This window comes from Thalassotalea ponticola (assembly GCF_041379045.1).
GTDB classification, from domain to species: domain Bacteria; phylum Pseudomonadota; class Gammaproteobacteria; order Enterobacterales; family Alteromonadaceae; genus Thalassotalea_A; species Thalassotalea_A ponticola.
Map to the genome: position 1 here is coordinate 576,715 of NZ_CP166871.1, position 57,671 is coordinate 634,385.

Below are 57,671 nucleotides of genomic sequence, written 5' to 3' on the forward strand. Positions count from 1 at the left end.
AAGTGGCTCAACAGTTGGGCCAAGACTACGGTGAACAGGTGTCCGTCGATTTGGCGATGCGCTATGGAGAGCCCGCCATTGATCAAGCATTAAAACGCTTTCAAGCCCAAGGGATTGGCAAAATTGTCGTGATGCCCTTATACCCTCAATACGCAGGCCCAACGACTGGTTCAGTGTTCGACGCTGTTGTTGATGAAGTAAAGCGTTGGCGCTGGATCCCAAGCTTGCACTTTATTGGGAGCTATCACGACGATAGTGGCTACATTGATGCCTTGGCCGCGTCAATTAACGAGCACATTACTGCTCATGGCAAGCCGGATAAGCTGTTACTGTCGTATCACGGTATGCCTAAGTTGTTCCATACTAACGGCGATCCTTATTATTGTTTTTGTCACAAAACCACGCGTTTGTTAGCGCAAAAGTTAGGATTGAGCAAAGACGATTTTGTGATGACCTTTCAATCGCGTTTTGGTAAAGCAGAGTGGTTAAAGCCCTACACTGATGATGTGATTGAACAGCTTGCAGCGCAAGGCAATAAACACATTGCCGTGATAAGTCCCGCATTTAGTGCCGACTGTTTAGAAACTCTAGAAGAGCTTGATGTTGAAAGTCGAAAAGTATTTATCGATGCTGGTGGTGAGACATTCCATTACATAAAAGCGCTAAATGATCGCGACGATCACATCAGTGCGATTGTTGATTTAATCAAGCCGCATTTATAACCCTTTCATCGCAGTTGCGCTTGGCTGTAAATGCTTACCTGAGCGTTTACAGCCAAGCGCAACACAACCTATCTAGAGTAACACTTGTAACGTCTACCATTGAGCAGAGTGCGGTCTGCGTGGCAGTTGTTGTAAATACACAATCGATTTTACCCTCCGCTAGCACGCCAACTAACCATCGTTTTGCGTTGACAGAGTAAGTTTGTTGTGTACAAAAAAACACCAATAAAACGGCGGCTATCATTGACAATTTTAGCAAAAATCTTTAACATCCCGCGCTTGTTTTTTGTCTGTTAAGTGACTGGTTTGACTTAACAACGCAGTATTAAGTTAAGCGCCGATGTGCGATTAACTCCTTTTCCTCAATTGTGAGTAGTTCATGTTTAAACTTCATGCGAGTAAAGTCGCAAGCTTAAAAAATGACGTGTTATCAGGTCTTACCGTTGCTTTAGCTTTGGTACCTGAAGCCGTCGCATTTGCTTTTGTCGCAGGTGTTGACCCGCTAATCGGTCTATATGCCGCCTTTATGGTTGGCTTGATCACCTCGGCATTTGGTGGTCGCCCGGGTATGATTTCCGGTGCAACTGGTGCTATGGCGGTTGTTATGGTGTCGTTGGTGGCGCTGCATGGTGTGCAATATTTATTTGCCGCCGTACTGTTAACCGGTGTGATACAAATATTGGCCGGTATATTTAAACTCGGTAAGTTTATTCGCCTAGTTCCACACCCTGTTATGTTGGGTTTTGTCAATGGTTTGGCTATCGTTATTTTCTTAGCTCAACTCGGTCAGTTCAAAGTGTTTAATGATGCTGGTGAGCTGGAGTGGATGAGCGGTAATGCGTTATATACAATGCTCTGTTTAGTTGCTTTAACCATGGCAATTATTCACTTTTTACCTAAGTTAACCAAAGCTGTACCATCGTCATTAGTGGCGATTATTGTCGTGACTTTGATCGCGGTATACACCGATATCGACGCGCGCACGGTAATTGATTACGTTCGCGATATGACCGGCGATCCAACACGTACCTTAGAAGGTGGCTTACCAACATTTAATATCCCAGATGTTCCGTGGAATATCGATACCTTACTGATCATCTTACCGTTCTCATTGGTACTTGCTGCAATCGGTCTAATTGAGTCGTTGTTAACGTTAAGCTTAATTGACGAGCTTACTGAGACCCATGGACAAGCTAATCGCGAATGTGTTGCCCAAGGCGCAGCGAATACCGTTAATGGTTTCTTCGGTGGTATGGGTGGCTGTGCGATGATTGGTCAATCTATGATTAACGTAAACTCTGGTGGACGTGGCAGAACATCAGGTATCGTTGCAGCGTTAGGTTTGTTATTTTTTATCGTGTTTGCATCGGGCTTAATTGAGATGATCCCACTGGCCGCACTGGTTGGTGTTATGTTTATCGTGGTGATAGGTACCTTTGAGTGGTCATCATTGCGCATTATGCGCAAGATCCCCAAAGCCGATGCTTTTGTCATCGTGTTAGTCTCAGGGGTGACGGTTATTAGTGATCTTGCGGTAGCGGTTATCGTTGGTGTGATTGTTTCTGCATTAGTGTTTGCATGGCAACATGCTAAGCACGTAGAAGTTAAGCGTTCAGAGTGCTCGCAAACAGGTTGGACATTATACGAAGTGAACGGACCGCTATTCTTTGGTGCTGTGACCAGCTTTTTAGAGCAATTCGATCCGCAAAGTGATAGCGACGATGTCATTGTTGAATTTAAAAATTCACGGGTGGCGGATCACTCGGGTATTGAAGCCATCGATACCTTAGCTGAACGCTACAAAAAACGAGGTAAAAAGCTGCACCTACGTCATCTGAGCGCGGAGTGTAAAACTCTGTTAACCAAGGCCGGTGATTTAGTCGAAGCTAACTTTTTTGAAGATCCCAAGTATCATGTGGCATCAGATAAACTTGATTAATGTAAATTAATGACTTGTTTAAGCCGGTATTAAGTGACAACTTAATATCGGCTTTTTTATAGCTGAATCTTATCGATAGTTGCCTTAGCCGTTGTTTATCAGTACATTTAATACTGATGATTAAATAACCGTTTGGCCTATGAAAGATTTGCAGTTAGACTTTTTCGACGTGCCCAGTCCTTGTATTGGTGTGTGCAAGGTGGATGCGCGTGGGTATTGTCAGGGCTGTTATCGAACGCGACAGGAGCGATTTGGCTGGCTTGAATTTAGCAATAATGAAAAGCAGCGAATTATTAAATTGTGCAAGCAACGGGAAAAGCGTCGCAACGCCCCTCCTAAGGAAAAAAGCTCACAAATAAACGATCAAGAGGTTGCTGCAAAACAACCATCATTGTTAGACATAAAGCCGGAACAATTGATTTGTACCTCGGTAGATGATGATGATTTTACTGATTTTGAACTTTAAATAAGCGCTTTGTTCACTTATTGGGCGGTTAAACGTTTTTTTCAAAAAAGGGGTTGCTATCGAATTCGATGCGCTATATTATACGCGCACTTCAAGGGAATGCCTTGATGCCCAGATAGCTCAGTCGGTAGAGCAGGGGATTGAAAATCCCCGTGTCGGTGGTTCGATTCCGCCTCTGGGCACCATAATTTAGAAAAACCAGCCTAACGGCTGGTTTTTTGCTTTCTAGCCTTTAACAATGCATGAAGCTTTGCTTTTTTAGTTTAGCGATAGCCACTTTACTTATAATTATTACCGTAAAATAACCTATATAAATATATAGAGTTAACCCGATCTATCTCTTAATTATCATTAAGTTATCTACTTTATGACGATTGTTGATGTGGCTGTTAACTAGTAAAAATAGGGCTTTGAGAGAAGATACCCTTGTTTTTCTGTTTTCTGTTTATTTTTTAGTTGTCATTTATTAACCAATTTGATAATTTAGCGCCAAAAGATTTGTAGCAATTTGTACGGTCAAATTCGCAAATGTGACAACGCAGTTCCACAGGGAAGTGATAATAAAATGAACGTGACTTTTTATCGTCAACTAGTGTCGAAGCTAGTTCTTAGTGTGTTATTAATATTTACCGTCTGCGCTCAAGCAAATGCGGTTAACGTGTCGGTTAGTTTTGATCGAGGTGTTATCGGTGAATACAGTAATAACGCTCACGCGCCAATCAATATCCTAACCTTTGATACCGTAGGTATAGAAGAAGCTATTCTCTCTCAAGAAACGGCAACGGGACAGTTCGGCGGTACTCAGGGTAATGATGTTGCAATGCAAATTACCTTTAAATATACCGATGGGCGCGTCGTCACCTTTGATACGGCTCTTAACTGGCGTAATGCGGCTGGTAGTGTTTTGCATGGTTTTGGTTTTATTGTCGATGTACCAAAAGAGGACGGTTCTGGTTATAGCGTAACGCCAGGTAGTTCTAATCAAATTACTTACATGCTGCAACCGAATTACAGTACGCAAAACTTTGTTGATCAAGCGGCAAAATTACAAGGTGGTAATGCGGCGAATTCACAGACGTTTGATGCATTAAATGACTACCTCAATAGCCAGCTCACTGCTAATACGACAATTTCAGCTAACCCTTCAAGTATTGTAGCCGATGGGCTTTCAACCTCAGACATCACCGTTCAATTATATGATATTAGTGGCAACGCAGTTGCTATTAGTGGACAACTGGTTGAACTAAGTACCGACAAAGGCACGCTAAGTACAATCACTGACAATGGCAATGGCTCATACAGTGCGGTGTTAACGTCGTCGCAAACACCTGATGTAGCAACGATCAGCGGTTTAGTAAATTCTAATGCCATCAAGCAAAATGCCTTTGTTTCTTTTTATAACGATACAGCGAGTAACCTTGCACCTCAAGCATCGGTTGTAGAGCTTGATGGCCAAGAAGATATTGCACTTAGCGGTAGTTTAACGGGTTATGTAAGTGATGCAGATGCTGATACGATAACGTATTATTTAGTTGATAGCAGTGGCGCTAAGGTTGATCGTTTAAATCAAACTGGTGGCTTGATTTCACTAAACTCAACGACAGGTGAATTCACCTTCACTCCTGCGCCCAACTTTAATGGCACAATATCATTTCCCTATATCGCGAACGATGGTCTGATAGACTCAAATGAGTCAAAAATTAATATTCAAGTTATAGCTGTTAATGACGCCCCGGTTGCAAAAGGTCAGTCGATAACGACAGCAAAAGATACCGCCGTTGTGATTGACTTGGTCGCTTATGACAACGACTTAGGCGATCTATTGGTGTATAGCATCGTAAACGAGCCAGATCCGGCAAAAGGTTCTGTTGTGTTAAGTGACGGTGTTGTTACTTATACGCCGATGAATGGTTTTACTGGACAAGATAACTTCACTTTCAAAGTAAACGACGGCAATGATGACTCAAATGTCGCTAGTGTTTCTATCGTTGTTGGTAGTGTTCCTGTAGCCCAATATCAGACAGTTGTTACTCAAGTTAATACGGATATCGATTTCACGCTGAACGCAACCGATGCGGATGGTAGCCAGTTAACATACGAAATAGTATCGCAGCCTGCTAACGGCAATGTAACACTTGCAGATTCGACACTTGCCAATGTGACGTACAGCCCTAAACAAAATGATACTGGCAACTATAGTTTTGTTTATAGAGTATATAAAAACGTTTCCAATAACGAAGTACTTTATTCAAATGAAGCAGTGGTGACGCTCCTTGTTGTCGAAGAAGTTTCTGCATTGAACTCGTCGGTTACCGCATTGCCCAAAACTGTCACCGCAGATGGTACAACAACTTCAACCATTACTGTTTCTTTAAGAAATTCAAACAATCAAAAAGTTAGCAATCAAGCGGTTACCTTAACAACTAACTTGGGCTCGCTAGCTGACGAAACAATCATTACCAATAGCCAAGGTGAAGCATCGACAACAATTACGTCGTCGTTTATCGGGACCGCTACTGTTAACGCTGTTGTTGGTGTGACAAATATTGGTAGTGATACGGTTAATTTTACCGCCGGCGCTGTCGACGAATTAAAGTCATCGGTTACAGCAGCACCGTCTCAAATTAAAGCAGATGGCACATCTACATCGACGGTAACCATCGCGGTTAAAGATGCTAATAACAATGTTATTGCCGACAAAAGTGTTAGTTTATCGACCGACTTGGGTACACTAGCTAATACCACGGTTATCACTGATGCCAATGGTGTGGCGACAACAACGATTACTTCAACGGTCGTTGGTACGGCGACTATTTCTGCAATAGCAGATTCAATCAATATCGGTAGTGATACGGTTGAGTTTATTGCTAATGATGTTACCCCGTCGAATAACGCGCCAGTTGCATCAGCGGCAAGCTTCGCTACTAACGAAGACGAGGCTCTAGTAGTTATTGCTCTCGACGGCCTTGAGAATTTTGTTACGGATGAGGATGCTAATGAAGTACTAACTTACCACTTATTGGATAATTTAGGTGACAAGGTTGCAACACTAACCGATGGCGATGGTAACACCATTACTTTAACAGCAGTGACGGGTGCCATTAATTTTACACCTAAAGCCGACTTTTATGGTGAGGTGACGTTCCCTTATATTGCTAATGATGGTGAAACGGATTCGAATCAATCGACTATCAAAATTACAGTCAATTCTGTGAATGATGTGCCGAGCATTACAAATGCAATGGGTTCGGTTAACGAAGATGATGCGGATATCTTGACCGATACGGGTACGATTGTGATAACTGGTGGAGACGCCGGTGAAGCACAATTCCAAGCTGAAACAATTTCTGGCACATACGGCTCGCTTAGCATAAACGCTGATGGTTCATGGTCGTATTCAGCGGACAACGCACAAGATGCAATTCAAGCGCTGACATCAGGTCAAAGCTTAACGGATGTGTTCACGGTGACGTCTGCCGATGGCGTGACCACAGGCACTGTGACGATCACGATTAACGGTGCAGATGATGCGCCGAGCATCACCAATGCAACGGGCTCGGTAACTGAAGATGCAGCGCCTACCTTAACCACATCTGGTAGCATCGCGATCTCTGGTGGTGATGATGGTGAAGCACAATTTAAAGCTGAAACAATTGCTGGCACATACGGTTCGCTTAGCATAAACGCTGATGGTTCATGGTCGTATTCAGCGGACAACGCACAAGATGCAATTCAAGCGCTGACATCAGGTCAAAGCTTAACGGATGCGTTCGAAGTAACGTCTGCCGATGGTGTGACCGCAGGTACTGTCACGATCACGATTAACGGTGCAGATGATGCACCGAGCATCACCAATGCAACGGGCTCTGTAACCGAAGATGCAGCGCCTACCTTAACCACATCGGGTAGCATCGCGATCTCTGGTGGTGATGAAGGTGAAGCACAATTCAACGCTGAAACAATTGCTGGCACATACGGCTCACTTAGCATAAGTGCTGATGGCTCATGGTCGTATTCAGCGGACAACGCACAAGATGCAATCCAAGCGCTGACATCAGGTCAAAGCTTAACGGATGTGTTCACAGTGACGTCTGCCGATGGTGTGACTAAAGGCACTGTGACGATCACGATTAACGGTGCAGATGATGCGCCGAGCATCACCAATGCAACGGGCTCGGTAACTGAAGATGCAGCGCCTACCTTAACCACATCGGGTAGCATCGCGATCTCTGGTGGTGATGAAGGTGAAGCACAATTTAAAGCTGAAACAATTGCTGGCACATACGGCTCGCTTAGTATAAACGCTGATGGCTCATGGTCGTATTCAGCGGACAACGCACAAGATGCAATTCAAGCGCTGACATCAGGTCAAAGCTTAACGGATGTGTTCACGGTGATGTCTACCGATGGCGTGACCACAGGCACTGTGACGATCACGATTAACGGTGCAGATGATGCGCCGAGCATCACCAATGCAACGGGCTCGGTAACTGAAGATGCAGCGCCTACTTTAACCACATCGGGTAGCATCGCGATCTCTGGTGGTGATGAAGGTGAAGCACAATTTAAAGCTGAAACAATTGCTGGCACATACGGCTCACTTAGCATAAACGCTGATGGTTCATGGTCGTATTCAGCGGACAACGCACAAGATGCAATCCAAGCACTGACATCAGGTCAAAGCTTAACGGATGTGTTCACGGTGACGTCTGCCGATGGCGTGACCACAGGCACTGTGACGATCACGATTAACGGTGCAGATGATGCGCCGAGCATCACCAATGCAACGGGCTCGGTAACTGAAGATGCAGCGCCTACCTTAACCACATCGGGTAGCATCGCGATCTCTGGTGGTGATGAAGGTGAAGCACAATTTAAAGCTGAAACAATTTCTGGCACATACGGCTCACTTAGAATTAACACAGATGGTTCATGGTCGTATTCAGCGGACAACGCACAAGATGCAATCCAAGCGCTGACATCAGGTCAAAGCTTAACGGATGTGTTCACGGTGACGTCTGCCGATGGGGTGACCACAGGTACTGTCACGATCACGATTAACGGTGCAGACGATGCGCCGAGCATCACCAATGCAACGGGCTCGGTAACTGAAGATGCAGCGCCTACTTTAACCACATCGGGTAGTATCGCGATCTCTGGTGGTGATGATGGTGAAGCACAATTTAAAGCTGAAACAATTTCTGGCACATACGGCTCACTTAGAATTAACACAGATGGTTCATGGTCGTATTCAGCGGACAACGCACAAGATGCAATCCAAGCGCTGACATCAGGTCAAAGCTTAACGGATGTGTTCGAAGTAACTTCTGCTGATGGCGTGACTACAGGTACTGTGACGATCACGATTAACGGTGCAGATGATGCGCCGAGCATCACCAATGCAACTGGGTCGGTAACTGAAGATGCAGCGCCTACCTTAACCACATCGGGTAGCATCGCGATCTCTGGTGGTGATGAAGGTGAAGCACAATTTAAAGCTGAAACAATTGCTGGCACATACGGCTCACTTAGCATAAGCGCTGATGGTTCATGGTCGTATTCAGCGGACAACGCACAAGATGCAATCCAAGCACTGACATCAGGTCAAAGCTTAACGGATGTGTTCACGGTGACGTCTGCCGATGGCGTGACCACAGGCACTGTGACGATCACGATTAACGGTGCAGATGATGCGCCGAGCATCACCAATGCAACGGGCTCGGTAACTGAAGATGCAGCGCCTACTTTAACCACATCGGGTAGTATCGCGATCTCTGGTGGTGATGATGGTGAAGCACAATTTAAAGCTGAAACAATTTCTGGCACATACGGCTCACTTAGAATTAACACAGATGGTTCATGGTCGTATTCAGCGGACAACGCACAAGATGCAATCCAAGCGCTGACATCAGGTCAAAGCTTAACGGATGTGTTCACGGTGACGTCTGCCGATGGTGTGACTACAGGTACTGTGACGATCACGATTAACGGTGCAGATGATGCGCCGAGCATCACCAATGCAACTGGGTCGGTAACTGAAGATGCAGCGCCTACCTTAACCACATCGGGTAGCATCGCGATCTCTGGTGGTGATGAAGGTGAAGCACAATTTAAAGCTGAAACAATTGCTGGCACATACGGCTCGCTTAGCATAAACGCTGATGGCTCATGGTCGTATTCAGCGGACAACGCACAAGATGCAATCCAAGCGCTGACATCAGGTCAAAGCTTAACGGATGTGTTCACAGTGACGTCTGCCGATGGTGTGACCACAGGCACTGTGACGATCACGATTAACGGTGCAGATGATGCGCCGAGCATCACCAATGCAACGGGCTCGGTAACTGAAGATGCAGCGCCAACTTTAACCACATCGGGTAGCATCGCGATCTCTGGTGGTGATGAAGGTGAAGCACAATTTAAAGCTGAAACATTAACTGGCTCGTACGGTTCGCTTAGCATAAACGCTGATGGTTCATGGTCGTATTCAGCGGACAACGCACAAGATGCAATTCAAGCGCTGACATCAGGTCAAAGCTTAACGGATGTGTTCACGGTGACGTCTGCCGATGGCGTGACCACAGGCACTGTGACGATCACGATTAACGGTGCAGATGATGCGCCGAGCATCACCAATGCAACGGGGTCAGTTACTGAAGATGCAGCGCCTACCTTAACCACATCGGGTAGTATTGCGATCTCTGGTGGTGATGATGGTGAAGCACAATTTAAAGCTGAAACAATTGCTGGCTCGTACGGTTCGCTTAGCATAAACGCTGATGGCTCATGGTCGTATTCAGCGGACAACGCACAAGATGCAATCCAAGCGCTGACATCAGGTCAAAGCTTAACGGATGTGTTCACGGTGACGTCTACCGATGGCGTGACCACAGGCACTGTGACGATCACGATTAACGGTGTGAATGATGCACCTATTGCGGATGACAAACCGAATATCACCGTTCAAGAAAATACGACATCTGACATCACGCTAAGCGGCTTTGATACCGAAGACGGTGCGGACGTGACGTTTGAAATCGTGAGTCAGCCAGTTAATGGTTCGGTAGTGTTAGACGGTTCTGTAGCCACGTATACACCGAACAAAGGCCACACGGGGGCAGACAGCTTTACGTATAAGGCGAAAGATAGCCAAGGTCTGTTATCTGACCAGGTAGCCACTGTATCGATCAATGTGAATGACATTGTTCCTTCAGCGGATAAATCAACCATCGTCGTATCCAAAGAGTCGATCACAGCCGATGGTAAATCAACGTCGACAGTGACCGTGCAGCTAGTTGATGCCAATGGCAATAAACTAACGACCGGTGGCGATAAGGTTACTCTAGTGACGGACAACGGAACCTTGAGTAACGTTATTGACAATGGCGATGGCACGTATACGGCAACGTTAACGTCATCAACTGAGGTAGGCACAGCAACGATTACTGCGACCATCAACGGTGCAGCGATGACAACCAAACCAGAAGTGGCATTTGTTATCGGCGCAGCATCGGCGGATAAATCAACCATCGTCGTATCCAAAGAGTCGATCACAGCCGATGGTAAATCAACGTCGACAGTTACTGTTCAACTAGTTGATGCCAATGGCAATAAACTAACGACCGGCGGCGATAAGGTAATCCTAACTACAGACAAGGGCACCTTGAGTAATGTTATCGACAATGGCGATGGCACGTATACGGCAACGTTAACCTCATCAACTGAGGTAGGCACCGCAACGATTACTGCGACCATCAACGGTGCAGCGATGACAACCAAACCAGAAGTGGCATTTGTTATCGGCGCAGCATCGGCGGATAAATCAACCATCGTCGTATCCAAAGAGTCGATCACAGCCGATGGTAAATCAACGTCGACAGTGACCGTGCAGCTAGTTGATGCTAATGGCAATAAACTAACGACCGGCGGCGATAAGGTAATCCTAACTACCGACAAGGGCGCCTTGAGTAACGTTATCGACAATGGTGATGGCACGTATACCGCAACGTTAACCTCATCAACTGAGGTAGGCACAGCAACGATTACTGCGACCATCAACGGTGCAGCGATGACAACCAAACCAGAAGTGGCATTTGTTGTCGGCTCGGCATCGGCGGATAAATCAACCATTGCTGTATCCAAAGAGTCGATCACAGCCGATGGTAAATCAACGTCGACAGTTACTGTGCAGCTAGTTGATGCCAATGGCAATAAACTAACGACCGGCGGCGATAAGGTAATCCTAACTACCGACAATGGCACCTTGAGTAATGTTATCGACAATGGCGATGGCACGTATACCGCAACGTTAACGTCATCAACTGAAGTGGGTACAGCAACGATTACTGCGACCATCAACGGTGCAGCGATGACAACCAAGCCAGAAGTGGCGTTTGTTGTCGGCGCAGCATCGGCGGATAAATCAACCATCGTCGTATCCAAAGAGTCGATCACTGCCGATGGTAAATCAACGTCGACAGTGACCGTGCAGCTAGTTGATGCCAATGGAAATAAACTAACGACCGGCGGCGATAAGGTAATCCTAACTACCGACAAGGGCGCCTTGAGTAACGTTATCGACAATGGCGATGGCACGTATACCGCAACGTTAACGTCATCAACTGAGGTAGGCACCGCAACGATTACTGCGACCATCAACGGTGCAGCGATGACAACCAAACCAGAAGTGGCATTTGTTATCGGCGCAGCATCGGCGGATAAATCAACCATCGTCGTATCCAAAGAGTCGATCACAGCCGATGGTAAATCAACGTCGACAGTGACCGTGCAGCTAGTTGATGCTAATGGCAATAAACTGACTGGCGGTGGCGATAAGGTTACTCTGGTGACTGACAATGGCACATTGAGTAACGTTATCGACAATGGCGATGGCACGTATACGGCAACGTTAACCTCATCAACTGAGGTAGGCACAGCAACGATTACTGCGACCATCAACGGTGCAGCGATGACAACCAAACCAGAAGTGGCATTTGTTGTCGGCGCAGCATCGGCGGATAAATCAACCATCGTCGTATCCAAAGAGTCGATCACAGCCGATGGTAAATCAACGTCGACAGTGACCGTGCAGCTAGTTGATGCCAATGGCAATAAACTGATTGGCGGTGGCGATAAGGTTACTCTAGTGACTGACAATGGCACATTGAGTAACGTTATCGACAATGGCGATGGCACGTATACGGCAACGTTAACGTCATCAACTGAGGTAGGCACCGCAACGATTACTGCGACCATCAACGGTGCAGCGATGACAACCAAGCCAGAAGTGGCGTTTGTTGTCGGCTCGGCATCGGCTGAGAAATCAACCATTGCGGTATCGGTAGCTGAAATCGATGCCGATGGGACATCAACATCTATCATTACTGTTCAACTAGTTGATGCCAATGGCAACAAACTAACGACCGGTGGCGATAAGGTAACTTTAGTAACAGACAACGGAACCTTGAGTAACGTTATCGACAATGGCGACGGTACCTATACCGCAACATTGACTTCGAGTACCGATGCCGGCACGGCAAATATTAGCGGTACAGTTAATTCGAATGCTATTGCTAACAAAGCGATTGTCGAGTTTATTGCTCTGCCAAATAATGCGCCAGAAGCAAATAGCCAACGTGTTGAAACACTTGAAGATGAAGCCGTTGAAATCACATTAACCGCATCAGATTTAGACGATGCTGATACCTTAACCTACAGCGTTGTTGCACAACCGCAAAATGGTACGTTAACAGGCTCAGCAGAATTGCTAACGTATACGCCTGACGCTGATTTTAATGGTAGCGATTCTTTTACCTTTAAAGCGAATGATGGTGAAGACGACTCAAATATCGCAACCGTTACCATAGACATTACACCGGTCAATGACGCGCCGGTAGCAATGGATGACTATATCGAGGTATTACAACGCAGTAGTGAGAATGTGATTGATGTTCTAGGTAATGATAGCGATGCCGATGGAGATACTTTGTCTGTCTTAACCGCTAAAACCGACAACGGCACGGTGACGGTGCTTAGCGATGGCACCTTGAGTTACACTCCTAATGCATCGTTCTATGGTGAAGATATCATTACCTACGAAATCTCAGATGGCCAAGAAGATGGCACTGATATGGGGTTTGTTTATGTTAGTGTGATTGAAGTTGAAAATCTTCCACCAGTCGCTGTCGATGATGAATTCACTCTTACGTCAAGCGAGTCTATTGCCTTAGACGTGTTAGCAAACGATTCAGATCCTGAAAACGATCAATTGGAATTGGTTGCCGCATCAACGGCTAATGGGCAAGTAGAAATATTAGACGGTGAGCTTTGGTTTACTCCGAGCGAAGAACACGCGGGTGTTTACTTTCTTGAGTACAGCATCAAAGATAGCGAAAACAATACCGCAAAAGCGCAAGTGGAGGTTTATCTAGAGAGCAGTGACGGCCCGTTTATAACCACACCAGATGACTTGTGTGGCGCTAACATGGTGTACAGTGATGCACTGTATACACGCGTTGATCTCGGTATTGCAACGGCTGTTGACCGCTTTGGCAACGAATTACCCGTATCGTTGATTGACGGTACCGCCTTGTATCCAGCGGGTGTCAATAAAGCCTACTGGCAAGCAACAGATGCTGACGGTAATACGAGTACTGAAGTACAACGTGTTTGCGTTATGCCACTTGTTTCGATTCAAAAAGATCAAACCGTGCTAGAGGGCGAATCAGCGACAGTAAGTGTTCACTTAAATGGTCCTTCACCGGAATATCCATTGGTGATCGATTACACCGTTAGCGGTGAAGCAACAGCAGATGATCACAACTTAGTTAGCGGGCAAGTGGTGTTTGAGCAAGGAACCACGGCTCACATACCTGTAGACACGTTTGTCAATGACGCGGTAAATGACAACCGAGATGTAATTATCACCTTGGCTGGCGAAGCGAATTTGGGAGCGAAATACGTCCACACGTTAACTCTGACTGATGGTAATATCGCACCAGAAATTCGTATCAGTGTTGAGCAACAAGGAGACAAACGCCTAACCGTTGCGCAATCAGGTGGGGTAGTAACATTGCGCAGCGAACTACACGATCCAAATGTACTTGATATCCATCAGTATACTTGGACGGCGCAAAGTGAGCTGTTGAACAACTTGTCTACTGACGATACTCAATACCAGTTCGATGCGGCTGATTTACCTGTGGGTGTTTATGAAATCGCACTTGAGGTTATCGACAATGGTTTACCTAACTTAGCCGATATAGAGACTGTATACATTGAAGTCGTTACCTCACTTGAATCATTTGATGATTTAAACAAAGACAGCGATGGCGATTTGATCCCAGACTATCTCGAAGGCTATAAAGACTCCGACGGTGATGGTACGCCAGATTACTTAGATCGCATTGCCGAATGTAACGTGTTGCAAGAAGAGGCCGAGGTGCACAATGCGTATCTAATTGAAGGCCAGCCAGGTGTGTGTTTGCGCAAAGGTAAGTATACCTTTGGTGGCGAAGCTGGTGGCGCGATGATTACCGATAATGACTTTGTTGCCAATCAATATGTCAAGCTAGAGGAAGATAGCGAAGCGATTAATATTGGCGGTATCTTTGATTACATAGCCTACGGCCTGCCTGAGCAAGGTATGCAGTTTGCCATTGCGATTCCACAGCGTAAGCCGGTACCGAAAGATGCCGTATACCGCAAGTATCGCGAAGATACAGGCTGGGGCTTCTTTATCGAAGACAGTCGCAACAGCTTATGGTCAGCTCAAGGCGAACCTGGTTATTGTCCTCCGCCGAATGCGGCGCCAGATTCAACTGTCTGGACTCCAGGTCTGACAGAAGGCCACTGGTGTGTTCAACAAATTATCGAAGATGGCGGTGTAAATGATGATGATGATATAAGCAATGGCATTATTGTCGACCCAGGCGGGGTAAGTATTATGATCAACAATAATACCCTACCAGTGGCCAATGATGATCAACTGACCATGAGTATCAATACGCAAGCGACCATTGATGCGGTTGCCAATGACAGTGATGCTGATGGGGATCTACTGTATATCACGACCATTGACGCAAGCATTGGCGAGGTGATGTTGGTTGATAATCAGATTATTTATACGCCACCGCAAAACTTGGTTGGTAATGTGACCATTCATTACGGTATTAGCGATGATAATGGTGGTACAGACCTAGCGGTTGTTGAGATCGAAATTATTGATAATCAGGCACCTAAGGTCATTGCAGAGAAATCAAGTGACGTTGAACAAAGCGGTACAATTGAAGAAAACTTACTGGACGGTGTGGTCGATCCTGACGGTGATGAGCTGCGCTTAATCGACGTTGATCACCCAGACGTCACATTTAGTGAAGATGGCACGGTTATCTTTACTCCAGAAGAAGGCTTCTCCGGTCAGGTTGTTATCAATTATGTTATTGTTGACGAATACGGCAACCGCACCGAAGGTCAGTGGACGGTCAATGTGATTGCAGTTAGTAAAGTAGAGTCGGTAACGACGGGAGGCGGTAGCTTATTCTGGTTACTGTTACTCAATATCGTTGCCTTGTCATCTCGGTTTACTGTGCAATTGAAGCGCAAAGGATAAGTCATGCTTTTCAACTCTAAAAATAAAATCATGGCAGCAACACTAATGTGTGTTGCTGCTACAGGGGCAGCTACTGCACAGACGTTTCATTGCAGTGATGCTGACAATACAAAGCAGTGCGAAAGGCCAATTGGTTGGTATGTTGGCGCTGAGTTTAACTACAATCACACAGACCTGAGCTCGTCAGATGTCGAACGATACTATGATGTTAACGGTATTACCGCAGACGCGCTCAGCTTTGATAAATCTGATTTTGGCTATAAAGCCTTTGCTGGTTATAAGTTTGACTCCTTGTGGTCGCTAGAAGGCGGTTATCTTGATTTAGGTGATCGTCAATTGCGGTTTAAAGGTGAGTACACTGATCAACAGGTATTTTATGATACCGCAGAAGATATCTATCCTGAATCGGGCAAAGGTTTGTTTGCCGCTTTAATGGCTTCCTATTCGTTGACCGAAAATATTGACGTCGCAGCAAAGCTGGGAATTTTTGATTGGCAAGGAAAGTTCTCGACCTCTGAATTTAGCACTCAGGTTGGTAGCAGTGAGATATCTGGTACGGATATTTTTTACGGTGCTGAAGTCAATTATCAGCTGGACCAAGAGTGGCAGTTATATGTGGCTGTCAGTAATTTCCACTTAAATCGCGATACCAATCAGCAACTGGCTGTGGGGGTTCGCTATTTCTTCGGTGTTGACGATGAGGCGCCTGTGCTGACACCACCGCCTGTTATCGAACCAATTAAAGATAGCGATCAAGACGGTGTCTTTGATCCCGACGATCAATGCCCTGGCAGCGATATTCGCTATGTGGTTGACAGTGTGGGTTGTACTGTAATGGAAGAGCGAAGAGAACAGTTTAAACTGGTGATTCTCTATGCCAATGACAGTGCGTTGATCGATCAGTCATATCACCCACGCATTAAAGCATTAGCCGAATTTATCGAAACTTATAACGTACAAAAACTAGCGGTTTATGGTCATACATCTGAACCTGGTAGTCGCTCATATAACCAAGCCTTGTCAGAACGTCGAGCTCAGTCAGTCGCCGAAGCCTTGCATCAACAGTTTGGCATTGATAAGAGCGTTATAAAGCCAATCGGCCTAGGTGAAGACGATCTCGTTGACCTTGGTGATACTGAAGAGTCGCATGCGCGAAATAGACGTATAGAGTTAACAATAAATGAAATGCTGGTGCTGCCAGTAGAAAAGTAACAATTAGCATATCGTCAGCATAGACTAGTCGATAGTGATAATTGAACACAGAAGAGCTATTTGAGTATCAAGTAGCTCTTTTGTTTTATGTTGCTCATGGTTATCTTAGCGCGGTGTTTTGTAGATGCTAAGGGATAACTAGTCGTCATGGTGACGTACAATAAAGTGAGTTGTAGTCAGCCTTTGTGGTGTTTGAGTGGCGTTTCAAATATTCTTTATTAGCATTGTAAAAACGCTTTTCCTGACAAATATTCGATGCTAAACTGAGCTTCTTCAGTTGAATTTGAATGCGATTTCAAATCACAGATAGATAACGCGGTATCGCAAGCGTAACTCGTTTTCAAACCTCAACGGCGAGTTATTTAATGTTCAAATATAAATAGTAACAGGACTTTTCACATGGCCAGTCGTGGTGTAAATAAAGTAATAATTGTTGGTAACTTAGGACAGGATCCTGAGGTGCGTTTTTTCCCAAATGGTGGCGCTGTTTGTAATGCAACAGTTGCGACATCAGAAAGCTGGAAAGATAAGCAAACAGGTGAGCAAAAAGAGCTTACTGAATGGCACCGTATTGTGTTTAATGGTCGCCTAGCAGAAATTGCAGGTGAGTACTTGAAAAAAGGCTCAAAAGTTTATATTGAAGGCAGCTTACGCACTCGTAAATGGCAGAACCAACAAGGTCAGGATCAATACACTACTGAAATTCGTGCTAACGAGATGCAAATGCTCGATTCGCGTAATGCCGCAGGTGCTGGTGCAGGTTTTGCACCACAGCAATCTCAAGGTGGCTTTAATCAGCAGCAAGGTGGCTTCAATCAGCAGTCAGCCAGCAAGCCAGCGATGCAACAAGGTGGTTATCAACAAGGTGGTCAGTCGAATCAAGGCAACTTTGGCGGCGGCGGATACCAACAGGGTGGTCAAGCTAACCAAGGCGGTTTTGGTGGACAACAGCAAAACAGTCAACAAAATCAGCAAGCAAAAGTGAATCCACAAGAACCATCAATGGATTTTGATGACGATATCCCATTTTAAAATATAACAAATTTAGATTTTGTTGATTTTTATATTAAAGACCTGTTTTAACAGGTCTTTTTTTATATTTGTCGAAAAAAATTGTCAGTTTTAAATGTGAATGATTTACGTAATTAATAACCCCATAAACCGTCGATGATTGCGGTGGTGAACAAAGATAAAACACAAAAATAAATTATTTTCTTTTTTATTAATAGGTTATTGGCTTTTTTGGCTTGGAAAGTATAACTGCATTGGTTAAAGTGTGTACAGGTGTGTTAGATACCTAAACTCAAATATTGCGCCATTAACTTGAAAGCTTCAATGAAGGTTAATGGCATCAGCGCGTACTTAAGGACACATTATGGATATCGAACAGAATAACACGGAAAACCTTGAGCCAACCTTTACCAAATCAAATTTTAGCTTTCACGGCAACGCCGTCGAGTTTTTTGGTATTTGGATAGTCAATGTTTTACTAACCATTGTCACTCTAGGCATTTATTCAGCTTGGGCTAAAGTCAGAACCAATCGCTATATTCATGGCAACACCGAAGTCGATGGCCATCGCTTTGATTATTTGGCAACACCTTGGCAAATTTTAAAAGGTCGTTTGATTGCCGTTGCTATTTTTGCTTTATATTGGATTGTTTCAACAGTGTCGCCCGTTGGCGGCGTGCTTCTAGGTTTAGGTTTTTTATTTCTTACGCCATTTTTGATTTGCTCGAGTATGCGCTTTAAGATGCGTATGAGCAGTTATCGAAATGTGCGCTTTGACTTTACTGGCCGTTATGGACAAGCGGCAATTAACTTTATCCTGCTGCCAGTGCTATCGGTATTTACCTTGTATTTGTTATTGCCTTGGGCGTTTAAGCGGATTGACCAATTTATTGTGAGTAATACTAAGTACGGTAACAAGCAATTTGATACTAACTTATCTACCGGCACTTATTATGAAGCATCATTACTTACCCTGTTTATCGCTTTAGGTGTAGGTATTGTTTTCTTTGTTGCATTAGCTATGTTCGGACTTAATCCAGAGATGATGGCAGACCAAGCCGCTCTATCTGGTGTTATGACTTTTGTTATTTTTGCCGTTTACATTATTTTCTTTACCTTTATTCAGGCTTTTTATAAAGCAATGATTCGCAACCATATCTTTGCATCGAGCAAAATTGACGGGGTAGCTAAATTTGATTCGCACTTTACTTTCTCAAGTTTAGCGTTTCTTCAACTAACCAACTTGTTAGCATTAATCTTTACTTTTGGCTTGGCTTATCCTTGGACACGGATTCGCAGTATACGATACAACGTAAATCGCACAGATATTTATCTCGATAAGCGTCGTCAACTGGTATTCGATGATCTTGAACAAAGTCCGTCGGCAACCACAGATGAAATAGCGAATGTCTTTGATGTAGATGTAGCCTTAACGTAAGTCATAATATGCAAATATTTGCTAACTTTTACCAAGCTGGCAGTGATAGCTGCCAGTTGGTCACTTTGTACCTTCAACCTCAGGGTATTGTCATTCATAGCCCTGCATTCGATGGAGCACGGTTATACACTTATGCTGAGTTCAATCTATCAGCAAAATTGGCTAACTTGCCTACTCAGATCGTCATTCCTGACCTCGGCACCATTGAATTTCGAAATGAAGCTGAATTTGAACAACGCCTTCGCTCCTATCACCATCCTAATAAGCCTTGGCTACATTGGTTTGAACGCTCACCTAGTTTTTGGTTGGTCTGTGTGTTGATGGTGCCGTTATTATTTTACGCTTATGTAGAACACCTAGTACCAGCAGTGGCTAAATCACTAGTGTCGGTACTACCTTATTCCGTATCGCAACATGTGGAAGATCAGACCTTGCAAATCATGCAAGAACATTTTGTTACTGACTCCAATTTAACCACAGAGCAGAAAACGCAATTGTTGCATCAGTTCGAGCAGTTACTTGCAAAGTTACAGCTGTCACACGACAAGTATCGTCTGTTATTTAACAAATCAGACTTATATGGTGCTAACGCTTTCGCTTTACCAGGAGGTGCCGTAGTAATTACCGATGATCTTTATCAAATGTTTGTCGACAATCCTGAAGTAATAAATGCGATTTTTTTACATGAAATTGCTCATGTGGAATATCAACATGGCCTGCAAGGCATAGCCGAAACAATAACTACCAGCTTAATGCTTAATTATTTTTTGGGTGATTTACAGGGCATGGCAGAGCTTTTATCTGCAAGCTCGATAACCTTATTACAAAATAATTTTTCTCGAACGCTAGAAAGTGAAGCCGATGACTATGCGTTAGCTAAAATGGCGGAGTTAGGTTTATCGGTAGAAGACTTTATTGTGGTCATGACTGAACTCGAGCAAGCAGCAGGGGCAGAGCCTGACATGCTGAAATATTTTAGTACCCATCCGCATTTTAAAGAGCGGATTGAAAAAGCTAAAAAAGCGATTGATCGTCAATAATAACAGCGCATGTTAACAAAGGGAGCTCTAGCTCGTAGTTTGTCGTCGTTCGAGTATACGACACGTCGATTGAGTAGCACATCACTCCATAATAGGCTGAGTGATGTGCTACTCAACTGTATCGTTTAACAGGCACTAAAACCTATACCCAAAGCTAATCCCCACCACTGGCACGCCACCAATGTCATAGTTAAGTTGATTTTTATCGAGATCCGGAATGTGTTGATACCTTAACTCTGCTGATAGATAAGCATTCGCACTAAAATCATAATCTAGGCCAACACGAGCAAACCCAATCGTTACATTTTGTTCAACCGTGTTTTCAGAATCAATAAAATATTCAGCTTGGCTATAACCCACTCCAAAACCCGCAAAGTATGTTAACTTACCATCACTTTTGAAATTATATCGATATCCCAATAGATACGTGATCAAATCAGCGTCAGCTTCAAACCCGTACTTTTGTGAGTCTAAGCCATTAACTTGAAGCTCAGCTTCTAACGAGTGGCGTTCTGACAAAGAATAGCCAAGCGTTAATCCCATTGTTTGCTCACCATCAAAGTCGCCTGGAGAAGAGAAATATAGTGCATCAAGTTCGGCATACACCTTACCAGTGTTCGACACTTCGGCCATGGCTTGTGAGGTAGAGAGAGTGAGAGCTAAAATTGCATATTTATACATAAGTTAAACCTTAATTTTATGGTTAGAGTAATAGATAAAGTAAACTTGCTTTATCGGTTTTAATAAGGTTTACGTTGTTACTGACTCGATTGATTGTTCAAAATTGGTTTAATGTACCAGCGGGACTCGTATTGAACCAACGGGACAGGTCTTTAAATTAAAGGGCTACAGATAAATGAATGAGCGGGACTATTTAATTGAATTTTTCGTTTTCGTTAACTGATATTCGAACAAGAAACTACTTTCTTATAGCGTCTTCTTGCCTAGGATTTGTTATTGCTTGGCTGTTGAGAGACAACTATCAACAACCATTTTTGTTGACAGTTCTAATATGGCAATTGCAAACAGTCGGGGTGATATTTACCGTGCTTATCGTCCATGTTTTATTGCAAGCTCGTCTGTTAGACCAATTCAGAAATAGTTGGGTTAAGCTGCTTATATCTGCTTTAATTGGCAGTGCAGTCTACTCTCCTGTGGGGCTAGCCATCGATATATACCTTGCGGGTGAAACCATACCTAAGGACGTTACCACTGAATTATTTGATGAATTCATGGGCTACGCACCGCCCACAGCTTTAATTTGGATGGCTTTGAATACACCGTGGTTATTAGGCTATAAACTTTACAAGTCAACTGACGCGGTTACTGATGTAGGCGAAAGTAGACGGGAAAAACAAAAACCAAGCATTGAGCCTGTTACTGTTCGTACCGAGCCTAAAGCAAACGCTCTTTTTGAACTTATGCCGGCCAGTATTGGCAACGACATTATATATATTGAAGCAGAGCTCCATTATTTAAAAGTCGTTACCGTACTCGGTGAGTGCATGGTGTTGTTTAGCCTACGAGAAGCAAGTACCTTGTTACCGAGTGATACAGGGTTCATGTGTCACCGTTCGTACTGGGTCAGTAAAGCCCACATCAGAAAATTTCGGCAAATGGGGCGATTAGGCAAAGTCACCATGTCAAATGATACAGAAGTACCAGTAAGCAAAAGGAAGTTAAGTGACTTTAAGAGCTGGGCAAAAGGAGAATACTGGCTGTCTTAGTTGTAAAACCAGGTCGCAACCGACGAATTGACGTCGACTTGAACAAGCGGATGCGCTTAAGAACAGCATGCTGGTTACCTTAATAAGTAACATTAGCGTAGAGCACTCCTAGAGCCAGTCATCGACAACCACAACAAGCCTCAGTTGAAATCCAACCGGGGGCGTTATGCACTATATAATGGTGATCACCGAATCTATGTCTAAACGCGATTTAGGAAGCGTGGCATTATAATCTTCGGTTGGGTGGTGATAACCGATTGCCAACGCCACGTTGCAAACATAACCGTCGAGTTCGTCAGCAAACACTTCACCAATTAACGCGCTGTCGATGCCTTCCATCGTCGTTGAATCAATCTTTAATCTAGCCAAGGTGTGTAAGCAATTCCCCAGTGCAATGTAGGTTTGTGCTTTGGTCCACTCAGAGTTAAAACCGTGGCTGTCGGTGTTTAGTTCTACAAATGCAAAGGCTGCAAATGCTGCGTCGCGGTCAGTTTTTGCGGTGCGACCATCAGCAATACCTTTGTCGATAACTTTGGCAAAGTCATCGCGACTGTATTTGGGATTGTGTGCAAATAAAATGATATGTGAGGCTGCCATGATATGAGGTTGGTTGAACTGAAACATATTGGCAAACGTTGAGTCCATGCGTTGTTTCGCAGCATCACTTTCAATCACAATAAACTTCCAAGGCTGGGAGTTTATCGATGATGCGGATAAACGCAAGGCTTCGTATATGATGTCGAGTTTATCGTGACTTATGCGTTTACTGCTATCGTAACGCTTTGCTGTATAGCGCTGTTGAAGGTCGGTAATAATAGGGTGATTCATATGCCTTTAACCTCGAATAATAAGTCGTAACTCTCGGTTAACTATAGCCTCAGTTTGTCAAACAAGAAGGCTTTATCACAATGAATTAGCAAAAGGATAGCTTTAAATTGGGCTAAGAGTGCTTTGATACGCGCAAGATTATTACAGATTTATACCTTAGTAGGCAAAGCCGCGTGTGCATTGCGGACATGAGGTTTAATACTTGTTATTTAACAAACGCCGTGACATCGAATGGATTGGCTAATCGTCTTGCGCACGGCACCATCATACAAACAGTATCAATACAACGTTATAGTCGTGTTCTTAATTCTAATAGCTCAGGAAAGAAACTGATATCGAGTGCTTTTTTCAAGAATCCGACACCTGAGGAACCACCGGTTCCTTGTTTATTGCCAATGATGCGTTGAACCGTATACATGTGTTTGAATCGCCAGTTTTGAAAGGCATCTTCAATATCCATTAGCTTTTCCGCCAGTTCGTATAGCTCAAAGTATTCTTCACTGTGATGATAGACACCTAGCCACGCCTCCAACACGGATTCATTGGCTTTATAGGGTTGGTTAAAGTCGCGCTCTAAGCATTGTTGGTCAATATTGAAACCCGCAGTAGCTAAAGCTTTAATGGCGTGGTCGTATAAACTTGGCTCTGCACATATCTGGCTGAGCTCTTGATAAGCTTGCTCGTTACTTTTATGGACTTTAAGCATATCGATATTCTTATTGCCCAGTAAAAACTCAAGCTTGCGATAACCGTATGATTGGAACCCCGATGAGCGACCAAGCGCATCGCGAAACTTTAAGTAATCGACCGGTGTTAGTGTGGATAGCACGCCCCATGATTGGGTTAACTGAACAAAGATTTGTTTTACCCGGGCGATTACTTTAAACGCTTGGCCAAAATCTCCATTATTCAAACTGTTTATCGCGCTTGATATTTCATAACCAGCGAGCTTTATCCATAATTCGCTGGCCTGATGAATGGTAATAAATAGCATTTCATCATGTTCATTGGTTAACGGCTTTTGCGCATTGAGAACCTGCTCTAAACACAAGTAGTCCGCATAAGACATATCAGTGCTAAAGTCGCTATGAATACCCTCTTCGAGATCGCGTTTATTGTTATTATGGTAAGGGCAAGGCATTATTCTATCTCCAGTTTTGCCACTGCTAATTGATGTAGTTTTTCATAAACATGAGGTTCTTGCCAGCATTGTTCGATATTCTCGATTTGCATGATCTGATCCATGATTTGCTGTTGTATGTCACCAACTCGCAAGGCCTCACTGTACGGTATGTGTGGCGAGAAGGTGACCATAGAGTACAAGGGGGTCCAAAGTTCAGGATGGCGTTGGTTAAAGGCCGCTTCAATTTTTTTACGCAGTAAAAATGTGGCATCAGCTGATAACTCACTCATTTCGTAAAAATTTCTTTTGGCAAGCTCAATGATGGCATCACCATTGGCTTTACGGGCGTGTTGGTAAGCGGGCAAAATTTGTTGCCAATCTCCGTTGTATTGATGTTCTAACTGATTGAGTATGCGACAATCTTCGAATCCGCAGTTCATGCCTTGTCCATAAAACGGAACCATGGCATGGGCGGCATCACCAATTAATGCCACGGTATTATTAAACACCCAAGGGAAAATGTGTACCAGACACAAACTAGACGGGCGTTTGGCTAAAAATTGCTGAACCGGATCTTCGAGTAAATCCATCGCATCGGCAAAGTTCTCGTTAAAAAATGCGCTGACTTTTTCTTCGTTATCGAGCGATTCAAAACTCAATTCACCTTGATGGTCAAGGAACAACGTACAAGTAAAAGAACCATCTGGATTGGGTAGGGCGATCAGCATAAACTTGCCGCGAGGCCAGATGTGCAGGGCGTGTTTTTCCATTCTATGACGCCCGTCTTCACTGGCGTTAATGGTAAACTCCATATAGCTGGTTGGCATATATTCGAGTGAATAGCTAATCCGTTTACCGGGTAACTCTTGCGCTAAACGACGAACTTTAGAAAATGCGCCGTCAGCACCAAACAGCAATTCACTTTGATAGTGTTTTGGCTGCTGTTGATGGCGATACGTACTGTGCATTGTATCAAAATCAACGTCGCTCAGGTGGTGTTCAAAGTGTATTGACACATTGTCTTGTTGCTCGGCAATATCGAGTAATTGTTGGTTGATACCGGCACGGGAGACAGACCAAATCGCTTGATTTTCTTTACCGTAAGGAAACTCGGTTAAGTTGCCCTGCTTGTCGTGCATAATGCGACAATACATGGCGATAGCTTGCTCGCGCACCTGTTCGTCTATACCTACCGATTGCAGCGCCAGCCAACCTCGATCGGACAAGGCTAGGTTAATCGACTTGCCTTGATAAATATTGGTTTGTCGCGAGTCGGGGCGTGACTCAAATAGATCAATTGGGTAACCTTTTCGCGCCAACATCACGGCTAATAAACTACCGACAGGGCCGGCGCCGGCTATCGCAATCCGAGGTTTATCCATTTTAGCCATGATAGTTACCCTCGTTCTCTTGCCACGACAGTAAAAGCTCTTTAAGTACTTGACCAAATTGGTAAATATCAGAAAAGCTATTGTAAAGTGGCGTTGGTGATAAACGAATCACATCGGGCTCGCGAAAATCACAAATAACGCCTTGGTTGGTTAACGCATCAAAAAAGGTCTTATCGGTCCCCACTAATTTTACCGACAGCTGACAACCTCGCTTATTAATATCCGTCGGTGTGATGATTTCAAGCGCCACAGTGTCAAATTGGCTAACGATATCGTTAAAAACAAATTCTAAGTAACTGGTGAGTTTTAAACTCTTATTGCGCAGCGCCGGCATACCGACTTGGTCAAACATATCTAAGGAAGCTTTTAGTATTGCCATACCCATAACTGGCGCGTTGCTCAATTGCCAGCCTTCGGCTCCTTGCATCGGTTGAAAGCTTGGCTCCATCAAAAAGCGTCGTTGTTTGTCGTGTCCCCACCAACCGCCAAACCGATTTATCGAAGTGTTGTTGCCGTGTCTTTCATGCACAAACAACGCAGCGGTATTACCAGGGCTGGCATTTAAATATTTATAGGTGCACCAGGCGGCGAAGTCGACTTGCCAGTCGTGTAAGTGCAACTCAATATTGCCAGCAGCGTGTGCTAAATCGAAACCGGCATAGGCTCCCACTTGATGTGCAGCATGAGTAATTTTCTGCATATCAAAGACTTGCCCAGTAAAGTAGTTCACCCCACCAAAAAAGACCAACGCGACTTCGTCACCGTGTTGTTTTATGGTGTCAATAATGTCTTGCTCTTCGATCAAATGCTTACCTTTGCGTGGCGCCACTTCAATGATGGCCGTATCGGGATCAAAGCCGTGATGGCGTACCTGTGTTTCTAATAGATACCGATCGGAGGGAAACATTTTCGCTTCAGCGATTATTTTAAAACGCTGTGCAGTCGGTTGATAGAACGACACAAAGAGCAGGTGGAGGTTATTGGTTAACGAGCCCATGCATACAACTTCAGACTCGTTTGCGCCGACGATATGTGCCGATTGCGGTGTTAGTAGTTCATGGTAACTAACCCATGGATTTTTTGCGTGAAAGTGACCTTCAACACCCCATTTAGCCCATTGGTCAAGCTCTTCGTTGACATACTCTTTCGCCGCCTTTGGCGCTAGGCCGAGGGAGTTTCCGGTAAAATACAGAACCGGTTTGTCATTAATTTGAGGCTGGTGAAATTGATCCCGATAACTGGCTAAGGGGTCGTTAGCATCCATGTTTTGCGCGTATTGTGCGCTGTTTTCAAAGTTCATATCGAAACCGGTGTAAAAGCCACAGCTACCCAGCGTTTCAACCTCGACACTCACATGCGTCCCGGGTTGCAACGCCACCGCAGCCGTCGCTGCGCCGGCCAAAATAATTTGTCCAGGCTTTAGCTCTTCACCGAATTCGCCAATACAGCGAGCAGCTTCAATAAGAGAGTTTAACGGGTGATCTAAGATCGCGCGGCTGTCACCGCTTTCGCACACTTTGCCATCAATCAATAAATCCATTTGCAATTGACTTATGTCGGTCTTGGCATCGCGCCATTGGCCAATGATAAAACCACTACTTGAGCAATTGTCGGCAATGACATCCGCCAGCGAAAATTTAAAATTGCGATAGCGAGAATCAATAATTTCAATTGCTGGGGCGATAGCTTCAATTGCATCGAGGGCCTGTTGCTTGGTTACCACCCCTGATAATGGCGCCTTTAACTTGAATGCGATTTCGGGCTCTGCGCGAGGGTGAACGTATTCGTTGAGAGTAATACACTGACCTTGCTCAACGATCATCGCATCAGTTAATCGGCCAAAAATCAGATCATCAACCCCCATTTGCTCCATTTTAGCGCGTGAGGTAAAACCCATTTTATACCCCACTAATTGCTCGCCTCGGGCAAGGCGTTGTTCAATACTCAACGCCTGTACGCGATAGGCATCGGTTAATGACAGAGGAGTCTGAGCAGACAGTTGCTCAATGCTGTCGGCGTTGAGTGCCGCGTTATCTAATTTAATTGCTAATTCATGTAACATAATAAAATACTTATCGTTAGGGGCTGTAGAACTTTGCTATGTGTTTTTACAGCGATTTTGTGAGCTTTCGTGCAATCTATCACTTCGATTAAATCCCTGTTAACTAACCCAAAATCTGTACGACAAACCCCACTTAGGGTTGAAGGTTAAATTTGAAAGAACTGTTCAGCGTTGGTCGCCAAAATTTGTTGCTTTTGCTGTTCGTTTAGGTTGACGGCGGTTTTGACTAATTGGCCCATCCGTTGCTCGCCAAGCGGAAAGGGGTAATCGCTGCCAAACATCAATCGGTCGGTACCCATTTTTTTCACTAGTAGATCTAACGCGTCGTGATCAAATACCGCGCTGTCGAGGTAAAATCGGTCTAAGTAGGCACTCGGTGGTTTTTGTGCCTTGCCACGAGCAATATCTCGGTGATGCCATGCGTTATCAAGGCGACCTAATAAAAAGGCAAACGAGCCCCCGCCGTGAGCAAAACAAATTTTTAAGTCAGTCGACAAGCGATCAAAACCACCACCCAAAATCAACGACACTATCGACAATTGAGTTTCGGCGGGCATTCCGACCGTCCAGCCCATCATATAATCTTTGGTACGTTCACTGGCCATCATGTCCCAAGGATGTACAAAGACACTAATGTTCTCATTGGCACAGTGCTGTAAGAAGGTAAGTACTCCTTCATCATCCATGTTTTTCAAACCAACGTGATTGCCAATTTGAACACCAACATGACCAATACTTTTTGCCCGAGAGGCCTCTTTACATGCCAAATCAATATCTTGCAGGGGAACTTGCGATAGGGCGAATAACCGACTGGGGTTATGCGAGCATATTTCGATGGCCGCATCGTTAAACAACTGTGCACAATACAATGCTTGTTCAGCGGGTTTGTCGTAGGCGAATAAAATTGGCGTGGCTGAAATGATCTGTTTACTAACCCCATCTCGGTCCATTTCTTCAAGGCGCACTGCAGGGTCCCAACACGCTGAGTAAATCGGCCGAAATGCCAGTTGCCCCTTCATTACCATAGCTTTACCGTGTTCTTGGTGTTTGAGCCATGGCCAATCACCGCCAAATTTTGCGTGTAAATCAGGCCAAGACTTAGGGAAAAAGTGCGAGTGAATATCAACGATAGCCATAGCTTAGCCCTTGCTCGAAGAGGTGTTTGAATTAACAGAGTCAGTATCCGGGATAGTGACCCAACCCGCGGGCGGTTGTTTGCCCGGATGCATCTCACCGCACTGAGGACAGGTTCGTGCGGTTTCGTCGTTGTAAAAGGCTTGATACACCTTTGGTAGGTCATCGACAATTGAAGTCAAGCTTACCTCGGTGCGGTGCACTAACGCGCTGCAACCAAAGCAGTACCATTCAAAACCGTCTTTCATGCCATCGGGGCGCTTGGGTTCAATGACGAGGCCGATACTTCCCTCCTGTGGGCGCTGGGGGGAGTGACGCACGTGTTTTGGTAAAAAGAACACATCACCTTCGCGAATGACCACGTCTTTGATTTGCCCGTCTTCGATGACTTTTAACACCATGTCTCCTTTGAGCTGATAAAAAAACTCTTCAACAGGGTCATCGTGAAAATCTGTGCGTTGATTGGGACCTCCGACAACGGTTACCATCATGTCGGTATTTGGCCAAACTTGCACGTTGCCAACCGGCGGCTTTAGCAGGTGTTTGTGCTCTTCAATCCACGCGTGAAAGTTAAATGCGGTTAACGATGTCATAAGTGCCTCATTTGATCGGTTTGTAGGCTACGGCTTTGCATTCAATCAACAAATGCGGGTGTGGTAATTGGTGCACAGCAACGGTAGTGCGCACGGGACCGTCGTAATCGAAGTATTGTCCGTACACTTCGTTATAACCTGCGAAGTCGTTCATATTGACTAAAAACGTATTTATCTCCACTAAGTCATCCAGTGTCGCATCAACAGAGCCAAGAATATCGGCGATATTATTGATAACCGCTTTGGTTTGTTGGCGAATATCTAATTGTGTCGCCCCCATCTCGTCGACTTCAACACCGGCGAAGGTATTGTCGGGTAAACGCGACGACGTGCCCGAGACAAAGATAAAATCGCCTGCGCGCTTTAAATGGGGAAATTTGCCCCTGGGTGACGCTTTTCCGGCGACGACTTTGGCTTGTGTTGTCATAACCTATTCTCTTTTGTTAATTGTCTATTTGAATACAAATATTGCTTGTTTGACTGTAAAAGCTCAGTGAGTGTTGACCGCCTTCGCGGCCGATACCCGATAATTTGCAGCCGCCAAATGGCGTGCGTAAATCGCGTAAAAACCAAGTGTTTACCCATACCATGCCCACATCTATTTGCGCTGCAGTGCGATGTGCCCTAGTTAGGTTGTCAGTCCAAATAGAGGCTGCTAAGCCGTAGCGGGTATTGTTAACCCGAGCGATGACTTCGTCTTCGTCATCAAATACACTGAGGTGACAAATTGGACCAAATATTTCTTCTTGATTGGTACGCGCATCATCATCGAGGCCGGTGATGATAGTCGGTTGGATGAAAAAGCCGTTATCGCGATCGTCGTTGAACACGGGAATGCTTCCGCCAGTGATAAACTGCGCGCCTTCCTGACTGGCAAGTTGAAAGTACGAGAGCACCTTATCGCGGTGCTGCTTTGAAACCAATGGCCCCATAAAAACATCGGGATCCGTCGGGTAGCCAATGGTTAGGCTTTCAGCTCGCTGCTTTAAGCCCTCGACAAATGCGTCGAAAATAGAGCGATGTACATAGACTTTTTCGGTGCATAAACACACTTGGCCACAGTTGGTAAAACTCGAACGAGTGACGCCGTTAAGGGCTTTTTCCAAATCGGCGTCGGCAAAAACGATCGCAGAATTTTTGCCACCGAGCTCAAATGAGACCGGTTTTACGTTGGCTGCCGCATTTTTCATGATTTGTGAGCCGGTTTTGGTCGCGCCAGTAAAGGTGATAGCATCGATCCCAGGATGACGAGTGAGCGGGTCACCAACCACCTCACCTCGGCCCAGTAATAGGTTAAATGCGCCCTTTGGAATACCAACTTCATCCATAATTTGGGCGAGTAAGTACATGGTTGACGAGGTTTCTTCCGATGGTTTGACGATTACTGAGTTACCACAGGCCAAGGCTGGTGCGATTTTCCACGTCGCTAACAACAGAGGCAAATTCCAAGGAGAAATAATAGCAACCACACCTAGCGGCTTGTGAATGGTGTAATTGAGAGCCTTATCGCCATTGGTTTGTTCGGTAATGAAACTCTCACCAGCGTAAGATTTCACCATATCGGCAAAAATGCGAAAGTTTGCCGTGCCACGGGGAATGTCGATTTGCGTTAATTGCTGCAATGATTTCCCGGTATCAGCCATTTCAGCTTGGATAAATGCCTGTTCGTTCTCGGCGATTTTATCTGCTACTTGATGCAACAGTTGACAGCGCTGTTGGCTCGTCATTTTGCCCCACGTGTGGTTTTGAGCATATCGGGCGGCAGTGACTGCTTGTTCGATAAGTGCTTGGTTGGCTTCGCACAGCTGACCTAGGTTTTGCCCATTAACCGGGTTGGTGTTGCTAACGTATTGGTCTGTATAAATAAATTCCCCATCAACATAGCAGGGTGTTTGTTCAGGTAGAATATACGGATTTTCCATAACAAGGCTGTTTAAAGTGTCTGTGTAGTCACTGTAGCGCGTTTTAATTAATAACAAAATTTCCGAAAAATTGGTGTTTTGATAAATTACATGAATGTATTTTTATTCAAATAATTTATCTTTAACTAAACTTTATTCAATTTATGTTGTGGCCGGCATCATCGTATAGTGGAGTAATTGACGCGTTGTTTTTTCGTTTTTAGGAACCAATGTATGGGCTATCGCCAATTCACTAGCCAACAGTTAGCACAACAATATTCACCCAGTAGCTGTATCGATGACATAAATGTGTTTTTGCAGGATTATCGCAAAAGCAGTGAGCAGGCACTGCTATGGGCACAACAGCAAGGGCGTATCGAGGCCAACGTTGCTTACGGCAGTGACGAAGATGAGCGCCTTGATTTGTATTTACCCACAGCCAAGCCAAGTGGCAAATTGCAGGTATATATTCACGGTGGTTATTGGCAACAGCTCGGCAAACAAGACAGTGCATTTGCCGCCAATGCGTTTCAACAGCTAGGGTGTCACTTTGCGGTGATAAACTACAGTTTAGCGCCCAAAGTGAGTTTGTCGGCGATAGTTGAGCAAAACCGCAAGGCGATTGTGTGGCTTTATCAACACGCCGAACGCTTTGGCTATGATCGTCAGCAAATATATATCAGTGGCAGTTCTGCTGGCGCACACTTGGCCATGCTAATGGCGCAAACCAATTGGCAACAATACGGCTTAGAAGAGCAACAAGTGATTCGAGGGGTGTGTGCGGTTAGTGGTATTTACGATTTAGAGCCAATAGCACAAACCTATATCAATGAGCCGTTACATTTAACTGCCGATGAAATAGATACGCTCAGCCCAATGCACTTACCTCTCCCTAATCAATGCCCAGTTATAATCGCTTACGGCGATAATGAAACCGCCGAATTCAAGCGGCAAAGTGACGATATGGCGGCGCGCTTGAACACGGCGAGTATGGTCATAGCCGATCGCAATCACTTTAATGTCGTTATGGAGCTTGGTAATGTTAATAGCCCATTGTGTCAGGCCGTTATTGAACAGATGATGGTGACGTAATTTCTGCGCCGTAAGCCGTTAACGCATCCGCTAATAAATTTGCTGGCGCTTGGATCTGCGGCTGCTTGGCACAAACCAAGTGCCAATAAACATTTAACCCGTCTTGTTTTACTTTGGCTGTGCCTATTTGATGAGTTTGTCGATACGGTTCAACTAGATATTTGGACATAATAGAGATGCCTAAATTGACATTGATCAGCTCAATGATGGCATCGTTAAAACCCACTTGTAATACTTTTTTTGGGATAATATTGTTGGGCTTGAAAAACAACTCGTACTCTCGGTGTTTTTCGGGCACCGTTGAATTGGTGATATAGGTGGCTTGTTTAAAGTCATCGATATCCAAGTAGTCTTTGTTAATGAGCGGGTTGTGGTTACTTAAACAAACCACCAGTTCATCTTGTAAAACGCAGACTGATTGGTACAGCTTATCGTCAACTCGCAGTGTTTGTTGATCACTGCAAACCAAGGCGATATCGATATCTCCACGCGTTAACGCGGCCAAAGGCTGTAGCTGATTGTTGGCGTTGATCTCTAATTCTACCTGTGGCAATTCTTGAGCAAATACTTGCATCGCTTGTGGTAACCATTTAAACGATGCGTAACTCGGTAGCCCGAGACGAATGACTTGTTCAACGCCATCGGTTAAACGCGCAATATCGTGTTCAACCCGAGCCAATTCTTCCAATATTTTATTAGCCGAATGCAGTAAACGCTTGCCTGCTGACGAAATAATTAACTTGCGCCCATGACGAACAAACAAGCGGGTATTCAACCGCCGCTCAGCTTCTCTGATGCGATTGGTGAGCGCTGGTTGGGTGATAAATAAACGCTCAGCAGCTTGCTTAACGGTATCCGACTCGGCAATAGTGGCGATCATTTTTAAGTGACTCATCGACAGCTGACTTTTAGAAAAATCCATAATACAAAGTATCCGAGTGGGTTAGGCTTTGCAGGCTTGTTCAACCCGCGTGATAAAATGAACGAACTGACACTGTAATAGAGTTATTTTTTATTGGCAATGGCCTTATTACTCAGTTTTAAATCGTTGAACATTGGCGCAGCGCTTAGGTGCTCTGTCATCGCGTGGTTCTTTACTTGTATTAGTTACTGAGATTAAGTCCGATAGCAACCTAGTTGAGGTGATATGTGCGCTCAGTGCCGCAATTTCGTGTTCAGCACTGAGCTTTGCTTATGATAACTGAGTTATCAATAGCCGATGGCCATACCGTCTTTGCGCATTTCACTTGCGCCGAAGTAGACGCCATTAACGGGATCTCGCCAAATAGCCTGATAACCGCCAAAAGGTCCCGAGGTAATGTCTACGTGGTGACCTCGTTGTTGTAATTGTCTTACCGCCTCAGCAGTTACTCCACTTTCTAGCTCCAGTAGACCACCGTCTTGCATGCGACCTTGCCATGTTGGTTCGGTGGAGCCTCGGTGATGAAACCGGGCAGCATCGCCGGCTTGTTGCACTCCCATATCAAAATCAACAATATTGACCACCATTTGCACGTGCCCTTGAGGTTGCATTGCCCCCCCCATTAGACCGAAGCTCATCAACGGTTGACCGTCTTTTGTTAAAAACGCTGGAATAATGGTGTGAAATGGGCGCTTTGCCGGCGCATACGCATTGGGGTGGTTTTCATCTAACGAATATTGAGCCCCGCGATTTTGAAAGATAAAGCCCAAACCGTCGGCAACTAAGCCACTGCCCATACCGCGGTAATTACTTTGAATCAGCGACACCATCATACCGTCTTTGTCGGCAACTGTGAGATAAATGGTATCACCGTCAATTAGTTTGGGATCGCCGTGCTCTACTTGGGTTGCCGCTCGCGTCATATCAATTAATTTCCGTCGTTGCTCGGCATACTGTTTTGACAATAGGAAGTCGAGGTCAACGCGGTAAAAATCTGGGTCGGCATAAAATCTCGCTCTGTCTTCAAAGGCAAGCTTTTTCGCTTCAGTCATAACGTGTAAGTAGTCAGCACTGTTGTGACCCATACTTTTTAGATCGTAGCCTTCTAAAATATTGAGCATTTGTAAGGCGGCAATACCTTGGCCATTCGGCGGTAATTCCCAAACCTCATAGCCGCGGTAATTGACCGCTACAGGTTCAATCCAAGTGCTTGTATGGTCTACAAAATCTTGTTTGCGCAAGGCACCGCCAATGCGTTTGAAGTAGGCGTCGATGGTATCGGCAATGGCACCTTGATAAAACGCATCACGGCCGCCTCGCGCAATCAGCGATAGGGTGTTGGCTAAATCAGGGTTTTTAAAAATTTGACCTTCAACAGGCGACTCGCCATTGATTAAAAAGGTATTTTTATAGTTATTGATTTCTTCAATTTCACCTTCGGCAAATAGGCGCTGATATCGCTGCTGATAAATCGCCATGTAATGAGCAACGACTTCGGTAACAGGAAAGCCATTGTTGGCATAATCGATTGCGGGCTTTAAGTTTGCGGCCATTTGTAACGTGCCAAATTTATCGTGTAATTCAAACCACGCATCAACGGTTCCCGGCACGGTTACCGGCGCGCTACCCCAATTGGGAATTTCGCTAACATCGCCTATTTTTGCTTGCAATTGAGCTAGCGTTTGTCCTTGTGGTGAACGACCAGAACCATTCAAACCGTATAGCTTCTCAGTTTTGGGATCCCAGACAATGGCAAATAAATCACCGCCAATACCGTTACCCGTTGGTTCCATCAAGCCGATGGCGGCATTTGCTGCAATGGCGGCATCGACCGCATTACCGCCTTTTTTAAGAATATCAATAGCAACTTGGCTCGCTAACGGGTGTGAAGTGGCCGCCATACCATTTTGGGCGACAACGGCAGAACGACCAGCCCATGGAGCACCGGTTACCCGATCGCCACGGCCGTCTTCTCGCAATACAACGGCTTTGTCACGCTGTTTACCGACGTACACGGTTCGTGGATCTGAGAGATTATCGCTGTTTATATTGGCCATATGCGGATTGTCTTGTGTTGATTGCGCCGAAGTGGCTACTGACTTGCTTGGCACCGTACAGGCATTGAGCAATAGGCTACAAGTTAACGCACTGATCAAACCTAACGGTGAAGATGGAATCGTTTTTTTCATGGTTATACAATGTAAGTCATTAATTATAATAGTTATACAACAAGATTATTGGCTGGATGTCAAAGTGTGGTTTTAATTTGGGCGGCATCTCGTCAAAGCCAAATTTACTATCCGAAGACGATTATCTGTATTAATCATTTAATAATGCAGTAATAATCGCATTGGTTATTGAGGTTCGTACAGTTTGTTACAACGCGCTATATCAACACTTTTAAATCCCTCGACATCAGGATGCTTTTTATATTTTCTAGTACCATTTGACTGGGGGGATGCACATTAGCCAGCTCATACGTGTCTCCATATTGCTGCCACTTATAAGCACCAATGGCGTGATAGGGCAGCAATTCGACGTGCTCGACATTATCCATAGGTCGTAAAAAGTCAGCTAAAAGTTCAGCCGATTTATTGTCTGTTGTATAACCCGGGACCACCACGTAACGGACCCAAACTGGTTTTCTTATCGCGTGTAAGTGGTAAGCGAACGCTTTGGCATAGCGATTACTGACTTTGGTCAGATCAATATGAACGTCATCTCGCATCTGTTTCAAGTCGAGGAGCACCATGTCGGTAACGTTTAACAGAGCATCTATTTGCTCGTTGTGCTCTCGCACAAAGCCATTAGTGTCCAAGCAAGTATGAATACCTGCCTGCTTGCACGCATCAAACAGAGCAGTGACAAACGGTGCTTGCAATACTGGCTCGCCTCCAGATACCGTAACCCCTCCACCTGAGGATTTGAAAAAGTGTTTAAACGGCAATATTTGCTGCATTACCTCATCAACCGTCATTACCTTGCCGCGCTCCTCATCCCAGGTATCGCGGTTGTGGCAGTATTTGCAGCGCATTAAGCAGCCTTGCATAAACACCACATAACGGATGCCGGGCCCATCAAATGTGCCACATGATTCTACTGAGTGAATGCGACCCGTTATCATTTGTTAACTTCCTACCTTAGTGATTGTTGCTGCGCCGACGTATCGCCGTTGTGCCTTGGCACATATGCGTACTCTTAAGTCCGATATACGTGCGATCGTGTGCACAGGTTTATTACCTGCACACACGTTGGCGACTCGTTACATGCGACTGGTAAATGTGCGATTGATAACATCCTGTTTTTGTTCGTCTGTTAGCGAATTAAAACGCACCGCATAGCCAGATACGCGAATGGTCAATTGTGGATATTGCTCTGGATGCGCGATGGCATCGAGTAGCATTTGCCGATCGAGGACATTGACGTTAATGTGCTGTCCACCTTCGCGATTGTCGTCGTGATGAAAATAACCATCGAGCAATGCTGAGAGGTTTTGCTGTTTTAATTGGTCGGTTTTACCCAAGGCGTTTGGCACCATAGAGAAGGTATAGGAAATACCGTCCTTAGCATCTTTGAACGGCAGTTTGGCTACAGATTGCATCGACGCTAAGGCGCCTTGGGTATCTCTGCCATGCATAGGGTTGGCGCCGGGCGCGAACGGCATACCGGCTTTACGTCCATCGGGGGTTGCCCCAGTTTTCTTACCGTAAACCACGTTCGAGGTGATGGTTAATACCGACTGAGTAGGAATCGCCTGACGGTATAATGGGCGTTTTTCTATTTTCGCCATAAAATCGCTGACTAATTGGCAGGCGATGTCATCAACCCGTTGGTCGTTATTGCCAAAGGTTGGAAAGTCACCTTCAATAGCAAAGTCAATGGCAATGCCGTCGTCGTTGCGAATCGGTTTGACTTTGGCGTACTTGATTGCCGATAAGCTATCGGCGGTTACCGATAAGCCAGCAATACCGCACGCCATGGTGCGTTGTACGTCGCGGTCATGCAGCGCCATAAGCGAGGCTTCATAACTGTATTTATCGTGCATTAAATGGATACAGTTAAGTGCCATCACATAGTGTTTGACTACCCAATCGGTAACGATATCAAAGTTTTTTACAACCGTATCATAGTCGAGCACGTCGTCCTTAATCGGATCCATTTTAGGACCAATTTGGCTATTGAGCTTTTCATCAATACCCCCATTAATCGCGTAAAGTAAGGCTTTGGCTAGGTTGGCTCGTGCGCCGAAAAATTGCATTTGCTTACCAATGATCATCGGACTTACGCAGCAGGCAATGCCGTAGTCGTCGGAATTTAAGTCGGGGCGCATTAAGTCGTCGTTTTCGTATTGAATCGAACTGGTATCAATCGAAACCTTAGAGCAGTAATGCTTAAAGTTATCCGGTAAATTTTCAGACCACAAAACGGTAATATTTGGCTCTGGACTTGGCCCCATGGTATACAGGGTGTTGAGAAAACGAAAGTTGGTTTTGGTCACCAGAGTGCGACCATCGAGCCCCATGCCACCAATCGACTCAGTCGCCCAGATGGGGTCACCTGAGAACAGTTGATCGTACTCAGGGGTGCGCAGAAACCGTACCATACGCAATTTCATCACCAAGTGATCGACTAACTCTTGCGCTTGTTGCTCGTCAATTATGCCGCGTTGTAAATCGCGTTCGATGTAGATATCGAGAAAACTCGACACTCGACCAAATGACATCGCAGCACCATTTTGTGATTTTATCGCAGCGAGATAAGCAAAGTACGTCCATTGGGTTGCTTGCTTGGCATCGACGGCTGGCTTGGAAATATCACAGCCATAGCTTTGCGCCATGGTTTTGATATCATTTAAGGCGCGATGTTGGTCGCTGATTTCCTCGCGCAAACGGATGATGCGCTCAACCTCTTCACCATTATCGGCATCGTAAAGCTCGGCCTCTAATGATTTGTGCTGTGCCACTTTGTCTTGCATTAAAAAATCAATTCCGTATAAGGCAACGCGACGGTAATCGCCGATAATTCGCCCGCGACCGTAGGCATCGGGTAAACCTGTGATGATCCCTGATTTACGCGCTTTAAGGATGTCTGAGGTGTATACATCGAACACCCCTTGGTTGTGTGTTTTGCGATACGTATTGAAGATGTCGGTGATCCGTTCAGACAATTGTTTACCGTAAACCTGAGCACTGGTTTCGACCATGCGAATACCGCCATTGCAAATCAGTGCTCGCTTAAGTGGTGCATCGGTTTGCAAACCGACAATTTGTTCAAGTGACTGATCGATGTAACCAGGGCCATGCGAGGTGATAGTCGAGGCGATATCGGTGTCAAAATCGAGCGGCGCCATGGTTTGATTCTCTTTTTTGACACCTTCTGCAACCTGATCCCAAAGCTCAGTAGTGGCTTTAGTCGGACCCGCTAAAAAACTGGCATCTCCATGATATTCGGTATAATTCTTTTGAATAAAATCTCTCACATTGACGCTTTCTTGCCACTCTCCTGGAGTAAAATCACTCCAGGCGCTGTTTGGGTTGTCAGTTTGCATGTTACTCTCCGAGCTAATTTAGATAAAATTGTAAATCGCTTACCTATTGATGATGTCGAGGGCGTAGATAAATAATCCAATACGTCAGTGCCACCAATAGACCGCCACCGATAATATTTCCTATGGTGACGGGAAGTAGGTTGTTGGTTAAAAACATCGACCACGTCAGATCGCTGTAATATTGCATATCAAGACCGGTTTGTTGCCAAAAGCTGTCAGGGGCATTTTGTTTAATTAAAATGGCCATCGGGATAAGAAACATATTGGCAATACAGTGCTCGAAGCCGGCGGCGACGAACATGGCGATGGGTAAAATAATGACGACGACTTTATCAACAACCGTTCGTCCGCTAAATGTCATCCAAATAGCCAAGCAGACTAACAGGTTGCACATGATGCCAAGTGCCACTGCCTGAACAAAACTGTGATGTAATTTGTTGTTGGCAACGTACAAGTAATTGGCACCAACCATAAAGTCTGCTTGCGTGTAATGCTTGGTTAACCACATCAGAAAAACCAGCATCATTGCGCCAGCAAAATTACCCAAATAAACGATCAACCAATTTTTAAACAGTGCTTTATTGCTTACTTTTCCGCTTGCCCGTGCTACAACGGTGAGTACAGATGAGGTAAATAACTCACCACCACATATAACCACTAACACAAGCCCCAAGCTAAATGCTAAACCACCAATAAGCTTAGCGATACCGTAGGGCAACGCCGCACCACCAGTGGTGACCACAATATAGAACACGAACGCAATACCAATAAAGATACCCGCTGTCACCGCTAAAGCGAACGCTGATAGCGGATCTCGATTGGTTTTTACCACACCCATATCTTCGGCTTTTTTCGCCATATCAGCGGGTAAAATTAGATCAAATGGATTACCTTGCACAGAATCCCCAGTGGCTTTTGCTCGCTGTTGAACGGTTAATAGTAGTAATCGTGATGCGTGTGTAGTTGCGGGTCATCAATGATTTCTTCAATTGCCACTTCAATCGATTTATTGTCCATTAAATCGGTGAGGTATACGGTTTGTGTTGTGCCATCAATATGGGTAACTCGACCGCTACCTTTGTGTGAACTGCAAATCATCCCGACTTTGATGCTGTCTATGTCCATACGTCCTCCGCAGAAACGGCTATGTAACGAGTGCGAGGATGTGTATTGAATGCTATACACGTCCGATTCGACCGAGTTCATAGCTCAAGTAAACATTGGTTAGCTTGAATTATAGACAATCTGATGTGTTGTCGTGGAAATTATTGGCGTCTAGAGGCTGTTGGGCTTTGCGATATGTGTTTGCAAGTGTTTTTGCAAGGCAGTGCTTGCGATGTGTCGATTAAGGTGTAAATAAGCAACCCAATGAGGTTGAGCGACTCGCCCCAGTTACCGAGGGTAAGTTTGAAGGTATGTTGTGTAGGTATGCATGCGCAAGCCAGGCAAATACAACCGCTTCTAAGCTGTCATTATCAATGCCGTATTGGCTGCCCGTTTGTACATTGCTGTTTGGTAATAAGTCGCTTAACATTTTCATCAGTAGCGGGTTATGGGCGCCACCGCCGACAATAATCACCTCACATTTGTCGCTTAACTTGTTAACTTCATTAGCAATACTATGAGCCGTTAACGCGTGTAAGGTCGCTTGAATATCGGCTGCACTTAATAGCGGAAATGCCCTCAAAGCGCGCTCAAGCCATTCGCCGTGAAAGTACTCCCGGCCAGTACTTTTAGGGTACTGCTTGTGAAAGTACGCATCATCCAACATGCGACTCAACAACCCTACATCGACCGAGCCTGTGCACGCCCACGTGGCATCTTTATCAATGGTTTGTTCAGATTGAGGGTGGTTATGGCTGTACCACAGGTCGAGTAAGGCGTTACCGGGACCGGTATCAAAGCCAACAACCGCTGGACTTTGTTTGGGCAGGAAGGTCACATTGGCGATACCACCGATGTTAACAATACACACATCAGATGCATTATTGCGAAACATCGCGTCGTGATATGCCGGCACCAAGGGGGCCCCTTGTCCGCCCAAAGCGATATCTTTTTCGCGAAAACGGCCTATGACCGGAATTTGTGTCAGCACAGCTAGAGTTTGACTACAGCCAATCTGACAACTAAACGCAAACGGTTGCTCTGGCCGGTGGCGAATGGTTTGTCCGTGATTACCAATCGCTTTGATATCACTGGCAGATAAACCCTGTTGTGCTAAAAAAGCGAGAATAGTGTCGGCAAAGACGGTTGCCAATTGCTTGTCGAGCGCACCTAACCGGTCTAGTTCGTTGTCGCTTGGTTGATATAAGCGTTGAATAGCTTGTCGCAGGCCCGGTTCATAGGGTTGGTAATAGCTGGCGTGAAGGTGATGTCCTTGTTGGTCAAACTGCACCAGCGCAAGATCTATGCCGTCTGCGCTGGTACCGGACATCAAGCCAATATAAAGGTCGTTTGCGTTAGTCGCCAATCGCTTGTTGCTCGCTGTCCTGAGTTGCCGCAATTAACGCCTGTTTAGAGCCCTCTAACTGACCTAACATGTTGCTCGCAAGCTCAGTAAATTCTTGTTTGTATTTTTTCGCAATCGGTTGTGCATCGGGTAATTTTACCGTGCGCGGATTGCGGTGCACCCCGTTTAATAAAAATTCATAATGCAAATGCGGTGCTTGCGATAAACCTGTTGATCCAACTAAACCGATAACTTGCCCTTGCTTAACACGTTGACCCTTTTTTACTTTGCGCTTTGAAAAGTGCAGATACTTGGTAACGATGTTATTGGCGTGTTGAATAAACACGTAATGACCGTTGTATTTGTTATAGGTTGAGGCAATGACTCGACCATTACCCGCTGCTTTAACCGGCGTGCCTGTTGGCGCTTGATAGTCAACGCCATTATGAGCTTTGTAGCGCTTTAAAATCGGGTGATAACGGCGAGGCTTAAAGTTTGAACTAATATATTGAAAACTGACTGGCGCGCGCAAAAATGATTTGCGCATACTATCGCCTTTTTCATTGTAATATTCGCCATCTTTAAAGCGAATCGCTTTGAAAGTCTCACCTTGGTTGGTAAATTCAGCGGCTAAAATGTTGCCATGGCCAACGAATTCGCCATCAATATAATTGTCTTCAAACATCACTGCAAATGAGTCGCCCTCGCGAATGTCTAAGGCAAAATCGATGTCCCAACCAAATACGTTAGCTAAGTTCATGGTTTGCTGATTAGATAAGCCGGCACTTAACGCAGCACTCCAAAAGTTACTGGTAATGGTGGCCTGCGCATAATCGACGCGCGTCTCTACTTGCTTTTCCTCGACGCGGCTGACAAAGCCTTGCTCGTTAGCGTCAATGTGCAGTGTCGTTGTTACCGATGTTGGGTACTTAATTGCTACCAAGGCACCGTTGTCATCACTGGCTAATTCAAGCTCATCGCCAACGTTTAGCGCGGCCAGTTGTTTGCCGTGCTCGGTTTGGGTCAGCTGATGGGTGATTGCAGCGCTAAAGCCAAAGCGAGCCATAATTTTGGCTAAGCTATCACCACTTTTAACCGTTGCCGTTTGCCAAGAGAGGTTACTCGGTTTTTGCTCGGCCACTTGTTGCAGTTTTTCGACTGTGTGCTCAGGGATCGACAAATCGTAGGTTTTACCCACTTCAAATGACGGCTTAGTCGTACTTCTTGAGGCTGACGCCTGCTCTGACGGTAATACCAATAAAATACCGACAAAAGCGCTGCAAGAGGCGATTAATATTTGGTGCTTTTTAGGCAGCCCTTTAAATAGATTCTTTATTTTTGTCAAGGTGTTACCGATGAAAGTTGTTAAAAACGTATAGACTTAAAGGTAGACTATACCAAAAAAATTGAAAAACTCACAACCCTGGGGTTTTCAGCGGTAACGTTTTTACAGTAAAATTACCCATTCGTTAACACATTTAGTCGTATTATTGCAGGGTCGCATCCTGTTTCAGTTAAAAGGCATACTCATGACCGATATTAACCAAGCGTTTACAGAATTAAAACGCGGTGCAGAAGAAATTTTGTTGGAAGATGAATTACTCGACAAACTAAAATCTGGTAAACCATTAAAAATCAAAGCGGGCTTTGATCCAACAGCACCAGATTTGCACCTTGGTCATACGGTGTTAATCAATAAGTTGCGTCAATTTCAACAATTAGGCCATGACGTCATTTTCCTAATCGGTGACTTTACCGGCATGATCGGTGACCCAACCGGTAAAAATGTGACCCGTAAACCACTAAGTCGAGAAGATGTGCTCGCCAATGCGCAAACCTACAAAGAGCAAGTGTTTAAAATTCTTGATCCACAAAAAACTCGCGTTGAATTTAATTCAACGTGGATGGAAAAATTAGGCTCTGCGGGCATGTTAAAGCTGGCCGCGCGACAAACGGTTGCTCGAATGATGGAACGCGACGACTTTAAAAAGCGCTTTAAAGAAGGTCAGTCGATTGCCATTCACGAATTTATGTACCCGTTGGTGCAAGGTTGGGACTCGGTTGCGCTAGAAGCCGATGTCGAGCTTGGTGGTACCGATCAAAAGTTTAACTTGCTAATGGGTCGTGAGTTACAAAAATCTGAAGGTCAGCGTCCGCAAACCGTATTGATGATGCCGTTATTAGAAGGCTTAGACGGGGTGCAAAAAATGTCTAAATCATTGGGCAACTACATTGGTATCACCGATACGCCCAATGATATGTTCGGCAAGATGATGTCAATTTCAGATGACTTGATGTGGCGATACTACGACTTATTGAGTTTCAGACCGACCACTGAAATAGACGCGTTGAAACAGCAGGTGGCTGATGGACGCAACCCGCGCGATGTGAAAATTGAATTGGCGAAAGAAATTATTGCTCGCTTCCATTCAGAAGACGACGCACAGGCAGCTCACAACGAATTTATTAACCGTTTCCAAAAAGGCGCGATGCCAGACAATATTGAAGAAAAGGAGTTGGCAACCGAAGGTGGTGAGTTGGTGCTTGCTAATCTGCTTAAAGAAGCAGGTTTAGTTGCCAGTACCTCTGACGCGATGCGCATGGTAAAACAAGGCGCGGTTAAAATTGATGGTGAGAAAGTCGCTGACGCTAAACAAGTGTGCCTTGCTGGTAGCACGGCTGTTTACCAAGTGGGCAAACGCAAATTCGCCAAGGTCACCTTGGTTTAATCAGTGCGCCAATGGCGCTGTTAGTCGCAAGCGATGCTGAACAAATAATGCCAGTCACATGACTGGCATTTTTGTCTTTATTTTTTGTTGCTATTTAACGTAGAGTAGTGAGATAGCAATATAATGTGAGATAGGTGAGGACGTTGCAGATCATTAGTCGGACTTTGTGGGTAATTGGATACTGTGTTGCCATCGCTGCGTGCACGTCGTCTTCGACTACGCATGAGTTGAGTAACTACAATTTTAATCGCGTTGACAGCTATAGCTTGTTTGCGCGAGATTCTAAGTTTACTGGGCTACAAAGTTTAAGCGACTATCAGCGCAATCGCATTGAGCTGGCGATTGAGCGAAAAATGGAACGGCTCGGCTACCAATATGATAGTTTGGCGCAAGCCGATATTGTGGTCAGTTATTTTTTGGTTGGTAGTAGCTTAGCTGAATTGGAAAACTACAACCGCTTCGTGCGCGCCTGCTTGGGGTGTAGCGAGCAACAACAGCAACAGTTAAATAAAGCGATCCGTTCATCGATGCTAATTGTTGATGTGCTCGATGGTGAGCGCAAGCGCTCAGTGTATCGCGGCTATACTCATGTAGATCTCGATATTGAGCACAATAGCGATGAAAATCAGCAACAAATTATTGATGCCGTCGATCAAATTCTAGGGCAATTAGGTTTAAATACAGTACAATAGTGAGCATATAGTCACATATCACATAGCTTGAGAGATAAATGAGCTACCCAAATGATGAACACGGTCAAGTGTTGGCCGAAATGGAACAAGCCGGTATTGATTTAAGCCAGCCTATTCGAGTCGAGTACTTTCAACTGTTTGAACAAGAGGTTAATGCCAAGGCATTTGCCGAATCGGTACAACAAGGCGAGCTTGAGGCCGAGGTAAGTGTGCACCCCGATCAAACGCCTGGCGTTTGGGATGTCGATTGCACGATAACTATGATTCCAAGTTACGACAATATTGTCGCGATGGAACAAAAGTTTGAACAAATGGCGGCTAAATACGACGGTTATAACGACGGCTGGGGGGTTCATTTTGACGGCTAAATAGCTGTGGTCTGCTAGTCGACACCAAGGATGGCGATAGCCAGTACTACCGCGTTAGTCATTGGTCTCATCGTCAAACTTAAATGCGGGTAAGCTCACTTGCCAGTAAATACCCGCTAAGCGCAACACCAGTGCCGATAACATCGCCAACGATCCGGCTAAGTGTTGACTTACCCCCATGTGGATCAATACCACAAATAACACACTACCAATCAGCGCCGCCGTGGCGTAGATTTCCTGTCGCAAAATGAGTGGAATTTGATTACAAATAACATCGCGAATCATGCCGCCAGCGACACCAGTAATGGTACCCATAATGATCGCAACTAACATTGGCTGCTGATAGGCTAATGCTTTTTGCGTCCCCAATACGGCAAACAGGGCCAAGCCAAAGGCATCTGAAATGTGCATAAATCGCTTGGGCACGTGCTTGGGTTCGCGAATAAACAAGATGGTTGCCAGTGCAGTGCAGAAGATGACCACAATGTACTCGGTTTGCACGGTCCAAAATACAGGGGCGCCGAGAATAATATCGCGTATTGTACCACCACCAACGGCGGTAATGGCTGCTAAGACCATGACTCCAAATGGGTCAAGGCGATAACGTCCCGCCATTAATGCGCCCGATAGCGCAAAAACGATTACGCCGAAAATATCGGCGTAATAAATAAAAGTGGTGATGGTTTTACCTACCGCGATGTCATCCATGTGCGTACTCAGTTATTTTTCGATAGGTCGGTTGTTCTGCTGCCACAGATTCATGTCACCCTCAAGGTGAATAACATTGCTAAAACCCAATTGCTGCAACTGTTCAATGGCCAGCGCCGCTCGACGGCCAGAACGACAATAGACGATAACTTCTTTGTCTTGATATGGCTCGAGTACTGCTAAGTTATCAGCGATTTCGCTATGGGGAATATTAAATGCGCCAGGTACGTGACCTAAAATGTATTCTTGCTCGCTGCGCACATCGAGTAACAATATGGGTTGCCCGGATTGCTGACGTTCAAGCAATTGTTGCTGGCTAATACTGGTTATGCTTTGTTGTTCAGTTTGAGCTTTTTCCGCAGTCTGAAGTTGCTCATTGGCCATACTTTTTTGACCGATTAACAAGCTTAACAGCGAGGCGAGTAATACTGTATATAAAGTGCGCGTGGGCTTTAAAAGCATCTTATATCGCATATGAAACTCCTTGATTTATAAATTAAATACATATGTTTTCAATTTAATACAGTCATTATTATGCGTGTAAATTAGTCTTTAAGCCAATATAAAAAATCCCGCTTTAAGCGGGATTTTAAGATCAGTGATGAGACAATGATGTGAGCGAGGATTAGTTTAGTTGCTGACCCTTTAACGCCGCTAACATATGCATCACTAATTGAGATGAGTTAACCGAAGCCGTTTCTAAATAGGCTTCAAACGATTCAGGTGATTCTTTACCGGCAATGTCACTCATTGAACGAATCACCACAAATGGCACCTCCAGTTGATGGCAGGTTTGAGCGATAGCCGCACCTTCCATTTCTACCGCAGCCATGGTTGGAAAGTTACGGCGAGCTTTGGCAATATCCTCGTCTTTGGTCATAAACGTGTCACCAGTGGTGATCAGTCCTGTCAACGTTTGGATACCCGCCAATTGACTGATACCTTGCTGCGCCGCTTCCACTAGTGTCGGGTGGGGAACGAACGCCGCGGGCATACCGGGTAACTGACCAACTTCATAGCCAAATGCAGTGACATCCGCATCGTGATGGCGTACTTCACTACTGATGACGATATCACCAACGCGAAGTGATTGTTCGAAACCGCCAGCTGAACCGGTATTGACGATGTAATCTGGGGCAAATTTTTCAATCATCAGCACGGTGGCGATTGTTGCGGCAACTTTGCCGATACCAGATTGCACTAAGACCACTTCTTCACCGTCGATGTAACCGGTAAAAAAGGTATAGCCGTGATAGGTGTGCTCAGCAAATTGCTCTAATTTACTTTTTAAAATAGCGACTTCTGGCTCCATTGCGCCGATAATACCTGCTTTCATAGTGTGTTTCCTAACATTTCGCTTTGATGCGCCAATTATAGTGATTTCGGCCAAAAACTAAAACAAAAGTCGAGGCTTTTTCGCGGTAACTGGTGTAGCCCCTTGACCTGTATCAACTATGACAGCCGCAACCCAGCACAGATGAAAATGCTGACTATTCTTAATAGATATCAGCTGACGTTAATTAAGGAGCAAGAGAATGAGTAGCAAGCGACACGGTTTGGCAATTGGTATTGACCGAATCAACGATAAGTTTTTTGTTTCTTTGACCGCGCAAGGCAAGTTAACCCATGACGATTACCTGGTGATAACGCCGATGATCGACAATGCGTTAGCGGCAGTTGAACAGCCTCAGGTGAAAATGTTGATCGATGCAACGCAACTGGAAGGTTGGGAGTTACAAGCGGCTTGGGATGACTTTAAGCTCGGTTTAAAGCACGGCAGTGAATTTGAAAAAATCGCCATTATTGGCAACAAGCGCTGGCAACAGTGGGCAGCAAAAATCGGTAGCTGGTTTATCAGTGGTGACGTGGCGTATTTTGAAGATGAAGAAAGTGCGCTCGCGTGGCTAGATTAACGCAGCTAGAGCGAATTCACTCGTCGCATCGACATCAACCACCATAGCGTGGTTTAGCTTGATCTACTCGTGCTAACAGTCTGGGTTAGCTAGGTTGTAGAGGTTTAGGTAACAGATGACTATTTCTCAACTTTGCACATTTTTGGGTTGGTGCACGATTAGCAACATCATTGTGCGAACATTGGCGTGGCTTTTACTGACGTTTTTTAATCGACCGATAAAACGCATTCACAAGCAGTTTTTTGCGCTCAACGATAAGCAATTAAACGCCCCATTTTTTTTGGTGATTGTAAATTAGCGATATACGTGTTTAATTTCACCCCTTATATCGCCCTAAAAATTATGGCCTAAATAATTCGCGCTGTTGTTTGCCTGGTGAGATAAACGGCAACTGATTTTGACGTTGGCGTTGATGATTTATCACCAATACTATCAAGTGGTATTAACGGGTTAGTCTCAGGGTAATAGGCGGCGATATTACCTTCAGGAATATCGTACACATGGACCTTAAAACCGTCGACTTTACGTTCGACACTATCGGGCCAAATCGAGGTGATAGTGACTAAGTCACCATCGCTTAGTCCTTGCTTTTTCGCATCTCGGTGATTGATAAATACCACGTTACGACCACCGGCAACACCGCGATACCTATCGTTCATACCGTAAATCGTAGTGTTGTATTGATCGTGAGAGCGCAGCGTTTGTAAAGTAAGTACTTTATGACGCATGTTCTCATCGACTGCTGTATCGGCGATGGGTGAGACAGATATGGGGAGAGGGTGACAGGCAAAAGTCGCTTTCTTGGTCTCGGTTAGCCAGTTGTGCTCACGTGCACTGTTGCCCAAGTAAAAGCCGCCTGCGTTATCCAATCGAGATTCATAGTTGTTAAAATCTGGCAAACAGGCACTGATCATGGCGCGAATGTTTTTATAATCAGCGGCTAAACTCGACCAATCAACCAAGTCATTACCAAGCACTTTGTTGGCTATGCCAGCGATAATCGCAACTTCAGACCTTAATAAACTCGATACGGGTTCAACATTACCCATTGAGGCGTGCACCATAGAAAAAGTATCTTCGACGCTAATGTATTGTTCACCACTGGTTTGTCGATCGATTTCAGTGCGACCTAAACAAGGTAAGATGACGGCATCATCACCCATGTACAGGTGACTGCGGTTTAGTTTGGTAGCAATTTGCACGTTTAGTTGAGTATTGCCGAGCGCTTGGTAGACGCGTTCGCTGTCAGGTGCTGCTTGAGCGATATTACCACCAAGGCAAATCAGTACTTTACTGCGCTTGTCGAGTAATGCGTGCAGGGCTTGATGGACGTTATGACCAAACGCCTTATCTAACGGCTTGTCGATTATGTGACTCAGGCTATCGATAAAAGCAGCGGGCGGTTTTTCATTAATGCCGACGGTGCGGTTGCCTTGTACATTGCTGTGTCCTCGTACCGGACACAGCCCTGCACCGAGTTTACCAATGTGACCCGCAAGCAATTGCAAGTTAACCAATTCACCGATGGTTGCCACTGAGTGCTTGTGCTGGGTAATACCCATCGCCCAACAAACGATCACCTTATCACTGTCGGCCCATATTGATGCGGCTTGGCGAATTTGTTCTTCTGTTAACCCGCTTTGTTCACATATTTTTGACCACGGGGTGTTATTGACCTCACTGACATAAGCGTCTAGCCCCGAGGTGTGTTGAGAGATGAACGTTTCGTCGAGACGGTGTTCATGCTGTTCGAGGATCGCTTTCACCATACCCCGTACTGCCGCCATATCACCACCTAGTTTAGGCGTGTAATAGGCGTGACTAATTTGGGTTGCACTGGGGGTTAATAGCTCAATCGGATCTTGTGGACTGGCAAAGCGCTCTAAGGCCACTTCCTTTAGGTTGTTGAAGGTGACAATTTTGCAACCGTGACGAGCGGCCTTGCGCAGCGCATTCATCATTCTCGGGTGGTTTGAACCTGGGTTTTGGCCGAAGACGAAAATGGCATCTGCTTGGTCAAAGTCGCTTAAGGTGACCGTGCCTTTGCCAATGCCAATGGCTTCTTTTAATGCCACACCACTGGCTTCATGGCACATATTGGAACAATCGGGAAAGTTATTGGTGCCAAATATACGACCAAACAACTGATAAATAAACGCTGCTTCATTCGATGCGCGCCCCGACGTGTAAAGCTCTAATTGGTTGGCGTGGTCAAGTTGACTAAGCTGATCTGCAATGTGCTCAAAGGCGTCGTCCCAGCTAATCGGCTGGTAATGGTCGGTCTCTTTGTTGTAGCGCATTGGTTGCGCCAGACGTCCTTGATATTCAAGCCAGTAATCACTTTGCTTGCGCAGCTGGCTGACACTGTACTCGCTAAAAAACGCTTCGCCTATGGTCTTGCTCGTCGACTCCCATGCAATGGCTTTAGCGCCGTTTTCACAAAACTGTATTAAGCCTTTCTTCTCATCACCCCACGCGCAGCCTGGACAGTCAAAGCCTTTATCTTGATTGGCTTTGAGCAAGCTTTTGATATTGGTAGACGGTTGTTGTGAGTTGATAATACTTTTTAACGTCGACTGTAGCGACTTAATACCACCTGCTTTAGCTGGTTTGTCGGTAAAGCGAGGCGCTTTTTGTTGAGTATCAGCGTTGTCTTTATTTACGGTATCAACCATGAAGGGACCTTACAGTCGTCAGTTGGCTTAAAAGTTAGTGGCGTATATTTTTGGGTGATGCGTTAAAACGATGCAATCTTACCGATAATACACCAAGAACAGTCTGAGCTAATCTCAGCATTGTTCTCAGTGTATTATAGTGTAGTCGACCGTTAGGCTGGGTAGGCGTCTTTCAAACCCTGATAAACGTTGCTTTGAAAGTCATCGCTGCTGGTGTCAAGTGAGCTGATCAGTTCAGCCAATACTTCGTTATCTTCTTTGCCGTGCCACACCTTAATGTAAGTGCCAGCCTTATATCCGTGATCTTGGCGGAAAAAGTTTAATGTATTTTTACCCACGTATTGACGAAATAACTCGTCTAAATCCATGTCCATTAAACGCATGCAGGCGGCAAAGCTCACTCCGTCAAACGCTTTGTTGGTTAGGGCTGCACCGGAAAGTTGCTCAAGCGCCAATTTAAAGTCTGTGTGCTCGCTCGGTTGATTCATTTGCTCAGCTAATTGTTCGGCAATTCGTTCAATGTCGTCTTCATTCATTAAGCACAAGGCTAGGCCGAAGTGAAAAATATCAACCAACTCAAGTTGTACTTGGGCGACATCACATTGTTGATGTTTCCACCACTTCCAACCGTGGTGATCGAGCATTTCAGCACACTCAACCCAAATCGCTCGGTACCATTCGTAGTTATCTTCACGCCATGTATCGCTAATGCGGTTGTTCATGGCATCTTGCATGCCTAGCATATGTTTAATTTGCTTAATTGCGATTGCTGATTCAGACATCGACATTCCTAAAAATTGATTTTTTTTAATGGCAGATAGTTTGCCCGAAAGCAAACAGAAAATACAGTGGCAATTGCGCCGCGAACCGTTAAATTTTTTGGTTTGATAACCAGATACTCTGGTACGGTGCTAGGGTTATGGTCTGGTATAAGTCACTGAATTCATATCCGGAGATAAGGTCAACCCAGATTTGGCCTTCAATCAAATTAATATCGCTCAGGCGCAACATTTGGGGTTGGTCAGAAATGTTATTAATCGCAAAAATACTTTGCTGTCTGTTTAAGCTTTGTCGCCAAAAGGCAAAAAGTTTGGTGCCAAGATGCAAGGTGAACTGGGTAGCATTAGGGTGAAATGCCACTTGTTGTTTGCGTATTGAGATCAGATATTTTAGTCGGGATAACACCTTGTGCTGTTCGCTGAACGGCTCATCTAAGCGTTGCTTTAACGTGGGGTAATGCCATTTGTGACGGTTAATCGCCCGATTTTGACCGCTGTGCTTAACCCGTTCATAGTCATTACTCGTGGCTAAGAAACTGTGCAGATAAATGGCGGGAATGCCTTCTATCGCTAGCATAATCGCGTGGGCGCAAATAAAGCGATCAACGTGGAAATTATCAACTCCGCGACTGGTGCCTTGCAGGGCATCAAATAAGGTAATGTTAATCTCGTAGGGTTGATTTATTCCCTCTTTTAGTGCCCGCCAACTTATCTTGGCGCCAAATCGCGTCATGGTGTTAATGAGCTCATCAGTTTGGTTTTGACTAAGCAAGCCCTCAACGGGACGTAGACCTATGCCATCGTGAGAGGCTAAAAAGTTAAAGTAGGTGGTACCCTGTTGGGCAGGTGGCAACGACATAAGCCAGGTTTTTAAATGGGTACAGTCTCCGGTTATTAATGTATTGAGTAATAACGGCGGCAATGAAAAATTGTAAATGGCATGCGCTTCATTAGCATTGCCAAAATACATGAGATTTTGCCGTGAAGGCACATTGGTTTCGGTAATAATCACCGCTGTTGGACAGTAATGTTCCACCAATAATCGCAGGACTTTTATCAGCTCGTGGGTTTGCGGTAAGTTGATGCAGTTGGTGTTGCTTTGTTTCCAGACAAACGCCACGGCATCAAAGCGAAACACGGTTATGCCCTGATCGAGGTAAAACTTAATAATAGCGACAAACTCTAACAACACTTGTGGATTGCGAAAGTCAAAATCCACTTGATCGTGACTAAATGTACACCAAACGTGTTTTATCCCGTTAACCGTTTGTACTTCGCGCAATAGGGGATGTGTGCGTGGCCGCACGACGTCACTGGTGTCATCAGTTGGCTCAGCGGTAAAAAAATAGTCTTTGCCGGGGTCGATATCGCGTTTGAAATTTTCAAACCAACCACTTCGAGATGAGCAATGATTGATAACCACATCGGCCATGATCCGATACTTACCGGCTAAGTCTTGGATGTGATGCCAGTCGCCATGTGATTGATTGACTTGGTAGTAATCAATAACGGCAAAACCATCATCAGAACTATACGGGTAAAATGGCAAAATATGGACGCTGGATATGGTATCGGCTAAATAGCGGTCTAAAAAATCATCTAACGTCGCCAGTGGTGCTTGTGGCGGATCTTCAATTGAGTCGGCATAGGTGATCAGAAACACATCTTGTTGATGCCACAAATTGGTATAGGGCGCGGGTGGCAAGGTGCCACCGTTTATCGTCAGGGTTGCAACCAGTTGCTCGCTAAGTGCATTAATGTCAGCGTCTTGATACACCACAGCTAAATGAGCCGATAGGCGTTGTTTGAGTTGGCTTAATACAGTGTTGCTATCGGTTGTACTGTCCACGGCGTAACCTTGTTTAGAGCAGTTTTGAACGCGCTCGTTGCAATAGTAAATGTTGAATCTTTGACCAATAACGGCGTCGCTAAGCGGATTTAGCGAGCGAGTTACTTTGTCTAAATTGGCGATGATCTGCTTCTACGGCCTCTTTGAGTCGCTCAAAAATATCGGGAATGGCGTTAATCACTCGATTCCAGCTTGGAATAAACGGCGTTTCCATAGGGTCATCTAGAAATCTTTGGCCCGCTTTAATGATGTTTTCAGCAAATAATTCAACAGCTTGTTCTTCTTTGTGAATATCTAATTCCAATCCATTTATGATGGCATCGTTTTTGTAAGTTTCAATAAAGTCTAAGGCAATGCGGTAGTAAGTCGCTTTGATGGTGCGAAACGTGCCGGCGTCAAACACGGTGCCTTGAATGGCCAGTTTGCGGAATAAGGCTTTGGCAATGTCGATCGACATTTTTGATAAACCACACTCTTCATTTTCGCGACTTAATTGTTGGTGTTTATGGTCGTAAACATCGGCAATATCAACTTGGCATAAACGGTTAGTAGAGTAATTGCGATACATTTCAGCGAGTACGCCAATTTCTAATCCCCAGTCACTGGGAATGCGCAAATCGTTTAATACGTCGATGCGAAATGAGAATTCACCGGCAAGGGCATAGCGAAAACTATCGAGATAGTCTAAGTAGTCATCGTCTTTGACTAACTTTTTAAGCGCTCTTATTAACGGTGTTACTAACAATCTCGATACGCGGCCATTAAGCGTGCCATTGGCAATTCGCGAGTAGAAACCCTTGCAAAATTCATAGTTGAACTTGGGGTTGGCAACCGGATAAATAAGGCGCGCAAGCATGCGTCTATCGTAGGTTAAAATATCGCAATCGTGCAGTGCGATCGACTCAACTTGATTGCAAGCAAGTGTATAGCCAAAACAATACCAAACATTGCGCCCTTTACCCATTTGCTCCGGAGCTAAGCCTTTGGCTTTTAATTCGGCGTCTAGCGCTTTTAAGCGCGGACCGTCATTCCACAGCACACGGTGTTGCTGAGGAAGCTTTGAGAAAAATTGCAATGCGTGTTGGTACTCTTGTTGATTAGCTCTGTCTAAGCCAATCACGATTTGCGATAAATACGGCACTTTGGCAATTTCGTCGACAATGTGAGGTAGTGCTTCGGTTTGTAATTCGGAATACAGACTGGGCAAAACCAGTCCCATCGGACGTTGCTTGGCAAAGCTGGTAAGTTCCTGTTCTATATCTTCGGTACTGCGCTCAGACAAATCATGTAGGGTGGTGATAACGCCGTTTTGATAAAAATCGCCCATAAAATACTCCTAAAAATGTAAGAACACGTCAACGCAGAGCATATAAACTCAGCACCAACGACGGTGTGTTATTGGTACAAAAACGCTTAGCTGCGCAATAAATCCAAAACGGTCTCATTCCAGCCGACGGGCCCTTGAAAACGAGAGCGAATTAAATTTGGGTGAACATCGATAACCGGATCTTGATGTGCTGGCGACTCAATCACAACGGCAATATCAGCGCATTGCAGCATGGTTTTATCATTGGCACTATCGCCGAGTGCAATAACCGTATAGTCGGCATCGTTATTGATTTGATACATTTGTTTTAACAACTGCAGTGGTTTGGCTTTATCACTTTGACCTAAAACATGAACAAAGCGACCACCTTTGATCACATTCAAACCCAATTGCTGCAAGTGTTCAGTAAATAGGTCGAGATTCTCGGCACTGTCTTGCCATAGTAGAGGTTCGGAAAACTGACGTTCTTTTGCTTCTGCTGCTTTGTCTAAGGGCAAACCAGTGCAACGACATAACTCGCGTGTCGTCATGGTTGAAAAACCGCGATAGTTAAATTTCTTTGCCTGCGCTGACGCGGCTAAGCGCGACAAAATTTCACTGCGATTGAGACCAAATTTATATAGCCAGTACTCGCCAGCATCAAAGCACGCAACGTCGGTTTCGATAGACTTGCTAAAGTAATCTTTAGGCAAATAAAGAGCAGAGCCATTTTCTATGATAAATGGATGAATGTTATCAAGCACTTTGCACAAGTGTGCTGTTTCACTGAAGGTTTTACTGGTATTAAATACGATGGGAACCCTGTGTTGTTGGCAATACTCCAGTGCCGGTACCGCTTTGTGAAACTTGTAAGTCGAGTGATCAAGTAAGGTGCCGTCGAGATCGGTGGAAATTAGATAGTGCTTACTCACAGTATATCCTCGCTAGTTAACTTGGGTTTAACCTAAGGGGTAATAAGTTAACAACTGCAAGTTGCATACCATGATGAAAAAGCAATGAGGTGCCTAACTTGGGCGCAATCTATCGATGACTTACAGCAACATGGTTAATAATGGGGCAAAAGGCAAACTGATAAAGCCCGTGTTGCACGATATTGGTGCATTGGTGGTTGAGTAGCTGTGTGGCTGGCTTGCTTTTTAATATAGCTGGTAGGGGAGTTATCATCTCTTTGCTAAAGTTTTGTACTAGGCTTTCCCTTCCCAAGGCCTTACTGAACGGGCGTATGGACAGCTTGCGCTTAGAAGCGAATGTTCACACTTCATTCTGATAGACTCTAAGACATAAGCTCTATGATTAATTAAGCCCGTGCTAGTTTACATAACTTGCCGGCAGGCGTATGGCCTGACCGAGTAGGCGTTGATTTTGAGAAATAAAAAAGGATCTACGCAATATAGATCCTTAATTTCATATCAGCCCAACTTGTTAGTTGGGCTTTTGTTTTTTGCCGCTGGCAAAAAAGCGTTATCGAATACGACGACGTAATGTGGTCATTATCAACAATGCCATTAAGGCAAAGATTGACTGACTACCACCGCTGCTATCCGAGTCGGGAGATTTACCACTGATCTCGGTTGCTGGGTATTCACAACTACCATCATCGGTATTGGCGTTTTCATCAAAGTTAGTTGCACTACTGTCAGTACAACCCAACTCAATGCCATCTGACTCGACATAGAGCATAAAGCTGCCACTTGCAAAGTCGCTTGGATTAACGCTGTCATAGACTTTTACCACAACTTCAGTCGCCCCATAATAACCCGTGTCAGGCGTTAAGATCACTTGACTGCCAGAGTCATTACCGTCGACAACCGCGCTGATGTTGTCAGCAGTCACTTCAATGACATTATTAGTGGTGTTCTCGTCGGCATACAGTACTTTAAAGCTCGCTTGCTCACCTTCGGTGATGGTGATGTCGCCAAGGTCAGCCAACTGGATGTTACCTGTGACGTCTAGCGTCAGCGATAACTGCTCGTTCTCAGAGCCGACCAGACCATTGTTGACCACCAGTGTATGGCTTTGACCGGCAGCGGCCTCTGAAACATAGGCTTGGAAACTCACATTAAATTGCGACTCCTCTGGACCGGTATAGTCCATACAAACCACTAACTCATCAGTTACCACTTCATCGAGATTGTTGTAGGCAACGGAGTCACCGATGTTGATTGCCATCGGCATATCGCCATCGATCAACATCATGCCATCAGATGCTTTGAAACCGATAGAGCCTTGACCGTCAGCCAATTGTACGTTGTCGTAAGCAAATAGCATTTCGTACTCTCCGGGCTCAAAGTTGATGTTCATCCGCATGAACATTTCAAAGTCGACCATCTGACCAGATTTGTAGGCGCGTTCAACGTTGTCCCACTCAAGTACCAACCATTCGCGGTCATAGGTGTAAGTAGGGGTAACACCGGCGTTGAGGTGATGATTTGGATAGGTCGAATTATAACGCTCAGCAATGGTGTTATCGCCAACCCAAAACGGTGCGATCATATACGGCGGCGGTGGTGGGTAAGATGCCGCCCGTGGAAACTCAACGTGGAACGGCGTTGTGCGCCCTTGAGAGCCAAAGGTAACCAGACCGGCTGGGTTAATTTTCAACGAACTAAAGTGGTACTTGTTGAAGAATGGGAAGGATATTTCTTGATCCCAGTTCATCAGGTCTTTTAGCGCGTACTCGTATTCGTTGTAATAACGGCCTTGGACATTTTCAAGTGTACGCCAACCTAACTCACGCAAGTCAAGATAACCAGGGTATGGCGATCTTGCTGCCTGCAAGCTACACATTTCATCCGTTGCGTTAGTTGTGATCTTGTAATTGCGCACCACATCGCGCGTACTTTCCTGAATACCACTCAATGCGAGAGTGTTATTGCTAAACTCAGGCGCTGCAGGGGTTGCCTTAGAGGCATGAACGCTATCAGGAATGATTTGGATGCTATCAGGAAAGACGGTTTGCAAGGTAAAGTCGCGCGCTTGCGCTTCGGTGTTGGCAATCACTTTGATATTAAAGTCAACCATCTCGCCAGGCTTCGTTGCGTGCTTGTTGGCTGTAAATGTTACATCTTCGTCAACTTGACTGATTGTAACTGGTACAAAACCGATATTACCGGCGTTATTGCCATCAGAGCCAATGTCAAAGCCGCCAAAGTACACATCGCCAATTTCCATCTCCGGCAGTTGGTACGCTAACTCGACCATGTATTCGTCATAGCCTGGAATTTGTTTAGGCGCTGACACGGTTAAGTTTTGCTGGTCGGCATCGACAACTGCGGTGGTGACAGAAACCTCTCGGCCCATGTCTTCTTCGTTCCACCCCGGGCGATCTGTATTCATCACTAGAGTCCAGTAAGTACCTGGATTCGGATCAATGACAGAACAGAAGTTAGCGTCGTCGTAATTGGTCGACATACAGAGCATTTC

41 protein-coding genes and 1 tRNA gene (2 of these 42 only partly in view) are annotated in these 57,671 nt (G+C 45.1%); 16 read left to right on the forward strand and 26 right to left on the reverse strand.

Translation table 11 applies throughout. From position 1 onward, the window contains the following. The 9 genes from hemH to ACAY30_RS02640 all read left to right on the forward strand — a co-directional run. A protein-coding gene (gene hemH, locus ACAY30_RS02600; RefSeq protein WP_290252486.1) for a ferrochelatase crosses the window boundary here: on the forward strand, positions 1–722 show its 3' portion. The gene continues 322 nt to the left of window position 1, outside the view; 722 of the gene's 1,044 nt are visible here — the last part of the coding sequence; its start codon lies beyond the left edge, outside the window; its stop codon occupies positions 720–722. 379 nt (positions 723–1,101) lie between these two features. Next, positions 1,102–2,661, forward strand: a complete 1,560-nt coding sequence (locus tag ACAY30_RS02605) for a SulP family inorganic anion transporter (protein ID WP_290252487.1) — start codon at positions 1,102–1,104, stop codon at positions 2,659–2,661. A gap of 139 nt (positions 2,662–2,800) precedes the next feature. Next, complete coding sequence (locus ACAY30_RS02610; RefSeq protein WP_290252488.1) at positions 2,801–3,127, forward strand: DUF1289 domain-containing protein; 327 nt, start codon at positions 2,801–2,803, stop codon at positions 3,125–3,127. A 109-nt stretch (positions 3,128–3,236) separates the two neighbouring features. Then, positions 3,237–3,312, forward strand: a tRNA-Phe gene (locus ACAY30_RS02615). A gap of 380 nt (positions 3,313–3,692) precedes the next feature. Continuing rightward, on the forward strand, positions 3,693–15,737 hold the full coding sequence (locus tag ACAY30_RS02620) for a VCBS domain-containing protein (protein ID WP_371190048.1): 12,045 nt from the start codon (positions 3,693–3,695) through the stop codon (positions 15,735–15,737). A gap of 3 nt (positions 15,738–15,740) precedes the next feature. Further along, complete coding sequence (locus tag ACAY30_RS02625; RefSeq protein ID WP_290252174.1) at positions 15,741–16,949, forward strand: OmpA family protein; 1,209 nt, start codon at positions 15,741–15,743, stop codon at positions 16,947–16,949. 399 nt (positions 16,950–17,348) lie between these two features. Continuing rightward, a complete protein-coding gene (ssb, locus tag ACAY30_RS02630; protein ID WP_290252175.1) occupies positions 17,349–17,981 on the forward strand; it encodes a single-stranded DNA-binding protein in 633 nt (210 codons plus the stop codon). Between the two features lie 343 nt (positions 17,982–18,324). Further along, entirely contained in the window at positions 18,325–19,398 is a 1,074-nt protein-coding gene (locus tag ACAY30_RS02635) for a YjgN family protein (RefSeq protein ID WP_290252176.1), read from the forward strand. A gap of 8 nt (positions 19,399–19,406) precedes the next feature. Continuing rightward, positions 19,407–20,438 carry a M48 family metallopeptidase gene (locus ACAY30_RS02640; protein ID WP_290252177.1) on the forward strand — a complete coding sequence of 344 codons (1,032 nt, stop codon included), beginning with the start codon at positions 19,407–19,409 and terminating at the stop codon, positions 20,436–20,438. A gap of 135 nt (positions 20,439–20,573) precedes the next feature. Here ACAY30_RS02640 and ACAY30_RS02645 read toward each other — a convergent pair whose 3' ends face one another. Further along, positions 20,574–21,119 carry an outer membrane beta-barrel protein gene (locus tag ACAY30_RS02645; RefSeq protein ID WP_290252178.1) on the reverse strand — a complete coding sequence of 182 codons (546 nt, stop codon included), beginning with the start codon at positions 21,117–21,119 and terminating at the stop codon, positions 20,574–20,576. Between the two features lie 317 nt (positions 21,120–21,436). Here ACAY30_RS02645 and ACAY30_RS02650 point away from each other — a divergent pair, with 317 nt between their 5' ends. After that, positions 21,437–22,165, forward strand: coding sequence for a LytTR family DNA-binding domain-containing protein (locus ACAY30_RS02650; RefSeq protein WP_290252179.1), 729 nt, complete (start codon positions 21,437–21,439; stop codon positions 22,163–22,165). Positions 22,166–22,336: 171 nt separating this feature from the next. On the opposite strand, the gene ACAY30_RS02655 is transcribed toward ACAY30_RS02650, so the two are convergent. The 8 genes from ACAY30_RS02655 to ACAY30_RS02690 all read right to left on the reverse strand — a co-directional run bounded on the left by ACAY30_RS02655 (position 22,337) and on the right by ACAY30_RS02690 (position 31,218). Then, complete coding sequence (locus ACAY30_RS02655) at positions 22,337–22,993, reverse strand: NAD(P)H-dependent oxidoreductase (protein WP_290252180.1); 657 nt, start codon at positions 22,991–22,993, stop codon at positions 22,337–22,339. Positions 22,994–23,282: 289 nt separating this feature from the next. After that, positions 23,283–24,134: a tryptophan 2,3-dioxygenase gene (locus tag ACAY30_RS02660; RefSeq protein WP_290252181.1), complete on the reverse strand. Its 852-nt coding sequence runs from the start codon at positions 24,132–24,134 to the stop codon at positions 23,283–23,285. Next, complete coding sequence (locus tag ACAY30_RS02665; protein ID WP_290252182.1) at positions 24,134–25,507, reverse strand: NAD(P)/FAD-dependent oxidoreductase; 1,374 nt, start codon at positions 25,505–25,507, stop codon at positions 24,134–24,136. The genes ACAY30_RS02660 and ACAY30_RS02665 overlap by 1 nt, the downstream gene beginning before the upstream one ends. Continuing rightward, positions 25,500–27,569, reverse strand: a complete 2,070-nt coding sequence (kynU, locus tag ACAY30_RS02670; protein ID WP_290252183.1) for a kynureninase — start codon at positions 27,567–27,569, stop codon at positions 25,500–25,502. Before kynU ends, ACAY30_RS02665 begins: the two co-directional genes overlap by 8 nt. Before the next feature lie 146 nt (positions 27,570–27,715). Next, positions 27,716–28,705, reverse strand: a complete 990-nt coding sequence (locus tag ACAY30_RS02675) for an amidohydrolase family protein (protein WP_290252184.1) — start codon at positions 28,703–28,705, stop codon at positions 27,716–27,718. Positions 28,706–28,708: 3 nt separating this feature from the next. Beyond that, positions 28,709–29,296 (reverse strand): 3-hydroxyanthranilate 3,4-dioxygenase, encoded by a 588-nt coding sequence (locus tag ACAY30_RS02680; RefSeq protein ID WP_290252185.1) that lies wholly within the window; start codon positions 29,294–29,296, stop codon positions 28,709–28,711. Positions 29,297–29,303: 7 nt separating this feature from the next. Further along, complete coding sequence (locus ACAY30_RS02685) at positions 29,304–29,723, reverse strand: RidA family protein (RefSeq protein WP_290252186.1); 420 nt, start codon at positions 29,721–29,723, stop codon at positions 29,304–29,306. 16 nt (positions 29,724–29,739) lie between these two features. Then, positions 29,740–31,218 carry a 2-hydroxymuconic semialdehyde dehydrogenase gene (locus tag ACAY30_RS02690; protein WP_290252187.1) on the reverse strand — a complete coding sequence of 493 codons (1,479 nt, stop codon included), beginning with the start codon at positions 31,216–31,218 and terminating at the stop codon, positions 29,740–29,742. Between the two features lie 213 nt (positions 31,219–31,431). Here ACAY30_RS02690 and ACAY30_RS02695 point away from each other — a divergent pair, with 213 nt between their 5' ends. Further along, complete coding sequence (locus ACAY30_RS02695; RefSeq protein WP_290252188.1) at positions 31,432–32,289, forward strand: alpha/beta hydrolase; 858 nt, start codon at positions 31,432–31,434, stop codon at positions 32,287–32,289. Here the strand turns inward: ACAY30_RS02695 and ACAY30_RS02700 are convergent. From ACAY30_RS02700 to ACAY30_RS02735, 8 genes are all read right to left on the reverse strand, one after another. Further along, positions 32,264–33,211: a LysR family transcriptional regulator gene (locus ACAY30_RS02700; protein ID WP_290252189.1), complete on the reverse strand. Its 948-nt coding sequence runs from the start codon at positions 33,209–33,211 to the stop codon at positions 32,264–32,266. The genes ACAY30_RS02695 and ACAY30_RS02700 overlap by 26 nt on opposite strands. A 287-nt stretch (positions 33,212–33,498) precedes the next feature. Next, positions 33,499–35,400 carry a gamma-glutamyltransferase gene (ggt, locus tag ACAY30_RS02705; RefSeq protein ID WP_290252190.1) on the reverse strand — a complete coding sequence of 634 codons (1,902 nt, stop codon included), beginning with the start codon at positions 35,398–35,400 and terminating at the stop codon, positions 33,499–33,501. A 197-nt stretch (positions 35,401–35,597) separates the two neighbouring features. Next, positions 35,598–36,335 carry a pyruvate formate lyase 1-activating protein gene (pflA, locus tag ACAY30_RS02710; RefSeq protein ID WP_290252191.1) on the reverse strand — a complete coding sequence of 246 codons (738 nt, stop codon included), beginning with the start codon at positions 36,333–36,335 and terminating at the stop codon, positions 35,598–35,600. 138 nt (positions 36,336–36,473) lie between these two features. After that, positions 36,474–38,759: a formate C-acetyltransferase gene (pflB, locus tag ACAY30_RS02715; protein ID WP_290252192.1), complete on the reverse strand. Its 2,286-nt coding sequence runs from the start codon at positions 38,757–38,759 to the stop codon at positions 36,474–36,476. A 43-nt stretch (positions 38,760–38,802) separates the two neighbouring features. Continuing rightward, entirely contained in the window at positions 38,803–39,657 is an 855-nt protein-coding gene (focA, locus tag ACAY30_RS02720) for a formate transporter FocA (RefSeq protein ID WP_353958589.1), read from the reverse strand. A 35-nt stretch (positions 39,658–39,692) separates the two neighbouring features. Beyond that, positions 39,693–39,884: a hypothetical protein gene (locus tag ACAY30_RS02725; RefSeq protein ID WP_290252193.1), complete on the reverse strand. Its 192-nt coding sequence runs from the start codon at positions 39,882–39,884 to the stop codon at positions 39,693–39,695. A 220-nt stretch (positions 39,885–40,104) separates the two neighbouring features. Further along, a complete protein-coding gene (locus ACAY30_RS02730; protein WP_290252194.1) occupies positions 40,105–41,229 on the reverse strand; it encodes an anhydro-N-acetylmuramic acid kinase in 1,125 nt (374 codons plus the stop codon). Further along, positions 41,219–42,553, reverse strand: a complete 1,335-nt coding sequence (locus ACAY30_RS02735; protein WP_290252195.1) for a peptidoglycan DD-metalloendopeptidase family protein — start codon at positions 42,551–42,553, stop codon at positions 41,219–41,221. Before ACAY30_RS02735 ends, ACAY30_RS02730 begins: the two co-directional genes overlap by 11 nt. Before the next feature lie 184 nt (positions 42,554–42,737). Here ACAY30_RS02735 and tyrS point away from each other — a divergent pair, with 184 nt between their 5' ends. The 3 genes from tyrS to ACAY30_RS02750 all read left to right on the forward strand — a co-directional run bounded on the left by tyrS (position 42,738) and on the right by ACAY30_RS02750 (position 44,997). Next, a complete protein-coding gene (tyrS, locus tag ACAY30_RS02740; protein WP_290252196.1) occupies positions 42,738–43,937 on the forward strand; it encodes a tyrosine--tRNA ligase in 1,200 nt (399 codons plus the stop codon). Between the two features lie 227 nt (positions 43,938–44,164). Then, entirely contained in the window at positions 44,165–44,629 is a 465-nt protein-coding gene (locus tag ACAY30_RS02745) for a DUF4136 domain-containing protein (protein ID WP_290252197.1), read from the forward strand. 38 nt (positions 44,630–44,667) lie between these two features. Further along, on the forward strand, positions 44,668–44,997 hold the full coding sequence (locus tag ACAY30_RS02750) for a ribonuclease E inhibitor RraB (protein WP_290252198.1): 330 nt from the start codon (positions 44,668–44,670) through the stop codon (positions 44,995–44,997). A 54-nt stretch (positions 44,998–45,051) separates the two neighbouring features. On the opposite strand, the gene ACAY30_RS02755 is transcribed toward ACAY30_RS02750, so the two are convergent. The 3 genes from ACAY30_RS02755 to mtnN form a co-directional block, all read right to left on the reverse strand. After that, a complete protein-coding gene (locus ACAY30_RS02755; protein ID WP_290252259.1) occupies positions 45,052–45,678 on the reverse strand; it encodes a trimeric intracellular cation channel family protein in 627 nt (208 codons plus the stop codon). A 39-nt stretch (positions 45,679–45,717) separates the two neighbouring features. Then, the gene (locus ACAY30_RS02760) at positions 45,718–46,179 is read right to left on the reverse strand and encodes a rhodanese-like domain-containing protein (RefSeq protein WP_290252199.1); all 462 of its coding nucleotides are present in this window, start codon (positions 46,177–46,179) and stop codon (positions 45,718–45,720) included. A gap of 151 nt (positions 46,180–46,330) precedes the next feature. After that, the gene (gene mtnN, locus ACAY30_RS02765) at positions 46,331–47,041 is read right to left on the reverse strand and encodes a 5'-methylthioadenosine/S-adenosylhomocysteine nucleosidase (protein ID WP_290252200.1); all 711 of its coding nucleotides are present in this window, start codon (positions 47,039–47,041) and stop codon (positions 46,331–46,333) included. 199 nt (positions 47,042–47,240) lie between these two features. On the opposite strand from mtnN, the gene ACAY30_RS02770 reads away from it, so the two are divergent. Together ACAY30_RS02770 and ACAY30_RS02775 are read left to right on the forward strand one after the other, a co-directional pair. After that, a complete protein-coding gene (locus ACAY30_RS02770) occupies positions 47,241–47,618 on the forward strand; it encodes an STAS/SEC14 domain-containing protein (RefSeq protein WP_290252201.1) in 378 nt (125 codons plus the stop codon). A 115-nt stretch (positions 47,619–47,733) separates the two neighbouring features. Next, positions 47,734–47,916 (forward strand): DUF6868 family protein, encoded by a 183-nt coding sequence (locus tag ACAY30_RS02775; protein WP_353958590.1) that lies wholly within the window; start codon positions 47,734–47,736, stop codon positions 47,914–47,916. A gap of 49 nt (positions 47,917–47,965) precedes the next feature. Here the strand turns inward: ACAY30_RS02775 and ACAY30_RS02780 are convergent, their stop codons facing one another. From ACAY30_RS02780 to ACAY30_RS02805, 6 genes are all read right to left on the reverse strand, one after another. Next, positions 47,966–50,293: an FdhF/YdeP family oxidoreductase gene (locus tag ACAY30_RS02780; RefSeq protein ID WP_290252202.1), complete on the reverse strand. Its 2,328-nt coding sequence runs from the start codon at positions 50,291–50,293 to the stop codon at positions 47,966–47,968. A 152-nt stretch (positions 50,294–50,445) separates the two neighbouring features. Then, positions 50,446–51,075, reverse strand: coding sequence for a dUTP diphosphatase (locus ACAY30_RS02785; RefSeq protein WP_371190056.1), 630 nt, complete (start codon positions 51,073–51,075; stop codon positions 50,446–50,448). An 88-nt stretch (positions 51,076–51,163) separates the two neighbouring features. Continuing rightward, positions 51,164–52,921, reverse strand: coding sequence for a sugar phosphorylase (locus ACAY30_RS02790; protein WP_290252205.1), 1,758 nt, complete (start codon positions 52,919–52,921; stop codon positions 51,164–51,166). A gap of 79 nt (positions 52,922–53,000) precedes the next feature. Then, on the reverse strand, positions 53,001–54,248 hold the full coding sequence (locus ACAY30_RS02795; protein WP_290252206.1) for a glycosyl transferase: 1,248 nt from the start codon (positions 54,246–54,248) through the stop codon (positions 53,001–53,003). Positions 54,249–54,334: 86 nt separating this feature from the next. Continuing rightward, positions 54,335–55,159: a mannosyl-3-phosphoglycerate phosphatase gene (locus ACAY30_RS02800; RefSeq protein WP_290252207.1), complete on the reverse strand. Its 825-nt coding sequence runs from the start codon at positions 55,157–55,159 to the stop codon at positions 54,335–54,337. A gap of 550 nt (positions 55,160–55,709) precedes the next feature. Next, on the reverse strand, positions 55,710–57,671 hold the 3' end of the coding sequence (locus ACAY30_RS02805; protein ID WP_290252208.1) for a S8 family serine peptidase. It continues 2,970 nt past the right edge of the window; 1,962 of the gene's 4,932 nt are visible here — the last part of the coding sequence; the start codon falls outside the window, past its right edge; the stop codon is at positions 55,710–55,712.

Coding starts and splice junctions, on each gene's coding strand:
- ACAY30_RS02605 (WP_290252487.1), top strand. CDS start 1,102: ATGTTTAAACTTCATGCGAGTAAAGTCGCAAGCTTAAAAAATGACGTG.
- ACAY30_RS02610 (WP_290252488.1), top strand. CDS start 2,801: ATGAAAGATTTGCAGTTAGACTTTTTCGACGTGCCCAGTCCTTGTATT.
- ACAY30_RS02620 (WP_371190048.1), top strand. CDS start 3,693: ATGAACGTGACTTTTTATCGTCAACTAGTGTCGAAGCTAGTTCTTAGT.
- ACAY30_RS02625 (WP_290252174.1), top strand. CDS start 15,741: ATGCTTTTCAACTCTAAAAATAAAATCATGGCAGCAACACTAATGTGT.
- ssb (WP_290252175.1), top strand. CDS start 17,349: ATGGCCAGTCGTGGTGTAAATAAAGTAATAATTGTTGGTAACTTAGGA.
- ACAY30_RS02635 (WP_290252176.1), top strand. CDS start 18,325: ATGGATATCGAACAGAATAACACGGAAAACCTTGAGCCAACCTTTACC.
- ACAY30_RS02640 (WP_290252177.1), top strand. CDS start 19,407: ATGCAAATATTTGCTAACTTTTACCAAGCTGGCAGTGATAGCTGCCAG.
- ACAY30_RS02645 (WP_290252178.1), bottom strand. CDS start 21,119: ATGTATAAATATGCAATTTTAGCTCTCACTCTCTCTACCTCACAAGCC.
- ACAY30_RS02655 (WP_290252180.1), bottom strand. CDS start 22,993: ATGAATCACCCTATTATTACCGACCTTCAACAGCGCTATACAGCAAAG.
- ACAY30_RS02660 (WP_290252181.1), bottom strand. CDS start 24,134: ATGCCTTGCCCTTACCATAATAACAATAAACGCGATCTCGAAGAGGGT.
- ACAY30_RS02665 (WP_290252182.1), bottom strand. CDS start 25,507: ATGGCTAAAATGGATAAACCTCGGATTGCGATAGCCGGCGCCGGCCCT.
- kynU (WP_290252183.1), bottom strand. CDS start 27,569: ATGTTACATGAATTAGCAATTAAATTAGATAACGCGGCACTCAACGCC.
- ACAY30_RS02675 (WP_290252184.1), bottom strand. CDS start 28,705: ATGGCTATCGTTGATATTCACTCGCACTTTTTCCCTAAGTCTTGGCCT.
- ACAY30_RS02680 (WP_290252185.1), bottom strand. CDS start 29,296: ATGACATCGTTAACCGCATTTAACTTTCACGCGTGGATTGAAGAGCAC.
- ACAY30_RS02685 (WP_290252186.1), bottom strand. CDS start 29,723: ATGACAACACAAGCCAAAGTCGTCGCCGGAAAAGCGTCACCCAGGGGC.
- ACAY30_RS02690 (WP_290252187.1), bottom strand. CDS start 31,218: ATGGAAAATCCGTATATTCTACCTGAACAAACACCCTGCTATGTTGAT.
- ACAY30_RS02695 (WP_290252188.1), top strand. CDS start 31,432: ATGGGCTATCGCCAATTCACTAGCCAACAGTTAGCACAACAATATTCA.
- ACAY30_RS02700 (WP_290252189.1), bottom strand. CDS start 33,211: ATGGATTTTTCTAAAAGTCAGCTGTCGATGAGTCACTTAAAAATGATC.
- ggt (WP_290252190.1), bottom strand. CDS start 35,400: ATGAAAAAAACGATTCCATCTTCACCGTTAGGTTTGATCAGTGCGTTA.
- pflA (WP_290252191.1), bottom strand. CDS start 36,335: ATGATAACGGGTCGCATTCACTCAGTAGAATCATGTGGCACATTTGAT.
- pflB (WP_290252192.1), bottom strand. CDS start 38,759: ATGCAAACTGACAACCCAAACAGCGCCTGGAGTGATTTTACTCCAGGA.
- ACAY30_RS02725 (WP_290252193.1), bottom strand. CDS start 39,884: ATGGACATAGACAGCATCAAAGTCGGGATGATTTGCAGTTCACACAAA.
- tyrS (WP_290252196.1), top strand. CDS start 42,738: ATGACCGATATTAACCAAGCGTTTACAGAATTAAAACGCGGTGCAGAA.
- ACAY30_RS02750 (WP_290252198.1), top strand. CDS start 44,668: ATGAGCTACCCAAATGATGAACACGGTCAAGTGTTGGCCGAAATGGAA.
- ACAY30_RS02760 (WP_290252199.1), bottom strand. CDS start 46,179: ATGCGATATAAGATGCTTTTAAAGCCCACGCGCACTTTATATACAGTA.
- mtnN (WP_290252200.1), bottom strand. CDS start 47,041: ATGAAAGCAGGTATTATCGGCGCAATGGAGCCAGAAGTCGCTATTTTA.
- ACAY30_RS02770 (WP_290252201.1), top strand. CDS start 47,241: ATGAGTAGCAAGCGACACGGTTTGGCAATTGGTATTGACCGAATCAAC.
- ACAY30_RS02775 (WP_353958590.1), top strand. CDS start 47,734: ATGACTATTTCTCAACTTTGCACATTTTTGGGTTGGTGCACGATTAGC.
- ACAY30_RS02780 (WP_290252202.1), bottom strand. CDS start 50,293: ATGGTTGATACCGTAAATAAAGACAACGCTGATACTCAACAAAAAGCG.
- ACAY30_RS02785 (WP_371190056.1), bottom strand. CDS start 51,075: ATGTCTGAATCAGCAATCGCAATTAAGCAAATTAAACATATGCTAGGC.
- ACAY30_RS02795 (WP_290252206.1), bottom strand. CDS start 54,248: ATGGGCGATTTTTATCAAAACGGCGTTATCACCACCCTACATGATTTG.